Below are 55623 nucleotides of genomic sequence, written 5' to 3'. Positions count from 1 at the left end.
CCAGATCGACGGGCCCCGGCCGTCCTCGTTGGCCGCGCCCTCGATCTGGTACGACGCCGTCGCCGCTCCCCAGACGAAGCCGTCGGGGAACCTCAGGCCCGTGGCCAGGGGTTCACCGCTCTCTTCCACCTCGACGGTTGCCGTCATGCCGTCACCGCTCCCTGCGTGAATACCGCCGCCTGCCGGGCCGCGCCGACCGGTGTGATCAGCGGCGGAACTGTGGCGGACGGCCCTGTGCCGTCCGAACTTAACCGGTACAGCGTAAGGCCATTCACTGTTACGGGAGGCATCCGGAAGTTGCGGAACCTTGTCCGGATGGTGGGACGTCAGCCGGCGCGCAGAGCCGTGATCAGCCGAGGGTCCCCGACGATGGTCAGTTTGTCCGGTTCCATCCGGCCCATCAGCGTCAGAAGCAGGTCACTCGCGGTCCCCGAAGCCTCCGCCCGCGGGTGGTGGTCGTCGGTGTCGAGGATCGTCCCGGTGTCGAGCAGGGCGATGCCGGCGCCACGCAGCCGGACGAACCACTCGTAACTTGCGTCCGTGGCGGTCAGGTGGACGACGCCGTGCAGGTCGGTCGGTCCCTTGCGGTAACCGGCCGGCAGCCAGGTGTCGAGCACCTCGTTCACGCCGTCGGCGGCGAGTTTGGTCTCGATCGCGGTGGCGCGCCCGGCGGCGCGCTCCGCGTCCCAGCGGTGCACCGAGACCTCGTGCGCCATCCGGCGCTGCCAGAAACCGGCCTTCTTCGCCTGCGCCGGCCACGTCCACGACGGCAGGTCGGGATCGAGGGCGTCCAGGGTCTCGATCGCGCCGGTCGTCTCGCGGCGCAGCTGATCCAGCGCGTCCGGCCACGCCGGCCGGGGATCGGGGATCGTGCGGCCGGCCGGCCGGTCCACCACGCCCCGCGGCGCCAGCTCGCGCACCCAGTGCAGCACCGAGGTGAGGTGCTCGGTGAGATCGGCGACCGTCCAGCCCGGGCACGCGGGCACGGCGGCGTCCGGACCCGTCTCGGCGACGGCGTCCTGCAGCGCCGGACCGTCGGCCCGCAGTGCGGCCAGCCAGAAGTCCTTCGTCGCGTTGAGCCTGTTCATCAGCTTCTCCCGCTGGAGGCGGACCACCCGTACGGTCCCCGTGACCCGTCGGCCTAGGGTTGACGTCGTGCCTGACGTTAGTGCTGACCCACCAGCCGCCGCACCCGCTGTGCATGCCAGTTCGCTGGCGGCGTACACGACGCTACGCCTGGGTGGCCCGGCGGGAGTCCTGACAGTGGCGACTGAAACGGACGAAGCGGTCGAAATCCTACGCCAAGTCGCGCGTGAAGGGGAACCCGTCCTGGTATTGGCGGGCGGCAGCAACGTCGTGATCGGCGACGAGGGCTTCCCCGGCACGGTGCTGCTGCTGCGCACCCGCGGGGTCGAGGTGATCGACCGGGACCGGCGCGGCGCGCTCGTCCGCGTGGCCGCCGGCGAGCCGTGGGACGAGTTCGTCGCCGACACGCTCGCCCGCGGCCTGTCCGGCCTCGAGGCGCTCTCCGGCATCCCGGGCTCCGCCGGCGCGACGCCGATCCAGAACGTCGGCGCGTACGGGCAGGAGGTCGCCCGCACGATCGAGGCGGTGCACGTCTACGACCGTGCGGACGACCAGATCAAAGTCATGTCGCTGCCCGAATGTCGGTTCGCGTACCGGTCCAGCGTCTTCAAGCACAACGATCGCTGGGTGGTGCTGCACGTCGACTTCCGGCTTGCCGAGTCCACGGAGTCCGCGCCGGTCCGTTACGTCGAGCTCGCCCGGCAGCTCGGTGTCGAGGTGGGCGACCGGGCCGCGGCCGACCGCGTCCGCGAGACCGTGCTGAAGCTGCGGGCGAGCAAGGGCATGGTGCTCGACCCGGAGGACCCCGACACCCGGTCGGTGGGCTCGTTCTTCACCAACCCGGTGCTGTCGGCGCAGGAGTGGGCCGCGGTCCAGGACCGGCTCGCCGACCTGGGCGAGCCGCCGAGCTGGCCGGCCCCGAACGGCACGGTCAAGGTGCCGGCCGCCTGGCTCATCGAGAAGGCGGGCTTCGCCAAGGGGTACGGCGGCCGCGACGGCGTCGCGATCTCGTCGAAGCACACGCTGGCCCTGACCAACCGCGGCGGCGGGACGACGGCCGCGCTGCTGGACCTGGCCCGGGAGATCCGCGACGGCGTCCGCGACCGGTTCGGTGTGGTCCTGCACCCCGAACCCGTCCTCGTCGGGTGCGCGCTCTGAGGCGTCAGCGCCAGCCGAAGACCTGCGTCCAGTAGAGGGTGCCGTTGGCGGCCCGCTGCACCCCGGCGCCGAAGGAGCGGGCGTCGCAGTTGAGGATGTTCTTGCGGTGCTCGGGGCTGGCCATCCACGCCCGCATCACCTCGGCGGGGCCCGAGAAGCCCCAGGCGATGTTCTCGCCGGCCACGAAGCGGTAGCCGGCCGCCCGCGAGCGCGTCTCGAAGGTGGAGCCCCGCCAGCCGATGTGGCCGAAGTCGCCGGTCGCGGCCATGTAGTGGCTCTGGCGTACCGAGGCGACCATCAGGTCCGGTTCGACGGCGAGCGGATCGCATCCGGCCAGCGCCCGCTCCTCGTTGGTCCGCGCGATGACGTCGTCCATGAGCACCTGCTCGGTGGTCGGCCGCGCTGCCGTCGCCGCGGGACCGGTGGTGCCGGCATACGCGGGGGTCACGGTCACGGCGAGCAGGGCGGCCGGTGCGGCCGCGGCAAGGGCGATACGGCGTACGGAGTCGAACACGGTGCTTGCCTCCCGGTCCACGGCCGGGCTCCTGTTCGCCCGGCATTGGTTATCGGACCTGGCTTTTCGGGTGTACGTCCGATCTTTTCCGGTTTCCGCCGTCCCGGCCGGGTGAGCGTGTCAATCTGTGGGGATGGCCAGGGGAAGCCGGATCTCGGTCCCGGCGCCCGTTCCCGGGTCGTAGGTGAGCGCCACCGAGCCGCCGTGCCGGGTGGCGATCGCCTCGGCCAGCAGCATCCACAGGGCCGTGCTGCGGCGCCGGTGCGGCGGCTCGGGGTCGGCCAGCATGCCCGCCATCAGGTGCTCGTCGGTGAGCTGCTCGGCTTGCCGGGCGACCACCGTCACCGTCCAGCCGGACGTGTCCGCGGCGCTGCTGACCGTCGCGGACCGGTCGGCGGCGCCGCTGGCCACCGTACCGATGACCGCGTAGAAGAGGTCGCGGAGCAGGGCCGTGTCGGCGACCAGGGGTGGCCCCTCGCCGGCCCGGACGGTCGCCGCGGTGTACGGCTCCCGGCTCGCCAGCAGGTCCGCCGCCTCCTGGATCACGCCGCCGAGCTGCACCGGGGCCGGCCGTAGCGCCAGGTCGCCGGTCTGCAGCCGGCTCACCACCATGAGGTCCGCGACGAGGGCGAGCATGCGATCGGTGTTGCGGCGGACGGCGGCCAGCGCCACCGAGCGCTCGGCGGGGGCGAGGTCGTCGGTGTCGAGGCTCTCGGTGAACGACGCGATCGTGGTCAGTGGCGTGCGCAGCTCGTGGGAGATGACCGCGAGGAACCGAGCCTGCAGCGCGAAGGCGTTCGTGGGGGATCGCACGCTGAACTATAACTTTTCGTATATGAACCGACACGTCACGCTATCGTGAGTTTCTGACATTTCATCGTCGCCGCTCGCACCTGCGGGGGGCGTGAGCAGGACGCTGACCCGCAGCCCGAGCGCGTGCCGCGCCGGCCGGTCAGCCGCGTCTGGCGACGCGCGGGGGGAGGCGGAGGGCATGGTGACCCATTCATGAGCAGACTGCTCGTGGTCGAGGACGACCCGGACATCGCCCTGGCGCTGCGGCTGCTGTTCAGCCGGGCCGGGTACGAGGTGGCGCACGCCGGCGACGGCCGTACCGGTCTCAAGGAGGCGTACGCGGAACACCCCGACCTGGTCGTGCTCGACGTCGGCCTGCCGGAGATGGACGGCTGGCAGGTGCTCGAACGGCTGCGGGACGTCTCGGACGTACCCGTGCTCGTCCTCACCGCGCACGGCCAGGAGGCCGAGAAGGTACGCGGCCTGCGCGGCGGCGCCGACGACTACCTGACCAAGCCGTTCGCCAACAACGAGCTGCTGGCCCGGGTGGAGGCGCTGCTGCGCCGCTCGTCGAGCGGGCAGAACAGCTGGGCCAGCCAGATCTACGACGACGGGCTGGTGCACCTGGACCCGACGAAGCGCCGCGTCTACGTCAAGGGCGAGGAGAAGCGCCTCACCCCGACGGAGTTCCGGCTGCTCAACGCCCTCGTCCGGCACGCCGGCGCGGTGCTGAGCCCCAACCAGCTGCTGACCCAGGCCTGGGACGACCCCACCGGCATCGGGCAGGAGCGCGTCAAGTTCGCCGTGCTGCGGCTGCGCCGCAAGCTCGGCTGGTCGGATCCCGACGAGTCCCCGATCGAATCCGTACGCGGTTTCGGCTACCGCTACCGGCGCCCGGGCGGCGACACCTGAGCCGCAACCTGTAGCGCTCCCGGTGTCCTCAGGTGAGGCCCCGGGAGGTCGATGAGGGTCTTGGGAAACGAGCAGGAGGTAGGGCGTTGGAAGACCTTGGCGAGATCGTCGGCGAATTCCTCATGGAGAGCCACGAGAACCTGGATCAGATCGACCGGGACCTCGTGGCGCTGGAGCAGGATCCGTCGTCCCGCGACCTGATCTCCCGCATCTTCCGGGCGATCCACACGATCAAGGGCACGAGCGGGTTCCTGGCCTTCACCCGGCTGGAGACGCTCGCGCACGCCGGTGAGTCGCTGCTGTCCCGGCTGCGGGACGGCGTCCAGCCGGTCACGCCGACGACGATCACCACGCTGCTGGCGACGATCGACGGCGTGCGGTCGCTGCTGGAGGCCATCGAGCAGAACGGCTCCGAGGGCGACGTCGACGTCGACAGCATCATCGCCGCGGTGCACGCGCAGATGAACGCCCCGGGCGACGCGGGCTCCGCCGCCGCGCCGGCCGCCGCGACGGAGCCGGCCGCCACCCCCGAGCCGCTCGAGGAGCGACCGGCGCGCCCGGCCCCCGAGCCGGTCGAGGAGCAGCGCCGCCCGCTCGGCGAGATCCTCGTCGAGACCGGCGCGGCGCAGGCCGCCGACATCGGCTTCGCGCTGCAGTCGCAGCTCGAGGGCGACGAGCGCAAGCTCGGCACGATCCTGCTCGACGAGGGCAAGACCCAGCCGGCCGCGGTCAACGAAGCGCTGCAGGCGCAGACCCCGAAGCGCAGCGTCGCCGACAGCGCCATCCGCGTCGACGTGGACCTGCTCGACACCCTGATGAACATGGTGGGCGAGCTCGTGCTCGCCCGCAACCAGCTCGTCCGCGGCGTGATGGAGACCGGCGACTCCGGTCTCGTGCGCAGCGCCCAGCGGCTCGGGATGATCACCTCGGAGCTGCAAGAGGGCATCATGAAGACCCGCATGCAGCCGATCGAGCACATCTGGTCGAAGCTGCCCCGGGTCATCCGGGACCTCTCCCAGTCGCTCGGCAAGCGCGTCGAGCTGGTCATGGAGGGCAAGGAGACCGAGCTCGACCGCAGCCTGCTCGAGGCGGTCAAGGACCCGCTGACCCACCTGGTCCGCAACGCCGTCGACCACGGCATCGAGGACACCGACCGGCGGATCGCCGCGGGCAAGAGCCCCGAGGGCACGCTGACGCTGCGGGCGTACCACGAGGGTGGGCACGTCGCGGTCGAGGTGGCCGACGACGGCGCCGGCATGGACGTCGAGCGGATCGCGCAGAAGGCGGTCGAGAAGGGCCTGCTCCGTCCCGAGCAGGTGCCGAACATGGACAAGCGCGAGATCATGGCGATGGTCTTCCAGCCCGGCTTCTCCACCGCGGCGAAGGTGACCAACGTGTCCGGCCGCGGCGTCGGCATGGACGTCGTGAAGACCAACATCGAGCGGATCGGCGGCGCGGTCAGCGTCGACTCGACGCTGGGCCAGGGTACGGTCTGGCGCCTCACGATCCCGCTGACGCTGGCCATCATCCAGGCGCTCACCGTGGACTGCGGCGACCAGCGGTACGTGGTGCCGCAGGTGGCCGTGCTCGAGCTCGTCTTCATCGACGGCCAGTCCACGAAGATCGAGTACGCCTCGGGTGCGCCGGTCTACCGGCTGCGCGGCAAGCTGCTCCCGCTGGTCCGCCTCGACCGCACCCTGGGCCTCGACCCGGGCGGTGACCAGGGCGTCTACATCATGGTGCTGCAGGCCGACGGGCGCCGCTTCGGTCTCGTCGTCGACCGCGTCCTCAACACCGAGGAGGTCGTCGTCAAGGCCCTCAACAGCCGCTTCAAGGACATCGGCCTGTACGCCGGCGCCACGATCCTCGGCGACGGCAAGGTCGGCCTGATCCTCGACGTCTCGTCGCTGGCGCGCCGCTCGCACCTGGCGGTCGACTCCGAGCGCGAGAGCCTCGTCGGCGCGTCCCGGTCCACCGGCACGACCGGCACCGGCGAACGACTGCTCATCACCGCGGTGGGCGAGCGCCGGGTGGCGATCCCGCTGGACACGGTCACCCGCCTCGAGGAGTTCCCACGGGACCGCATCGAGCACGCCGGCTCCCGCGAGGTCGTGCAGTACCGCGGCCAGATCCTGCCGCTGGTACGGCTGTCGCACCTGCTGGGGGCGTACAGCGAGACGGAGGAGGGCGACACCGTCTCGGTGGTCGTCTACAGCGAGGGAGGCCGCAGCGTGGCGCTGGTCGTGGACCGCATCGTCGACATCGCCGAGAACTCGACCACCGCCCGCCGCGACGCGGAGGAGGACGGCCTGGTCGGTACGGCGGTCATCCAGCAGCGCGTCACCGAGCTGCTCGACGTGCGCCGGGCGATCCTCGCCGCGGACCCGAACTTCTACAACGACATGGCCGGCGACGAGATGCTGGTGGAGGCCTGACATGGCGAGCCGGCAGTTCGCCACCTTCGAGGTGGCAGACCAGTTGTTCGGGGTCGAGGTCGACACGGTGCAGGAGGTGCTCTCGTACAACGAGTACACCCCGGTGCCGCTCGCGCCGCCGGCCGTCGGCGGGCTGTTCAACCTGCGCGGCCAGGTGATCGCGGCGGTGGACCTGCGGGTCCAGCTCGGCCTCGCCCGGCAGGCCCTGCAGGGCCCGGTGATGAACGTGATCCTGCGCGGCGACGGCGAGCCGGTCAGCCTGCTCGTCGACCGCATCGGCGAGGTCGTGGACCTCGACGACGACGCGTTCGAGCCGCCGCCGGACACGCTCAGCGGGCCCACCCGCGAGCTGGTCACCGGGACGTTCAAGATGGACGGCCGGCTGATGCTGGCCCTCGACGTCAACCAGGCCGTCGACACGTACCGAGCCACCACCTGATGTACAGCCTGGTCAGCGCCCCCGTCCTCGGCTTCGACCTGACCCGCCTGGGCGGCGGGTCGGCGACCGCCGAGGTGCTGCTGCGCGCCCTGCGCCTCAGCCTGGGGGACCTGCCGATCCTCGCCGAGCGGCTGCCGGACGAGGGCGTACGCGGCCCGCTGTGGGTCGAGGTGGAGAGCGCCGCCCGCAAGATGCCGTCGCTCAAGGGCATGAAGGCCGACGACCCGGCGAGCTCGCTCGCCCTCGTCGAGCGGGCGCCGATCGGCTCGGTGGACGCGCTGCTCACCTGTCTGCGCTACGACGTGATGGCCTGGACCTGGCAGGGCACGGGACGCGACGCCAAGCAGAGCGAGACGGCCGCCTCGGCGACCGCCCTGCTCTGCGACGCGGCCGTCGCCAGCTACCTGCGCGAGGTGCTCGACGACACGACCCGGCGCATGCTCGGCGCCGGCTGGGTGGCCGCGGTCCGCAAGCTGCCGGTCGGCAAGCCGATCGACCTGGGCCCGCACCACTACGCGGTCTCCGCCCTGCTGGACCGGCTGCGCTCCATCCGGCCCAACGACCTGGAGCGGCTGGTGCGCTCCGCCGAGGACGCCCGCAAGAACGCCGGCGGCTGGTCTCCGGCGGTGCACTCGGCCTCGTGGGCGGCGTACCTGTCGGATCGCGTACGCACGGCCGCGGCCGCACAGATGTTGCTGGTGCAGGCCATCGACACCGCCGCGATCCCGCTCGCCGACCGGGCGGGTGGTGTCTGGAACATGCTCAGCGGCGCGGTCCAGGCGCTCGTGGTCCGGGACCTGTTGGACACCGCCACGGCGCACCGGCTGCTCGCGCCGGTCATCGCGGCTCTCGGCCCGGCGTGGCTCGGGTGAGGAACGGAGGGCAGCGATGATCAGAGTTCTCGTCGTCGACGACTCCGTGGTGGTCCGCCGGCTCATCGTCGATTCGTTGTCGGGCGCGCCGGGCATCGAGGTGGTGGGTACCGCCGCGAACGGCCTGCTGGCCCAGGCGAAGATCGACCAGCTCAAGCCGGACGCCATCACGATGGACATCGAGATGCCGCAGATGAACGGCATCGAGGCGGTCCGTGAGCTGCGCAAGCGGCACAAGCGCATACCGGTCATCATGTTCAGCACGCTCTCCGCCGCGGGGGCGAGCGCGACGCTCGAGGCGTTGGCCGCCGGCGCCACGGACTACGTGACGAAGCCGAGCAACGTCGGCTCCATCGCGGAGTCCATCGCGGCCGTACGCGAGCAGCTCGTACCGAAGATCCATGCGCTTGCCGGACGCCGGTCCGGGCCGCCGGCCCACCCGGGTACCCGCCCGGCGCCGGGCCGCCCGGGTCTTGCGCCGCCGGCGTACCGGCCCGGGCCGGGCGCGCGCCCGGCTGCCGTGCCGGGCCGGACCGGCGCACAGCCGCCGGCGGCGCCCGCCAGGCCGGTGCGGCGCGGGCCGCAGGGCCGGGTGGACATCATCGCGATCGGGTCGTCGACGGGTGGCCCGGACGCGCTGACCAAGGTGCTGCAGGCGCTGCCGACGGAGCTGCCGGTGCCGATCGTGGTGACGCAGCACATGCCGCCGGTCTTCACCAAGATGTTCGCCGAGCGGCTCGACCGCAGCACGCCGCTGCGGGTGCTCGAGGCCGGCGACGGGCTGGAGCTCGCGCCGGGCACGGTCTACATCGCCCCGGGCGACAAGCACCTCGTGCTGCAGCGCCGGGGTACCGCGACGCTGACCCAGCTCAGCGGCGCGCCGCCGGAGAACTCGTGCCGTCCGGCGGTCGACGTGATGTTCCGCTCGGTGGCGTCGCTCTTCGGGGCGGCGGCGTACGCGGCGGTACTGACCGGCATGGGATACGACGGACGGGGTGGTGCGAAGGTGCTGCGGGACGCAGGAGCCGAGATCCTGGCTCAGGACGAGGCGAGCTCGGTGGTCTGGGGGATGCCCGGCGCCGTGGTCGGCGCAGGGCTGGCGGACGAGGTGCTGCCGCTGGACCGGATCGCCGCCGCCCTGATCCAGCGGGCCCAGGTCGGCCGTGCGCCGCGGGCCACGGCGGTGACCCGATGACGCTCTCGCAGGCGGACTTCGCGTTCGTGTCGGCCCTGGTCCGCCGCGAGGCGGCGATCGTGCTGGCGCCCGGCAAGGAGTATCTGGTCGAGGCGCGGCTGATCCCGGTCGCGCGGCAGGTCGGCGCGGCGAGCGTCACCGACTTCCTGGCCAACCTGCAGCGCAAGCCGAACCCGGCCGACCAGCGCCGGATCATCGACGCGCTGACCACCAACGAGACGTCGTGGTTCCGTGACCGGGAACCGTTCACGGCGCTCACCGACGTGGTGCTGCCGGAGCTGGTGAAGAGCCGTGGCTCCGCGCGCAAGGTGCGGCTCTGGTCCGCGGCCAGCTCCAGCGGGCAGGAGGCGTACAGCCTGGCGATCACCCTGCAGGAGACGCTGCCGGCCGGGTGGGGGTACGAGATCATGGGCAGCGACATCTCCACCGAAATGATCAAGCGGGCCGAGGCGGCCGAGTACAGCCAGGTGGAGGTGAACCGGGGTCTCCCGGCCACCCAGCTGGTGCAGTACTTCGAGCGCGTCGGCGCGCACTGGCGGGTCGCACCCCACCTGCGGCGCAACGTCTCGTTCAAGCACATGAACCTGACCGCGCCGCTGCCCGCCATGCCGCCCTTCGACGTGATCTTCCTGCGCAATGTCCTCATCTACTTCGACGTCGCGACGAAGAAGTCGGTGCTGCGCAACGTCGCGCGCCTGCTGCGCCCGGACGGCTGGCTCTTCCTCGGCGCTGCCGAGACGACCATCGGGATCGACGACAACTACGAACGGGTGGCGGCCGGCCGGACCTCTGCCTACCGAGTACGCAGCGCGGTGCCGGCCGGCGCCGCGCGGAAGGGGTGAGCCGCGGTGCGGGCGATGGTGATCGACGACTCCCGGGCGATGCGCATGATTCTCAAGCGGATCGTCGCGAAGCTGAACTTCGAGGCGATCGAGGCGGGTGACGGCCAGGAGGCCCTCGACCTGCTCGCCACGATGACCGAGGTGCCGGAACTGGCCCTCATCGACTGGAACATGCCGAACATGAACGGCCTCGAGTTCGTGACCAAGGTCCGCGCCGAGCCGCGGCTGCGCGAGATGACGCTGGTCATGGTGACGACCGAGAGCGAACAGAGCCAGATCGTCCGGGCGCTCGCCGCGGGCGCCCACGAATACGTGATCAAGCCCTTCACCGAGGGCGCGATGATCGAAAAGTTGGCCCTGCTGGGCCTGGTACCGACCGGAGCGAACTCATGAGCGTCGAAACCGTGGTGAGCGAGGACGACCTCGCCGAGATGGTGGAACAGGTCTGGGTGTCGTACCTGGATCCCGAGGGGGTCAGCCCGCTGGTCCTGACCGGCGACGACAAGCAGACGACCGAGGTGCACTCGACCGTGTCGATCACGGGCACGTGGCACGGCCACCTCGTCTACGCCTGTTCCCTGACCGCCGCGAAGAAGTCCGCGGCGGCCTTCCTGGCGATGGAGATGGACGAGGTGGGCCAGGAGGACATCTCCGACGTGCTGGGCGAGCTGGCCAACATCGTCGGCGGCAACGTCAAGGCGATGCTCCCGGCCGGCTGCTTCCTGTCCCTGCCGACCGTGGTGCTGGCCCCTGACACCGCCTCGTACTACCCGGCCGCCGAGCGGATCAGCGGTCTGTACGGCAGCTGGGACGGCGAGCCGGTCTCCATCTCGATGTGGCAGAGCGTCAAGCAGCAGCAGGAGGGGGCGGCATGAAGATCCTCATTGCGGACGACAGCCGGGTCATGCGGCAGATCGTGACCCGGACGCTGCGCCAGGCCGGCTTCGAGGGGCACGACCTCGTGGAGGCCGCGGACGGCGCGGAGGCGGTCGAGAAGGCGACCGCCGAGAAGCCCGACCTGATCATCTCCGACTGGAACATGCCCGAGATGACCGGCATCGACGTGCTGCGCAAGCTGCGCGCCGAGGGCAACAACGTGAAGTTCGGCTTCGTGACCTCGGAGTGCACGGAGGAGATGAAGAGCGCCGCGGAGAGCGCCGGCTCGGCGTTCTTCATCGTCAAGCCATTCACAGCAGAGCAATTCGACGAGGTCTTCTCTCCTATTTTGGGATGATATAGCTATGTCAGACACCTCGGTGATTCCCGCCCCGCACGCCGTCCGCAACCTCTTCGAGGACCTTCTCGGCCGGGACGTCAACGTCGCCCCGGGCGAACCCATGACCGCCGAGAACCTGCCGACCGGCGTCATCGCCATCTACACGGACCCGTCCCAGCGGCTCTACGCGGTCCTCGGCATGACGCTGAGCCTCGCCGCGAACGCCGGGGCCGCCCTCGGCCTGCTCCCGGTCGGCGCCGCCGAGGACAGCATCGAGGAGAAGACGCTCTTCCCGAACCTCGCCGAGAACGTCTTCGAACTCTGCAACGTGTTCACCAGCCTCCTCAACCGCGAGGGGGCTCCGCACGTGAAGCTCTACCAGGTGATCTACCCGGGCATGGACCTGCCCAACGACGCCCGGGCCCACCTGCTGGCGCTCGGCAAGCGGCTCGACCTGACGATCGAGGTCGCCCGCTACGGCAAGGGCCGGTTCTCGCTGTCGATCGCCTAGACACGTACGAAAAGGGGCCGGTCCCGGACCGGCCCCTTTCGTGTGCGGGGTGGATCAGCCGGCGTCCACGCGGTCGTCCGGGGCGGTGCGCTGGGGCAGCACCGTCGTGGGCAGGTGCGCCAGGCCCTCCTCGCGACGCAGCCGGCCGGCCGCCCGGCTGAGGCCGCGGCGGGCCGGGATGAAGCGTTGCGGCGCCGCCGTCCAGCCGTAGCGGAGCAGTTCCGCGGGGGCGGGGCGGACCTTGCCGGAGAGCTCGTAGCCGTTGGCGACCAGACGGCTCCCCAGGGCCGCCTCGCAGAGCGCGATCTCCTCGCCGGTGAGCCGGTTCTGCCAGCTCTGCACGCGTTCCGTGGTCACGGCCGAGTGCGTACGCGCATGCCAGGTCTTGAACGACGGCACCGCGATCCGTGCGACCGCCGAGGGTTCCGCCATGGCCGGGTCGTAGTCCTCGCCGAGGTACGCGCACAGCTCGGTGAGCTTGCCCTGCGGATCGGCGACCAGGTCCTCGTAGCGCAGCTCGTGCCATTGCGACGGGCCGAGGCGGCGGGCCGCGCGGCGGGCGTCGTCGACGGCGCGGGCCCAGGAGGCGACGGTGGCGTAGATGTCCTTGCGGTGCCAGGACATCTCCTTGAGGGAGGCCACGCAGTCCCGGCCGTCGCGGACGATGTTGACGAACTGCGCGTCCGGGAAGAGCCGCAGGAGCAGGTCGACGTTGTGCAGGTACGCCGGCCGCTTGTCGCCCCAGCGCGGCTTGCCGAAGCGGGCCGCGTACTGCTGGAAGATCGTGCCGAGCACGGATCCGAGCGTGCCCGGCGCCGCGGCGATGCGCTCGACGGTCTCCTCGGGATCGAGGCCGAGGTCGCAGAAGCGGGTCTCGCGCCGGTCCACGATGCGCCGGGCGAGCGCGCGCCGGTTCTCCTCGCGGCTCAGGTCGCCGAAGTCGCGGCGTTCCCGGTACGCGGCCAGCACGAAGCGCGTCTCCGGCGGGATCGCGATACGCGGGTGGGCGTGCAGCATCAACTGCAGCATCGTCGTTCCCGAGCGCGGGCAGCCGACGACGATGATCGGACGGTCACTGGGCACCGTTCACCTCCGGTGGGCAGTAGCTCACCAGCGGTAACATATCCGCAAAACGGGCAATTTGAACGAACCATCACGGCGTGTCGGAGCTCTCCGACGGCTGACCGGTGTCCGGCGTGGGCCGCACCGGGGTGCCCGGCTCCTCCGTCCTGCCGTACCCGGCGGTGACGAAGCGCAGGCCGGCGAGGAGCATCGCGGCGATCGGCACGGCGATGAGGAACCGGATCAGCACCTCGGTCACGTCGATCTCGTCGAGCACGTAGCGATACAGCGCCGGCGCGCTCATCAGCAGCGCGAACAGCAGGACGGAGGGCCGGATCACGGGTCAGCCCCGGCGGGCCGGCCGGCGGGGCAGGGCGGCCATGGGCACCACGTCCGAGGCGATCCGCGCGCAGAGCATCGCCGCCCACGAGTGCGGGGTGGCGGGCTTGCCGTCCAGCGACACGATCGGCAGGTCCAGGCCCAGCACGGTGGCCGGGTCCGAGGTCATGTCGACGTTGTGCACCACCAGGGCCTCGACGTCGCCGAGCGCGCGCAGGTGCCGGGCGGTGTCCGCGGTCTTGCGGGTGGCGTCCACGACCGCCCACACCGCGGTCGCGCCGAGCGCGTCGCACATCTCCGAGACGTAGATCGGGTCGGTCGCCCCGACCGGCGCGTTCACCAGGACGATCCAGGCGTGGTCGGCGCTCTGCAGCTTCTCCGCGCGCTGCGCGGCCGCCTCGGGATCGCCGAGGATCCGCGACGAGTGCAGGCCGGTGCCCGCGGCGGTCGGCCCACCCAGCAGCAGGTGGGCCTGGTCGATGCCGGCAAGCTCGCACAGCTTGCGGCCGCTCGGCAGCGCGTGCTCCAGATCGCCGGCGAGCAGCAGGATCTCGCCCGGCGCGTCCGGGACGCCGGGCGCCGACGGCCGCGACGCCAGGACGCCGAGCACCCCGGCGTACGTGTCGCCGCCGACGATCTGCGCGGCCATCGCCTCCGGCATGCCGACCTTCATGAGGTTCTGCTGCACGGTGTCGTAGTGGTGCGGCCGGACGGTGGCGTGCATGACGTGACCCGGGCCGGCCCCGCCCGGCCCCGGCATCGGCCCGAGGCCCAGACCGCCGAGCGACTCGGCCAGGCTGGTCGGGGCCGGCGCGGGCGCCGGGGACGTCGGCGCGAGGTGGTACGCCGAGGCCGCCGAGCGCGGCGGCGCGGGGTTCTGCGCGGCGCGGTTGGCCGCCGCGCTGGGCGGGAAGGCCGGGGCGTCGTTCACCCCGAGGCCGCCCATCAGCTCCGCCAGCGACGGTACGGGCGGCAGCGGCCGTACCGCCCCGCCGTTGACCGGTGAGCCGGTGGCCTGCGCCGGGCGGAACGGCCGTACGGTCGGGCTCTCGGGGCGCTCCGGTTCCGTCGCCGGCGGCCGGGGCGACGGGCGGTTGTACGCCTCGGCCCGGTCCAGGTTCGCCATGAGCTCGGCGAACGCGGAACCCGGCTCGCGGCCCCCGCCCGGCATGCCGGCGAGTCCCCGGCCACCCACGGCCGCGTCCGCGTCGCCCATGCCGGCGTCGCGTCCGGTCACCCGGTCCACCGCCGGGGGCGGGCCGTCCGGGACGATCCGGTCCTTGGACTCGGCCCGGGCCAGCAGCTGCTCCAGCGTCTGCGGGCCGTCGTCGGCCGCCGCGGGCCGCCGGGGCGGTGTGTCGTCGCGCTCGTCGGGGTCGGGGACCTCGACCGACAGCTCGTAGTGTTGCTTGGCGAAGAACCCGCCGAAGCCCCCGGTCCGGACCTTGTCCGCCGAGATGATCCGCACCGAGGAGCCGTATTCGTCGCGCACCTGCGCCAGCAACGGCTCGATGGCCGGACCCTCAAGCAGCACCCGCGTAGGCACCGTTCACCATCCCCATGGTTTCTATCTGTGCGGTGGAACCTGAGATCTCCGAGTAGGAGAGCACCTGCACGCGGCGCGAGCCGGCCCGCAGGAGACGCATGAGTGGCAGCCGCAGCTGCGGGGAGCAGGCCAGCACCGGGGTGATCCCGGCCTGCTCGGCGGCCTCGACCAGGCGCGCGGCCTCGCTGACGATGGCCTCGGCGCGCAGGCCGTCGATGGCCATGAACGCGCCGGTCTCGCTGGGCCGCAGCGACTCGAGCAGGGTCTGCTCGAGCATCGGCTCGAGGGTGATGACGGTGAGCCGCCCGTCGCTCGCGTACTGCGCCGCGATCGCCGGTCCGAGCGCCGCCCGGGCCGCCTCCACCAGGCCGTCGTGGTCCACGGAGACCTTCGCGCGCAGCGACAGCGCCTCGAAGATGCGGACGAGGTCGCGGATGGGCACGCCCTCGTCGAGCAGCGCCTGCAGGACCCGCTGGATCTGGCCGAGGCTGAGCAGCGTGGGCGTGAGCTCCTCCACCACCACGGGGTGGGTGCGCTTGACCATCTCGGTGAGCGCCCGCACGTCCTCGCGGCCGAGCAGCCGGCTGGCGTTCTGCCGGACGATCTCGGCGAGGTGAGTGATGATCACCGAGGCCCGGTCCACCACCGTCGCACCGGAGAGTTCGGCCTGGTAGTGCAGCTCCGCCGGGACCCACTTGCCGGCCAGGCCGAAGACCGGCTCGACGCCGGCCCGGCCCGGCAGCGCCTGCAGGCCGTCGCCGATCGCCAGCACCGTGCCCGGCGGCGCCTGGCCGGTGCCCGCGTCGACGCCGGAGATGCGGATCGCGTACGACGACAGCGGCAGATCGAGGTCGTCGCGTGTGCGTACGGGCGGCATGACGATGCCCAGCTCGAGGGCCATCTTGCGGCGCAGCGCGCGGACCCGGTCCAGCAGGTCGCCGCCGTTGGTGTCGACCAGGTCGACGAGGTCCGGCGAGAGCGCCAGCTCCAGCGGGTCCACGCGCATCTCGCCGAGCAACTGCTCGGGGGAGTCGGGCGCGGGACGTTCCAGCTCGGGCACCGCCGCGGCCGCGGCCTCCGGGGCCGGGTCCTTGATCCGCTGGGCGATGAACAGCGTGGTCGCACCGATGATCAGGAAGGGCACCTTCGGCAGCCCCGGGATCACGCAGAGGCCGAGTGCGGCGCCACCGGCGATGCGCAGCGCGAGCTTGTTCTGGCCCAGCTGGGCCGTGACGCTGCTGCCCATGTCGCCGGAGGTCGCCGAGCGGGTGGTGATCAGGCCGGTGGCGACGGAGAGCAGCAGGGCCGGGATCTGCGAGACCAGGCCGTCGCCGACGGTCAGCAGGCTGTACTGGTTCATCGCCTCGGCGGGGGACAGGCCGTGCTGGAGCATGCCGACCGCGAAGCCGCCGACGAGGTTGATGACGGTGATGATGATGGCGGCGATGGCGTCGCCCTTGACGAACTTGGAACCACCGTCCATCGCGCCGTAGAAGTCGGCCTCCGCGGCCACCTCGGCGCGCCTTCGCCGGGCCTCGTCCTCGTCGATGAGGCCCGCGTTGAGGTCGGCGTCGATCGCCATCTGCTTGCCGGGCATCGCGTCGAGGGTGAAGCGGGCGCCGACCTCGGCGACGCGCTCGGCGCCCTTGGTGACGACGACCATCTGGACGATGATCAGGATCAGGAAGATGACCAGGCCGATCACCAGCGAGCCGCCGACGACGAAGTCGCCGAACGCGTGGATGACCTTGCCGGCGTCGCCGTCGCGCAGCACGAGCCGGGTGGCGCTGATGTTGAGCGCGAGTCGGAAGAGCGTCATGACCAGCAGCAGGGCCGGGAAGACGGAGAAGTCGAGCGGCTTCTGCACGAACATCGCGACCATGAGGATCAGCAGGGCGCCGGTGATGTTGGTGGCGATCAACAGGTCGAGCAGGAAGGTCGGCAGGGGCACGACCATCATGACGATGATGCCGATGACCCCGATGGGTACGGCGAACTTGCTGAGGTTGCGGTTCTTCACGGCCCCCCTTCCACCTGCTGATAGTCCCGCAGCGGCGACCGTGATGTGAGGAAATCTCCCAGATTATGACTAAGCTGCCGCGGGCGCAGGGTTCGGGTTGCGGTGCACACCTGCGGCGGACCCACGAGCCTTCAGGCTCATCACGAACGCCAACACCTTCGCGACCGCCCCGAAGAACTCGGCAGGGATCTCCTGTCCCACCTCCACGCCCTTCTCCAGCGCCCGGGCCAGCGGCACGTCCTGCACCATCGGGATGCGGTGCTCGGTGGCCAGCTCCCGGATCTTCTGCGCGATCGCGCCCTGGCCCTTGGCGATGACCCGGGGCGCGCCCTTGTCCGGCTCGTAGCGCAGCGCCACCGCCACGTGGGTGGGGTTGACGAGCACGACGTCCGCGGTGGGGACGTCGGCCATCTGCCGGTTGCGGGCCATCGCCATCTGCCGGGCGCGGATCTGACCCTTGACGTGCGGGTCGCCCTCGGTGTTCTTGTTCTCCTGCTTGACCTCCTCCTTGGTCATCCGCAGCTGCTTGTTGGTGCGCCGGCGCACCACGAAGTAGTCGGCGCCGGCCATGACGATGCCGGCGACCGCGGCGGCCCGGATCAGGGCCAGGGTGGCGTCCTGCACCACGCCGAGCAGCGAGCCGATCTGCAGCCGCCCGGCGGTCATCAGCAGCGGGATGATGTCCTTCATCGTCATGTACAGGACGCCGGCCAGCACGCCGGTCTTGACCAGCGCCTTCGTGCCCTCCCACAGTGCCTGCGGCCCGAACATCTTCTTGATGCCGGGCAGGGGGTTGAGCCGGCTGAACTTCGGGATGAACAGCTTCGTGGCGACCCGGATGCCGCCCTGGGCCCCGGCCGCCGCGATGCCGATCGCCATCATCGTCAGCGCCAGCGGCAGCACCGCCCAGGCGGCGCTCATCATCCCGTCCTTGAGGATGCCGAGCGCGATCTGCGGGTCGGGGTCGGCGATCACGTCGGGGATCTTCGCCATCAGCTCCCGGGAGTGGCCCATCGCCGAGGACAGCGTGCGCGGCAGCATGATGCTCGCGCCCAGCATGCCGAACCAGGCGCCCACGTCCTGGCTGCGCCCGATCTGGCCTTCCTGCTTGGCCTTCTTGAGTTTCTGCGGTGTCGGCTGTTCGGTCTTCTCCCCGGCCACGGATCACCCCCCGCTCAGCCGGACGACGGCCGTGACGGCCTGGTCGATCAGCCCGTCCAGGGCCTGCGGCAGGATGGCGATCGCCGTGCCGGACAGGGTCAGCACCAGGAAGATCTTCGCCGGGAAGCCGAGCTGGAACGCGTTCAGCGCGGGCGCCACCCGGTTGAGCAGGCCGAAGGCCACGTCGGTCAGGAACAGCACGGCGATCAGCGGGCCGGCGATCTGCAGCGCCGCCACGAACATCTCGCCGATGCCGTCGGTCAGCACCATGCTGAAGGTCTTCATCGAGAACGAGGCGTCCAGCGGCAGCGTCTTGTACGACTGCATGAACCCGCGCAGGACCAGCTGGTGGCCGTCGCTGGCGAACAGCAGGGTCACCGCGACGAGGTTGTAGAAACGGCCGAAGACCGAGCTCTGGGCCATCGACAGCGGGTCGTACGCGGCGGCCAGCGTGAAGCCGCCGAAGACGTCGAGCAGGTCACCGGCGGCCTGCACGGCGGCGAAGAGTACGAACGTGATGAACCCGAGCGCGGCGCCCACGAAGACCTGCAGCACGGTCGCCGCGATGATCGCCGAGGTCTCCAGCGACGGCACCGAGGCGGTCAGGTACGGCGCCATCGGCAGCGCGATGCCGATCGAGAGCAGCACCTTCACCTGCGCCGGGATGAGCCGCGAGTTGAACGGCGGGCAGAGCATCAGCCACGCGCCGGCCCGGGCCGCCCCCAGGAAGACCGCGATGAGCTGCGCGATGGGCAGGTCGGCGTTCACGGGTACGACCCCACCAGCGCGGTGATGATCAGCCCCCATCCGTTGACCAGCACGAACAGCAGGAGCTTGAAGGGCATCGACACGGTCACCGGCGGCAGCATCATCATGCCCAGGCTCATCAGGGACGCGGACACGACCATGTCGATGATGAGGAACGGGATGAAGATGACGAACCCGATGATGAAGGCGGCGCGCAGCTCGGAGAGGACGAACGCGGGGATCAGCGTGGTCAGCTCGACGTCGTCCGCGTTCGCCGGCTTCTCCTGATCGGAGACCTTGATCAGCAGCGCGAGCTCGTCCTCACGGGTGTTCTTCAGCATGAAGTCGCGCAGCGGCTGCACGCCGTCCTTGAAGGCCTGCGACTGCGTCTTGTCCCCGGCCAGGTACGGCTGCACGCCCTGGTCGTTCACCTGGGACAGCACCGGGCTCATGATGAACAGGCTGATGAACAGCGCCAGCCCGGCGAGCACCTGGTTGGGCGGCATGCTGGTCAGGCCCAGCGCGTTGCGGGTGATCCCGAGGACCATGAACACCTTGGTGAAGCTCGTGCACAGCAGCAGGACGGCCGGCGCCACCGACAGCAGGGTCAGGCCCAGCACGATCACCAGCGACGTGGCCGGTTTGCTGCCGTCGGGGTTCGTACCGTTGATGTTGAAGTTGATGCTGCCGCCGCTCGGGGTGACCGTGGGCGCGACCGGCGGGGTCGGCCCGGGGGCGCGCGGCAGCTCGTAGTGCGCCACCGCGGCCGGCATCGGCTGCGGCGCGGCCTGCGCCGCAGCGGCGGGTAGCAACCCGCCGAGCGTCAGGAGTGCGATAACGACCATCCGCCGCCACATGTCAGCGCCTCGTCGTCCGGTCACGCAGGAAGTCCAGCGTCGAGCTCCACGTACGCGGCGACAGGATGGAACCGTCCAGCTTGCCGCCGTGATGCGGGAGCACCGTGGGATGCGCCGGCGGGAGCAGGTCGTCGGCCTGGACCGCCACCGCGCCCCGCGTGGCCGGCGTCGGATGCACCTCGTGCGTGAACGCGCCCAGCTCGGTCTCGCCGAGCAGGCTGACCTGCGAGTCGGTGACCCCGAGGATCAGCGCGCGATCCGCCACCTGCACCACCGCCACCGAGGAGCCGCGGCTCAGCGGCTGCCGGTTCAGCACCGACAGGTTGCCCGAACCGCGCCGGCCCAGCCCGCCGCGGCGGGCCACCCGGGCCAGTCCCCACATCAGGCCGAAGACGACCAGCAGGGAGAAGCCGATGCGCAGGACGAGCTCGAACAAGGCCTACTCCCCGCTGCCCGGGGAGACGATCTCGGTGATCCGGATGCCGAAGTTCTCGTCGATGACCACGACCTCGCCGCGGGCGATCAGCCGACCGTTGACCAGCAGGTCCGCGGGGCTGCCGGCGGCGCGGTCGAGTTCGACGATGGCGCCCGGGCTCAGCGACAGCAGCTCGCGCACGCTCATCCGGGTACGGCCCAGCTCCGCGGAGACCTCCATCTCGACGTCGTGCAGCATGTCCAGGCCACCGCGTACGGGCGCCGCGGCCGACCCGGCCCGCCGGGCGACCCCGCCCGAAGCCCCGTCGGACGGCCACGGGCTCAGCGACAGCGCCAGCACCGCGCGGATCTCGCCGCCGTCCAGCAGCGGTACGGCCACCGAGTCGTCCTTGGCGGCGATCGCGCTCAGGGCGACCGACGGCTCCATGACCTGGCCCGGGTCGAGCACCACGGGGCCGAACGCGCGGGCCGCGGCCTCCAGCGCCGGGCGTACGGCGGCCGTCAGGTCGAGCTCGCCGAGCGGGCTCTCCTTGAGCGCGTCGGCCAGGTCCTGACCCACGACCACCACGACCTCGCCGCTGGCCGCGCCGCTGAACCGCGCGGTGATCGCCTGGCCCGAGGTCAGCAGGTCGGCGCTGGCGGCGACCGGGGCGCCCACCGCGAGCTCCCGGCTCGTGGGCAGCACCGCCAGGGCCTGCTCGGCGGCGGCACGGACCAGCGCGAGCTGCGGCTCGGTGATGGTTGGCGCGGTCATCGACGTTCTTCCTCCTTGGGCGACGGCACGACGAGACAGGCGAGCCGGGCACCCTGGTTACCGGGGACTGCATGTGCGAAAACGGTCTCGTTGACGGTCACCTCGAGCGGCACACTGGTCGGGTGCCCCAGCGGCACGACGTCACCGGGGCGTAGATCCACGATGTCATCGGTACGCATCCGAATGGGCTGGAATCGGACAGCTACGTCGATCGGCGCCGCGGAAAGTCCGGCCGTCAGCTTGCGCAGGGACGTTTCGCGTACCATCCGCTCGGCCGGCGTGAGCTCGATCGTCTCCTGCTTCTCCAACACCGGCAGGATCGTGTTGAACGGCAGGCAGATGCTGGCCACACACTCCTCGGTGCCGACCTTCATCTCGAACGAGGCGACGACCACCGCGTCGCCGGGCTGGTGCGCGCGCAGGAACTGGGCGTTGTACTCGATCTCGCGCAGCTTCGGCTGGATGTCGACCAGGCTCTCGAAGCCGTAGCGCAGCTCGCCGAGCATCCGCTCGAGCAGCCCGCGCAGCAGCGGCATCTCCACCTCGGTCAGCGGCCGCTCCGGCTGGGGGCCGCCCGGGCCGCCGAGCATGTGGTCGATCGCGGTCATCACCGCCGAGGTGGCCATCTCCATCAGCACCGTTCCGGGCAGCGGGTCGATGGCCACCACCGCGATCACCGTGGGATTGGCCAGGGACGCGACGTACTCGTCGTAGTTCAGCTGCTCGATGGAGACCAGGGAGACGCTGCTGACCGTCCGCAGCCGGGTGGTGAGCAGGGTGCCGCAGCTGCGGGCATACGTCTCGAACGCGATCTGCAGGGTCCGGACGTGGTCACGGGACAGCTTGATCGGCCGGCGGAAGTCGTACGCGGTGGGCCCGGCACTGGCGCCGCGCCGGGACATCTTGCCGGGGGAGCGGGTCGGAGACGTGGTCACGTCGTCCTCATCGGCTCGGTTGCGCAACCGCTGAGGCGTACGGCGTGCTTTGTGGGCTCATGTGAGAAACGGGCGGATCCGCCCGCCGCGGACCCGCCCATCGCATACCTCTGCTACAGCCGCCTTACTGCGTGACGAACGAGGTGAAGTAGATGCCCATCACGAGGTGCTTGCCGTCGACGTTGTACGCCTTCTCGATCTTCTCGAGCAGCTCGTCCTTCGCCTTCTCGCGGCCCTTCTCGGTCTCGAGCTCGCCGACCTCCAGACCGGTGTACTGGTCGATCGCCAGGTCGAGCGCCTCGGCCGTGTCGATCTCCTCCTCGCCGGCCTCCTCGGTCATCTGCAGCGCGAAGCCGAGCTTGAGGTAGTGCCCGTCCGCAAGGTTCACGGTCAGCGGGTTCTCGAGCGTCACGACCGCGCCCTTGACCGGTGCGGCCTCGGCCGCGTCGCCCTTGAAGAACATGAAGTACGCGCCCGCGCCGCCCCCGCCGAGCAGCACGACGGCGAGCGCAATGATCATCAGCATCTTCTTGGACTTCTTCGGCGCCTCCGCCGCGCCGCCCTTCTCTTCCTTGGCCATCGGAACTCCTCCTTCGTGCTCAGTCGTGGGTGGTGGTCGTGGACTCGGATGTCGTTTCGGTCGCCGCGGCCGCGGACTGAGCCTGGGCGGTGGTCTGACCGGTGTGCAGCTTGGCGTCGGCGCCGGCCGCGGACGGCAGCAGCGCCGCCTGCTCGCCGTTGAGCGTGGTGAGGACGACGACGTCCACGCGGCGGTTCATCGTGATGGACCGCGGGTCCTTCGGGTCGATCAGCGGCCTGGTGTCGGAGAAGCCGACCGCGCTCATCCGGTTCTTGGCCACGCCGTGGTCGCCCAGGTAGCGCACCGTGGTCGAGGCCCGCGCGGCGGAGAGCTCCCACCCGCTCGGGTAGTACGTCACGGTGGCCTTCAGCTGGTTGGTGTTGCCGTCGACCTCGATGTTGTTCGGCAGCTTCACCAGCGTCGGCGCGATCGCGTCCAGGATCTTCCGGCCGCCGACCTGCAGGTCGGCCCGGTTGCCGGCGAACACCACCTCGTTGGTCACGATGGTGACCACCAGGCCGCGCTTGTCGATCGTGAATTTGACCTGCTTGAGCAGCTTCGCCTTGACGAGCGCGTCGGAGATCCTGTTCTCGATCTCCTTGAGCCTCGCCGCCTCGGCGGCGGCCGCCTTGGCGTTCGCCGAGGCCGCCTTGCGGCTCTCCGCCTGCACGGCCCGGGCGACCGCCTCCTGCTGTGCCTTGGTCATGCCGGCGGTGCCCGAGCCGCCGTCGCCCGGCTTCACGCCCGGGTCGATGGAGATGAGGTTCGTGGTCTGACCGGCCCCGTCGAGAACCGCCGGCCTGCCCTGGAGCGCCGCGCTGGACGATCCGAAGCTGTGCGAGAGCCCGGCCGCCAGCTCGGCGAACTTGTTCTTGTCGACGTTGCTCATGCTGTACAGCACGACGAAGAGCACGAAGAGCAGGGTGAGCATGTCGGCGTACGACACGAGCCAGCGCTCGTGGTTGACGTGCTCCTCGTGCTCCTCGTGACCGCCCTTCCGGCGCGGCTTACCGCCAGAACTCATGTCAGGCAGCCTTCTTGGTCGTGGCGGCGGCCTCGGCGGCCCTCGCGGCGTCCGGGGGCAGCAGGCTGCGCAGCTTCTGCGCGACCAGGCGCGGGTTCGAGCCCGCCTGGATCGCCAGCACGCCGTCGATGACCAGCTCCATCTCCTCGACCTCGATGCCGGAGAGACGGGCCAGGCGCGCCGAGAGCGGCAGCCAGATCAGGTTGGCGGAGAGCACGCCCCAGAGCGTCGCGACGAACGCCGCGGCGATCGAGTGGCCCAGCGTCTCGGGCTTGTTCAGGTTCTCGAGCACGTGCACGAGGCCCATGACGGTGCCGATGATGCCGATGGTCGGCGCGTACCCGCCCATGCTCTCGAAGATCTTCATGCCGGCCTTGTCGGCCTTCTTCTTCGCGGCGACCTCGGCGTGCAGGATGTCGTGCAGCTCCTCCGGGTCCGTACCGTCGATGGCCAGCTGCAGGCCGCGCTTCAGGAACGGGTGCTCGACGGTCTTGACCGCGTCCTCGAGGGCCAGCAGACCCTCACGCCGGGCGCGCTCGGCAAGCTTGACGACGTCGTCGACGAGCTTGTTCGGCGGCGTCACCTTCGCGAGGAACGCCTTCTGGAGCAGCTTGCCGATGTTCAGGGCGTCCTTGAGCACGCCGCCGGCCATGCCGGCGGCCAGTGCGCCGCCGAACACCAGCAGCATCGACGGGATCAGGATGATGGAGGCCGGGCTGCCGCCCTCCAGGATCTGCACCGTGAAGACGATGATCAGGGCGACGACAACACCAATGATGGTGGCGAGGTCCATCAGCGGTCCTTCCGGTGCAGCGGCAGCACGGTCGCAGAGGTCTGCGAGGCCTGCTCGTCCTCGGGCTCGGTCGCGAGGGCGGGCTCACCCTCGATGCGGCTCGCCTGGGCGATCAGCGAGGCGCGGTAGTGGCGCACCGAGTCGATGAACTCGGGCACGGATTCGGCGATGACGTACTTGGTGCCGTCCACCAGCGTGATGACCGTGTCGGGCGTGCAGTCGGCACGCTCGACCAGGTCCGGGTTGAGGGCGAAAACGGCTCCGTTGAGGCGGGTTACGAGGATCACGACATCCGTCCTTGGGGCGTCATAGCGGCTGGTGGGGGCCGTCCGTGGCCCGTCACTTGACCTTTCGGCGGAGCGCCGGTTGCGGATGAGCGCGCTCCGGTCGCATTCCGGGTGCGGGCGCGCCCGGAAATGCAGAAGCCGGGGCGGGTCGACGACCCGTCCCGGCTTCGCGCCGGCTGAGCGGCTACTAGCGCTTGAGGTTGACGAGTTCCTGGAGGATCTCGTCGCTGGTGGTGATGATCCGGCTGTTCGCCTGGAAGCCGCGCTGGGCGATGACCAGGTTGGTGAACTCCTGCGCCAGGTCGACGTTCGACATCTCCAGCGCGCCGTTGGTGATCAGGCCGAGGCCGGCCGAGCCTGCGGAGCCGACCTGGGCGAGACCCGAGTTCACCGTGCTGCGGAACATCGAGTCGCCGATCTTCTCGAGGCCGTTCACGTTGTTGAAGTTCGCCAGGGCCAGCTGACCGAGCGTCTGCTTCATGCCGTTGGAGAACACACCGACGATCTGGCCGGTGTTCGACACCGTGTACGAGCTCAGGATGCCCGCCGCCGAGCCGTCCGACGCGCTGACCCGGGCCTCGGTGTTGCCGCTGTAGTGGGTCAGGTCGGTGATGTCGACGTCGTAACCGTCGATCGTGATGTTGGTGACGTCCGGCTTGCCGTTGGTGAAGTTGACCGGCACCGTCGTGCCGCTCGGCACCGACGCGGTCCACTCGGTCGCGTTGGTCTTGGTCAGCGTCACGTTCAGCGTGCTGGAGGCACCGTTCGCGTCGATCACCGGGATCGGGATGACCTTCGCGCTGCTCGGGTCGATCGGGGCCTCGTACGACAGGTTGCCGGTCAGGGTGAACTTCGTGGTCGCCTCGGGCGCCAGGCTGATGCCGATCGGCAGCTTGATGTCGCCGGGGGCGCCGGCGGTGTTCACCACGCCGGCGGTGTCGGCGGACCAGCCCTGCACGATCTGGCCGTTGGGGGTGGTCAGCGAGCCGTTCGCGTCGAAGGTGAACGAGCCGGCGCGGGTGTAGACCGACTCGCCGCCACTCTTGACCACGAAGAAGCCGTCACCCTGGATCATCATGTCGCCCGACTTGCCGGTGGTCTGCGCGGCGCCCTGGCTGAAGTTCGCGTTGACGCTCGCGGTCCGCACACCGAGGCCGACCTGCGCCGGGTTGGTGCCGCCCGCGCCGTTCTGCGGGGCGCCGGCCGCGTTGACCATCTGCGACAGCGTGTCCTGGAAGACGGTCTGGCTGGACTTGTAGCCGGTCGTGTTGACGTTGGCGATGTTGTTTCCGGTCACGTCCATCATCTGCTGGTGCGCGCGCAGGCCGCTGATGCCGGAGAAGAGGGAACGCAGCATAGGTCAGTTGTCCTTCGTGGTCGCGGGAGCGGAGGTGGTGGGCTGGGTTGCGGTCTGTCCGCTGCCGGCGGCGGCGCCGGTGGCGCCGGTCGCGGCCGATGTCTGCTGGACTTCCGTGACCTTGGACAGCTGCACATCCGTGTTCCCGACCACGAGGGTCGGTTCGCTGTCCCCGTTGAGCTTCGTCTTGGTGACGACGCCCGTCTGGGAGACGCCGTTGGCGTCCTGGTACGTGACCGTGCGGCCGACCAGCGCGCTCGCGCCGATCAACTGCTGGGCCTGCATCATCTGGGCGATCTGGCCGAGCTTCTCGACCTGGGTGAACTGGGCCGTCTGCGCCAGGAACTGGGTGGAGTCGGCCGGGTTCGACGGGTCCTGGTACTTCAGCTGGGCCACCAGGAGCTTCAGGAAGGTGTCCTGGTCGGCGACCGACTTGCTGCCCGCGTCGACCGTCGTCTTGGTGGAGTACGTCGACGTGGACCGCGCGGTCTTGTCGTCGTACTGGTTGCTGACGAATCCGTTGATCGGGGAAGTCATCCGCCGGGTCCTCCTGAGTTGGGTGGTTGGCCCTCGCACTCAGGTTCGGCGGGCGCGCCGATTCGCTTAGCCCCTATTTTCGGCGGATCCGGAGCCAAAGCCCGGCCCGTCGTGACCGACAGGCCGGCTCAGGCCTGGACGTCGAGGCGGCTGTTGCCGGTGGGGCGGGAAGGGGCCGGTGCGGCGGTTTCGGCCGGTGCGGGAGCCGCGCCCGGAGAACCGTTTCCGGTACGCCCGTCGCGCCCGTTCCCGCCTCCGTTGTTCATGAACGCGAACTGCTGCCGCGCCTGGTCCTGCTGCGCCGAGCCCTGCCGCAGGTCCAGCGACGTGTTGGCGAAACCGGACTGCTGCAACTCGCGGCGCAGGTCGTCCATCGCGTCCCGCAACGACTCGTGGCCGGCGTCCGTCGAACTCGCCAGCTGAACGTTGATCTCGCCGTTGCGGATCTCCGCGATGATCTGCACCGGCCCGAGGTCAGCCGGGTGCAGGTTGACGGTGAGCCGGTGCACGCCGTCGGCGTCGAGGCGCAGCGGGGTGATCCGCGCGGCCAGCTGCATCGCCACCGGACCGGGCAGCGGCGGAGCGGCCGGCGGCGGGGCGGTGGTGGGCGCGGCGACCGGTGCCGCGGGCGCGGCCGGTCCGACCGGTCCGACCGTGGGCAGACCCGCCGGTGCCTCCGGTCCCGGCGTGGCCGGCGTGGCCTGGTTCGCCGTGAAGGGAGTCGGAGCGCCCTGGCCTCCGCGGCCGTCGCCCTGCGACGGCTGCTGCTCCTGACCGGCGGTGCCGGACTGGTCGGTGGTAGCGGCGGTGCCGGAGGCGGCCGGTGTGTCCGCCGGTGACTGGGGGTCAGCCGCGGGCGTGGCGGTCGCGGACGGGTCGGCGGCACGGGTAGCCGTCGCGGACGGGTCGGCGGCACGGGTAGCCGTCGCGGACAGGTCGGCGGCAGGGGTGGCGGTCGTGGCCGCTGTGGCCTCAGCCGGGGTCGGCGTGGCCGGTGCCGGGCCGGCCGCCGGTGGGTCGGACGGCGGCGCGAGCGGTGCCGAGTCCGTGGTCGGCGCGTCCGGCGGGGACGGGGGGACCGCGTCGGAAAGTGCCGCAGCCGGTGCCGGCGCCGGTGCCGTTGGTGCGGGTGCGGGTGCTGATGCCGGCGCATCCATCGAGGTCGCTGCGGCTGCGGCTGCGGTGGTCGGTTGGCCGGTGTCCGGTTGCGCGGCAGCCGGGGCGACGCCCTGCGGCCCGGCGGCCCCGGAGGCCACGGATGAGCTCGTCGCCATTGCGGCTGCGGTGACCGGTGTCGCCGTTGTGGTGGCGGTAGTCGGAGCCGCCGGTGCGGGTGCGGCTTCAGGTGCGGTTGTGGCAGCCGGCGTGGTCCCGGCCGCCGGTGCCGCGCGCATGGCGACCGTCTGGGCAGCGGCGTCGGCCTGGGTGGCGGTCGTCTGCGCGGCGCTGCTGGGCGCGAGCGAGATCCGGGAGGGCGGTGCGTCCGCGACCCGGGCGGCGGCCTGCGTCTCGGCTTGCGTCCAGGCGGCGGCCTGCGCCATCCCCGGGGTGGTGACCTGGGCTGGAGCGGCTTCAGCTGGGACGGTCGAGGTGTCACCGCCCGGGATCGGCAGCGCCGCCGTCGTGGCGGCCGCGGGCGTCATCGGAGCGTCGGACCGCTCAGCCCGCTCCTCCTCCGGAGCGGGAGAGGTGGGCTCGGCCGGGTCGGGGCGCTGCGCGGTCGTCCGCCGCGCCGCGGCCCTCGCCTGCGACATGCGCTGCTGCTCGGCGTCGCGGTCCTGGGCCGCACGCAGCTGGAAGCGGTTCTCCGCGGCCGTCTCGGCGGCGGTGGGGCCGCTGCGGTCGGCAGTGCGGGCATGGGTCGATCCGGCGGCGCGGGCGTGGGTGAGTTCGGCGGCGCGGGCGTGGGCCCGCTCGGCGGCCCGTTGCTGTGCCGCGCGGCTCTCGAAGCGCGCGTCGGCGGACCGGTTCCGGGCGGCGTCCGCGCGCGTCCGTGCCTCACCGTCGCGCTCCCGCTCGGTGGCGGGGGACCGGTCCAGCTCGGCGGAGAGCGCGGAGCCGAAAGCCTCCGCGCCGTCGCCGGTGCGGGCGGCCGTACGGCGCCCGGCGTCGACCGCCGGCCTGCGGTCCGGACCCGTGACGGAGCTGGTCATGGCGCGCTTCCCTCCGTGAGCTCAGCCGAGAGCGGCGAGCGCCTTCTGGACCTTCGGCACGTACGCCTGGGTCTCCGCGAACGGCGGGATGCCGCCGTACTTGTGCACGTTGCCGCCGCCGGCGTTGTACGCGGCCAGCGCCAGCGGCAGGGACTTGAACTCCTTGAGGTGGCCGGAGAGCAGCTTCGCCGCGCCGTTGATCGCCTGCTGCGGGTCGAAGGAGTCGTGCACGCCCAGGCCGCGCGCGGTGGCCGGCATGAGCTGCATGAGGCCCTGCGCGCCGGCTCGGCTGACCGCCTTCGGGTCGTACCCGGACTCGACCTTCGCCACGGCGGCGAGCAGCTTGGGCGAGACGCCGTACTTGGCGCCGGCCTGCACGAACATGTCCGCGTACGGGACGCCGGCCAGCGAGGCGGAGTTCTGCAGGCTGGCGGGGCGTACGGCGGCAGCGGCGGCCGTGCCGGAGGTCTCGGGGGTGCCGAGCACGCGACGGATGTGCGTCGGCGTCTCGTACACCGATTGGATCTTGACGTGGTCGCCGGGCTTGGGCGCCGCGATCATCTTGTTGCCGCCCAGGTAGATGGCGACGTGGTCGACCGGGGAGTCGAAGGCGAGGATGTCGCCGGGCTCGGCCTGGGCGAGGCTGTCCACCTTCGTGCCGGCCCGCGCCTGCTCGCGCGAGGTGCGCGGCAGGTCGATCCCGAGGTCCTTGTACGCCCGCTGCACCAGCGCCGAGCAGTCCAGCCCCTTGCCGGGATCGGTGCTGCCGAACACGTACGGCGTCCCGAGGTACTTCTTGGCGGCGTCGACCACGGCCTGCCCGGTGACGCCGGAGCCGGCCCCGATGGTGGACGGGCGGCCGCCGGCGTCCGCGAGAGCGGTGGCGAACGACGCGCCCGACTGTGCGGCGGTGCTGGTGGTGGCCGGTGCGATCCCCAGCTGCGACTGCAGCTCGGAGATGCGGGACAGAACACCGTCAACACCCATCATGCGCGGCTCCCCTGGTCGTCGTGGCCTTCGTTCTCGAGTTCGGCCGGTTCCGGTGAGCGCTTAGCGGCAAAGCCCAACTGCGCGCGCGTCGCCGCGATCGCGGTGCGGGCGTCGGCGAGGTCGATGGCCGGCCGCTGGGCGGCGACGGCCAGCGCGGCCTCCCGGGCGGCGTCCTCGCGCGCGGCGGCCGCGGCGGCCCGGTCGGCGATCGTGCCGCTGCCGTGCCGCAGCGAGCTGGCCCGTTCCTCGTTCATGGCGTCCACGCCCCGGGCGGCGTTGCGCGCCTTCGAGGTCACCGCCATCTCGTCGATGGTGTTCTGGTCCACGGTGAGGTCGTGGCGGCGTACGGTCTCCGCGTGCCGCTCGGCGAGCATCTCCACCGCCCGGCGCCGTTTCGCGGCGTCGGCCAGCTCGGCGACCTTCTCCCTGGTCCGCTCCTCGGCGTCGGTCACCATCCGGTGCGCGCCGGACAGCGTGGCCGCGAGCGACTGGCGGGCCACCATCGAGGCGACCATGGCCCGGGCGGCGCCCTCGGTCGGGGCGTCCGCCCCGGCCAGGTCCAGCTGCCGGCGCTTGACCAGCGCCTGGGCCTCGCGGATCTCCTGGCGGGACTGGATGACCGCGCCGCGGGCGGCGTCCTCCTGGGCCTTACGTGCGCGCAGCACGGGGCCGAGCCGGAACAAGCGATTCACGAGACCTCCCAGGAAGAACCGTCACAGTCCCGGTCGGCCCGTTCGCGGGCCCGCTGAGCGGCTGCACCCGACCTGCACCCGGTACGGCTCAGAGGTAGCTGACGCCGGTCAGCTCCTCGGCGGCGGCCCACAGGCGCTTGCCGACGGCCGGGTCGGCGGCCTCGGTGCTGGGCCGGACCTCGGTGACCCGGCCGCGCATCTCCAGGAAGCCGGAGGGCCCGAAGAACTGGCCGCCGCGCAGCCCGGGCGCGGTGGCGGCGTGCAACTGAGGTGCGGCGCCCCGCTCCACCGGCTGCGTGAACAGCAGTCCGGCCCGGGCGATGAGGCGCCCCGGCAGGCCGCTGTCCTCCCAGGCGCGCGGCGTCAGGTTCGTCCGCGAGATGCCGGGATGCGCGAGCACGCTGACGACCGGCGAACCGGCGGCCCGCAGGCGGCGGTCCAGTTCGAGGCCGAACACCGTGGTGGCGAGCTTCGAGACCCCGTACACGCGTGCAGCATCGTACCTACGTTGCGACATCAGGTCGTCGAAGTCGAGGTGCGCCCGCTTGTGGGTGATCGAGCTGAGGTTGACGACCCGGGGCGCCGGCGCCGCGGCGATGGTGTCGAGCAGCAGGCCGGTCAGCGCGAAGTGCCCGAGCAGGTTGGTGCCCAGGTGCAGCTCGAAGCCGTCCGAGGTGGTCCGGCGCCGGCCGAGCAGCACCAGCCCGGCGTTGTTGATCAGCAGGTCGACGGCCGGGTGGTCGGCGGTCAGCTTGGCGGCGAAGGCGCGTACGGACGCGAGCGACGCCAGGTCCAGCTCGCGCACCTCCACCTCGCCGCCGATCGTCCGGGCCGCCTCCGCGCCGGCCGCGGTGTTGCGGACGGCGAGCACGACGCGGGCGCCGGCACGGGCGAGCGCGGTGGCGGTGACGAGCCCGAGGCCCGAGTTCGCGCCGGTGACGACGGCGACGCGGCCGCGCTGGTCAGGGATGTCAGTGGTCATGCGCCGACGCTAGGGGCGCGGCGGCGTGATCCCGTCGTACCGCTGAGCCTAGGTCTGCGGGACCTACCTTCACCCGTGCCGGAGACGGCACACTGGCGGCATGACCGGCACCCACCCGTACGCCCGTGAGCTCGGGGATTTCCTGCGCGCCCGGCGCAGCCGGCTGCGTCCGGAGGACGTGGGCCTGGAACCGGGCGGCCGGCGCCGCGTCACCGGGCTGCGGCGCGAGGAGCTGGCGCTCCTGGCCGGGCTGAGCACCGACTACTACCAGCGGATGGAGCAGGGCCGGGAGGTGCGCCCCTCCGACGACGTCCTGGACGCGCTCGCCGCCGCGTTCGACCTGGCCGACGAGGAACGCCGGCACCTGTTCACGCTCGCCCGTGCCGCCCGCCGGCCCGCGCCCGCCGGCATACGCCGGGATCCGGAACGGGTGCCCGACAGCACCCGGCGGCTGCTGCGGGTGATGGGCACCCCGGCCGTGGTCCTCGGGCGGCACCTCGACGTGCTGGCCTGGAACGACATGGCCGAGGCACTGCTCGGCGATCCGGGCGCCGTTCCGCCCGAGCGGCTCAACATGCTGCTGCTGATGTTCGACGACGCGTACACCGGCGGCCGGCAGTGCCCGGACTGGGAGCAGCAGGCCCTGGACTACATCGGCATGATGCGCGCCGCGGTCGCCACCGACCCCACCCACCCGCGCGCCACCGCGATCGTCGGCGAGCTGAGCATCCGCAGCGCCGAGTTCCGGCGGCTGTGGGAACGCCACGACGTCCGGGAGTCGGTCAGCGGCAGCAAGACCTTCCGCATCCCCGAGGTCGGCGACATCGTCCTGGACTGGGACACGTACCCGCTGCCCGGCAACCCCGGGCCGGTCGTGCTGGTCTTCACGGCCGAACCGGGTAGCGCGGACGCCGACCGCCTCCAGTTGCTGGCGTCGCTGCACGCGACCCGGGTCAGGAAGCCGCGATGAGCTGGCGCAGCTGCGCCCAGGCCTGCTCCGCGCCGACCTTCTCGTCGAGGCCCTGACGCAGGAACGCGGTGATCTGCGGCCAGATCGCCGCCGCCCGGTCCGCCTCGGGGTTGGTGCCCGGGACGTACGCGCCGATCTCGACGAGCTCGCGGACTTCGCGGTGGGCGGCCATCAGCCGGCGCAGCTCCGTCGCGTCGCTGCGCTGCTCCGGGGTGGTGATCTTGTTCGCCACCCGGGAGATCGAGTCCAGGGCCTGGATGCTGGGGAAGTGGCCGGCCGTGGCGAGCTTGCGGTCCAGCACGATGTGGCCGTCCAGGATGGACCGGGCCGCGTCGGCGATCGGCTCGTTGTGGTCGTCGCCCTCGACCAGCACGGTGTAGAGGCCGGTGATGCTGCCGCGCGCTCCCGGGCCGGCGCGTTCCAGCAGCGAGGCCAGCATCGCGAAGACCGACGGCGGGTAGCCGCGGGTGGCCGGCGGCTCGCCGACGGAGAGGCCGACCTCGCGCTGGGCCATCGCCGCGCGGGTCACGCTGTCCATCATCAGCAGGACGTCGCCGCCCTCGTCGCGGAAGTACTCGGCGATGCGGGTCGCCACCGCGCCGGCGCGGAGCCGGACCAGCGGCGGCGTGTCGGAGGTCGCGATCACCACCACCGAGCGGGCCAGTCCCTCCGGGCCGAGGTCGTGCTCGATGAACTCGCGCACCTCGCGGCCGCGCTCGCCGACCAGGGCGACCACGTTCAGCTCGGCGGTGGTGCCCCGTGTGATCATGCTCATCAGCGTGCTCTTGCCGACGCCCGAACCGGCGAAGATGCCGATGCGCTGGCCCCGCCCGCAGGGCACGAGCGTGTCCAGGACCCGTACCCCCAGCGGCATCGGCGCGTCCACGAGCTGGCGTTCCATCGCCGACGGGGGCGCGGCCTCGATGCTGACCATCTCGCCCTTGAGCGGCGGGCCGCCGTCCATCGGCCGGCCCAGCCCGTCCAGGATCCGGCCGCGCAGATCGGGGCCGACCGCCACCCGTAGCGGACCGCCCGTGGAGACCACCGGCGTGCCGGTGCTCAATCCGGCGATCGGGCCCAGCGGCAGGCAGGACAGCCGTTCGCCGTCGAGCGCCGCGACCTCGGCCAGGACCGCCTCGTCACCCTCACCCATCTGCAGCAGGTCGCCGACCCGCGCCTCGAGCCCGCTCACCGTGACCCGCAGGCCCACCGCACCGGTCACCTTGCCCCGGGTGAGCGGCTGGGCCGCCGTCAGCGCGGCGTTGATCCGGTTGCGGAAGACGTCGGTCACAGGCGGAGGGCTTCCTTTGCTCGGGCGACGGCCGCGGCGATGGACGCGTCCACCGTGGTGGTGCCGGTCTCCGCGACGGCGTCGCCGGGCCGCAGGGCGGGATCGGGGCGCAGGTGCACCGGCCGACCCTCGTAGTTGTAGTCGGCGTCGGTTGCCGTACCGACCAGATTGGCGAAATCGTCGGGATGCAGGCTCACCACGATGTCGCCCTGCTCGGGTGCGGCGTTCATCGCCCGGCGCAGCGCCGCGGCGGCCCGGCCCTCGGGGTCGTCCATCGCCCGGCCCACAATGGCCTCGGCGAGCTCGAACGCGTGCGCGAGCACGGCCTCCTGCAGTTCGTGCAGGGTCGGCATCAGCTGCGTCTCGAGGTTGGTCACCGCCCGGCCCAGGGCGTTGACCGCCTGCGCCAGCGCGGCGGCGCGCCGCTGGTCGTGCGCCTGCTCCACGGCCCGCGCGCGCTCGGCGGCCGCCTCGGCCTCCATCGCGGCGGCCCGCTGGCCCTGAGCCCATCCCTCGGCGTAGCCGGCCGTCCGGGCCTCGTGCTTCGCCCGCTCGACCGGAGCGCTGTCCATGGGTACGCCGCGGCGCAGGTCCACGCCGAAGCGGGCGGCCGCGGCGGACTCGGCCACCGAGCCGCGCAGCACCGGGCGCTCGTCAGGCGATGAGCTCATCGGCCTCACCGCCGCGCTGGATCTCGATCTGGCCGGAGTCCTCGAGCGAGCGGATCACCGAGACGATCTTCTGCTGCGCCTCCTCGACCATGCGCACCTTGACCGGGCCCATGAGGTCCATCTCCTCGAGCAGGTTCTCCCGGCCCCGCTCGGACAGGTTGCTGGTGACCTTGTCGCGGACCGCGTCGGCCACGCCCTTGAGCGCGGTGGCCAGGTCCGCGGGCTCGACCTGGCGCAGCACCAGCTGCACCGAACGGTCGTCGAGGGTCACGATGTCCTCGAACATGAACATCCGCCGCCGGATCTCCTCGGCGATCTCCGGGCTGCGCTTCTCCAGCGCCTCCAGGATGAGCCGCTCGGTGGTGCGGTCGGCGCGGTTGATGATGTCGACCAGCGGTCCCAGGCCGCCGACCGTGGACAGCTCGTCGGGCTGCAGCACGGTGGAGAGCTTGCGCTGCAGGGCCAGTTCGACCTGGCGGATCACGTCGGGGGAGGTGCGGTCCATGACGGCGATGCGGTGTGCCACATCGGACTGCACCTCCGGCGCCAGCCCGGACAGGATCGACGACGCCAGCGCCGACGGGATGTGTGCCAGCACCAGTGCGATCGTCTGCGGGTGCTCGTACTGCACGTACGAGAGCAGCTGCCGGGGGTCGGCGTGGCTGAGGAAGTTGAACGGCATGTCGGTCATCGACGCCTGGAGCCGGTCGAGGATCAGCTGGGCCCGTTCGGTGCCCAGCGACGCCTCGAGCAGCTCGCGGGCGTACGCCATGCCGCCCGCGCCGGCGTGCTTGGTCGTCGCCAGCGCGTAGAACTCGTCGATGACGTCGACGACGACCTCGGGTTCGAGCTTGCCGAGCCGGGCGATCTCGGCCGACAGCTCCTCGACCTCGCTCTCGCTCATGTTCGCGAGCACCCGGGTCGAGTACTCCTTGCCCATGCGCACCAGCAGGATGGCGGCCTTGCGCAGGCCGGTCATCGTATTCGTGCTCAGTGCCGGCGTGGTCAACGCGGTTCCTCCTTGAACCAGGGGACGGGGTCGGTCGGTGGGTCAGCGGCCGGCGCCCAGCCAGCCCCGCAGCAGGGCGGCCATCTCCTCCGGCTGGTCCTCGACCATCTGCTCGATCTCCCGCTGCCGCTCCTCCAGCGCCTCGTGGGTGATGTTCGCGGCCTCGATCGCCGGCGACGGGATCGCCGCGTTCAGCTCGGCCAGGCGCTGCGCCTCCAGGGCGGCCTGCATCTCCTCGAGGTGTCGCAGCTCGGCCGGGGTGAGCGCCTTGCGCTTCTTCTGCTTCCGGCTCCAGCGCCAGGCCAGGAAGATCAGGAAGAGCACGACCAGGGCCATGGCGGCGGTCTTGATCAGCGACGTCTGCTTCGCCGACTTCTCCGCGGCGGCCGAGGCGGCCAGGGCGTTCTGGGCGGCGGTGGCGGCCGAGGTGTCGAACGCCATCGCGCTGACCGCCACGGTGTCGCCCCGGGTCGGGTCGACACCGGCCGCGGCGCTGACCAGGGTCTGCACGTCGGCCTGGTTGACGGCGCCCGCGGTGGTCGCGTCGAGCAGGACGGCGACGTTGAGCCGCTTGATGCTGCCCGGCGCCCGGTTGCGGGTCTCCGTGACCTCGTTGACCGAGTTGTTGCGGGTGATGGTGCTGTTCTCGTACTGGCCGGTGCCGGCCGCACCCGACGGCCCCTGGATGTTGTCCGGGCCGAGCACGCCGCCGGTCCCGTTGCCGTTGCCGTTGTACGCCTCCCGCTGGATCTGCTCGGAGAGCGCGGCGACCGAAGGGTCGGAGGAGTACGTCTTGCTGGTCGTCTGGGTCTGGTCGAAGTCGAGCTCCGCGGTCGTGGTCACCACGGCGTGGCCGGGTCCGACGACGGCGTCGAGCATCTTCTGCAGCGACGAGTTCAGGCGGTTCTGGAAGGCGATGGTCTGCGAGTCGGAACCGCTGTCGCCGCCGGTGGCCACGGGCGCCCCGTTGCCGCTCGACAGCACCTTGCCGTCGGCGCCGACCACGGTGACGTTGGTGGGGTCCAGCCCCTCGACGGACGAGGCGACGAGGTTCACGATCGCCTGCACGGTCTGACCCGACAGCGGCTTGCTCGGCGAGGAGGACACCAGCACGGAGGCGGTGGTCTTCTCCTGGTCGTCGGCGAAGACGTCCTTCTGCGGGATGACCAGGTTCACCGTCGCCGCCTCGACGCCGTCGATGCTCTTGATGGTGTTGGCCAGCTCGCCCTGCAGCGCCCGCTGGTAGTTCGTGTGCTGCATGAAGTCGCTGGTGGTGATCCCCTGCTTGTCGAGCAGGGCGTAGCCGGTGTCGGCGTCCCCCGGGAGCCCCTCGCCGGACATCTGCAGGCGCACGTCGTACACCTGGTCCTGCGGCACCATGATCGTCGTGCCGCCGTTGGCCAGCTCGTACGGCGTGCCGGACTTCTGCAGCGACTCGACGATCGCGGAGGCGTCCTTGCTCGACAGATTGCTGAACAGGGCGGCGTACGAGGGCTTCGAGGCCCACGTGGCGAAGAAGTAGCCGCCGATCGCGAGGGCGAGCACGGCGGCGATCGTGACCGCCTTCTGTCCGGGGGTGAAGGACTTGAAGGTGTCGCCGACCTTGCGTACGGGCGCGGGGAGACGGTCCGTCATGCTAAGCCTGCATCCTCATGATTTCCTGGAAGGCCTCGACGGCCTTGTTCCGGATCGCCATGGTCAGTTGCAGCCCGAGGGAGGCCTCGGTGGCCGCCATCGTGTACTGCGCCGGGTCCTGCAGGGTGCCGTTGGCCACCTGGACGGCCAGGTCGCCGGCCTTGGTCTGGGACGCCTGGACGCTCTCCAGACCCTTGGACAGCATGCTCGCGAAGTCGGTGTTCGGGCCGGTGACCTGGCCGGCGCCGGACGCGCCGGCGACACCGCCGACCCCGGTCACGCCGCTGAGGCCGGAGACCGCGCCGATCGCGCCGATGGGAGAGGTCATGATCAGGCCTTCCCGAGGTTGATCGCGGCCTGGTAGGACTCGCGCGCCCGGTCGACCACGGAGAGGTTCGCCTGGTACGAGCGCTGCGCCATGATCAGCTGCGCCATCTGGCCGCCGAGGTCGATGTCGGGGCGGCGGACGTAGCCCTCGGTGTCGGCCAGCGGGTTGTCCGGCTCGTACGACAGCCGGCCCTCGGCGCTGCCGTACGCGATGCCGCCGACCTGGGCGCCGTTGCCGTCCTGCGCCTCCTGGGCGACGACGTAGCGGGCCTGGAAGGCGTTCTCGGACGTCCGGCTGACGTTGTCGATGTTGGCGATGTTGTCGGACACGGCGTCCAGCCACTTGCGGTAGACCGTCACGCCGGTGCCGGCCACGCCGATCGCGTTGAAGGTGCTCATCTAGCTCAGGCCCCCTTGATCGCGTCGCGGATCAGGCTGTACTTGCCGTCGAGAGCGCGGATCGCCAGCGAGTAGCGCATCGTGGTGTCGATGTGCGAGAGCGTCTCCTCGTCGAGGTTGACGTTGCTGCCGTTCAGGCGCGTCGGCTCCAGCGAGGTCTGCACGCTCGGCGTGACCGACGAGGGCGACCGGCCGTTGGTGACGGCGCTGCTCAGCGCCTCCTCGAACTTGACCTTACGGGCCTGGTAGCCGGGGGTCTCGATGTTCGCGATGTTGTTGGCGATGGCGTTCTGCCGGGCGGACAGGCCGGCCACTGCGACGCGGAGCGATGACGATGCGACGTCGTCGAACACGGCGGCGGTTCCTTCCAGTGGATCGAGGGTGCCGGTCCGTGGCGGTGGGGCGGAGCAATCCTTTGCTCGTACCTTTCGCTTCGGCCTGCCCGCCGATCCGCTGAGCGGCAAATGGTTGCCGCTGAGTTGCACGCAAAAGCCCGGGACCCCGGCGGGGTCCCGGGCCGGTGCGGCGCGGTGGTCGTCACATGGCGCAGTCGAGGTAGACCGGGCGCTTGACCGCCTCGCCGGTCTCGATCCGGCTGGTCATCGCCTGCTGGACCCGCGTGGCGGTGAGCCGGCGGGCGATCTCCTGCGCGGCCGCCAGCTGACGGGTGAGGATCTCGTCGGCGCGCGGGCGCAGCTCGAGCGGCAGCGCGCCCAGCTCGGTCGGCGGCTTCCACATGTCGGACGGCGGGGTCTCGGCGTAGCGGCGCGCGTCGGCCAGCATCGCCTCCGTGGCGGCCACGTCCATCTCGAGCTCGTCGAGCGCGGCGGTCCATGCGTCTCGCCATCCGTCGGTCACGCTGTCACCACCTCGCTCTTGGAGCATCATCGGCATCTCAGGCCACGGGGGCGGACGGTGCGACCGCGAGCGTGGCCGCCTCGCGCCAGGCGTCGCGCAGCGGCTCGACCAGCGCGCGGCAGGCTGCGACGCGGTCGGCGTCGCGGGCGATGTTGGCGCCGATGAGTTCGGTCAGCAGGAACCCGTACAGGTTCGCCAGACCGGCTGCGCCGGCCCAGGCGTCCACGTCGAGGGTGGTACGCAGCTCCAGGATGATCTCCTGGGCGTGGTTCAGCTTGTCGTTGGCCTGCTCCCGCTCGCCGTTGCGCAGCGCCTCCTCCCCTTGGAAGAGGTCCATGACAAGGCGGTCGTAGAGCATGACCAGCAGCTTGCCCGGGGAGGCGGTGCTGACGGAGTCCTGCAGGTAGCGGTTCAGCGGAGAGGTCATTTGTTCCCTTTGCTCAGGAATGGGCGTATTCCTTGGGCGGTCAGGTCAGGTCGGGTAGGGCGGGCGTCAGCCGAGGCTGGCGATCTGGCCGGAGAGCCAGGTGGACTGCGACTGAAGCTTGGAGAGGGCGGTCTCCAGGCCCGAGTACTGCTTCTGCAGGGCCTCGCGCCGAGCCAGCAGCCGGGTGTCCCAGTCGTCGATCTGCAGGTTCAAGCTGTCGATGACGTTCTTGCGGCCGGTGATGGAGGAGGTGACGTTGGCCGTCTGCGTGGTCGCCAGCGCCTCGAACTTGTCGGCGAAGGCGGTCCCGGCCTCCTTGATCGCGGTCGGATCCGCGTTGTACGCGGCGGTGAACTTGGCCGCGTCGAAGGTCAGCTGGCCGGACGAGTCGAGGGCGACGCCGAGCTTGGAGAGACTGCCGAAGTTGACGACGTTGGCCAGCTTGTCCGCGTCGATGTCCGCCTGCGTCGCCGTGGCGGGGTCCGGCGCCGCGGGCGCACCCGGCTTGCGGTAGGACAGGCCCTGGCTGATCGCGCTCAGCACCTGCTGGCTCATCTGCCGCACCGAGAAGTCGCCGGTCAGCGGCGAACCCTTCTTCGTGTCCGGGTCGTACGCGGTCTGCTTGCTGATCTCGCCCAGCATGCTGTTGGCCGCATCCACGAGCGCCTGGAACTTGGCGGCGATGCCGGACACGTCCGACGTGGAGGTGACGGTCACGTCGTCCTCGAGCTTGCCGACGGTGATGCTGACGCCCGCCATCAGACCGGTGAAAGTGTTGGTGCCACTGGTGAGCGTGTAGCCGCCCGGGGTCGCATCGCCACCGCCGACCTCGACGACCGCGTCGGCTGCGGTGGTCAGCTGGACGAGCCCGTTCGCGTCGGCGGCGGCGCTCTCGAGGCCGGTGACGGCGAAGGCGTTGTCGGCGCCGGTCTTCGCGCCGTTCAGCTGCAGCACACTCTGGTTGCTGCCCACCTGGACGAGCGTCGCCTTGACGCCGAGGCCGGCGTTGTTGATGGCGGCCTGGATGCCCTTGGCGGACTTGTCCTTGCTGACGTCGATGTCGACCGGTGTGCCGGTGACGACGCCGTTCACCTCCCGGCCGACGGTGATCGAGATCGTGTCCGGCACGTTCAACTGGACGCCGCGGGTCTTCGCCGGGTCGAGCGGATCCGGCTCGGTGGACGTGTCCACGCGCATGGTCGCGGACTGGGCGGTCGCGAGCGCCTTGACCGAGAACTTCACCGCGCCGGCCACCGCGTCGGTGCCGCCGGTGGCGGTCGCCGTCACGGAGGTCGAGCTCGAGGTGGGTTTGACCGCGCGCCACGTGCTGAGCTGGCTCAGGGTGTCGGCGGCGGTCTTCATCGCCGAGACCTTCGTGTTGACGGCCTGGTACGACGACACCACCGTCTCGGCGGCGGTGACCTTGGACTTCAGGCGGGTCTGCGGGGCCGCCTCCACCTGCATCAGCTGGCTGATCATGGAGGAGGTGCTGAGACCACTGACGAGGCCGTCGATCGAACTGGTCACGGGGGCGCCTACTTTCCTGCGGGTACAGATGCGAAGCGGGGGTAGCCGGCGCCGTCTGCCAGCTACCCCCGACTATTCGGTTGTCAGCGATATTCGGTTAGGACTTGCCGGTAGCGGTTCGGTTAGCGCAGCAGCGACAGAACGTTCTGCGAGGCCTGGTTGGCCTGCGACAGCATCGAGGTGCCGGCCTGGGTCAGGATCTGGTTGCGGGTGAAGGCGACCATCTCCTGCGCCATGTCGGTGTCACGGATACGCGACTCCGACGCGGACAGGTTCTCGACCGAGACGTTCAGGTTGTTGATCGTGTGCTCGAACCGGTTCTGGTACGCACCGAGCGTGGCGCGCTGGTCCGACACCGACTGGATGGCGGTGTCGAGGGCGTCGATCGCGGCGTCCGGGTCCGACGTCAGGTCCAGGATGTCGGTGCCGAGGGAGTTGGCGCTGATCTTGCCGATGGCGATGTTCATCGTCTCGCCGCTGTTGGCGCCGACCTGGAACTGGCCGGAGTTCGCCGCCGTGTTCGTGGTGCTCGCGGCCGCGGCGACACCGATGGTGGCCAGGCCGCCACCAGTGTCGGTGAGGGTGAAGGCCTTCGGGCCGTCGAGCTTGAAGGTGTAGCCGGAGCCGTCGTCGGCGACCGTCGCGCTCGCCTGGATCTCGTCACCCTTGTAGCCGCCGGCCTTCAGCGCGCTCTTCAGAGCGGTGTTGATCGAGTCGGCGACGTCCTTGGCGCTGGCGCCGGCGCCGGGACCGGTCGTGGTCACCGTGATCGGCGCCGCCAGGGTCTGGCCGTCGATGTCGGTGATCTCGAAGGTCAGGTTGCCCGTCGGCAGGGCGTTCGTGCTGGGGTCCTGCTTGGTGCCGACGACCTCCTGCGCCTTGCCGAAGGTGCCGTCGAGCAGCTTCGACTTGCCGAAGGACGTCGTGTTGCCGATCCGGTCCAGCTCGTCGTTCAGCTGGCCGAACTCCTTCTGCGCCGCGGCCTTCGCCTCGGAGTCGTTCGAACCGCCGTTGGCGGCCTGGACCGACAGGTCACGCATGCGCTGCAGGATCGAGGTGACCTCGTTGAGCGCGCCCTCAGCGGTCTGCGCGACGCTGATGCCGTCCTGGGCGTTGCGGACGGCGACCTTGAGGCCACCGACCTGCGCCCGCAGGCCCTCGGAGATCGAGAGGCCGGCCGCGTCGTCGGCCGCGCGGTTGATGCGGAAACCGCTGGACAGCTTCTCCAGCGACTTCGACATCTGGCTGTCGGTGACCGACAGGTTCCGGTAGGCGTTCTGGGCGGCGATGTTCTGGTTGATGCGGAGACCCATGGTGTTTCCTCCTTGAGTGCGGGTCCGTGGCGGCTCATCCGTAAGCCGTTGGCGTTGCGCCAGTCAGATCGGCGGTCGTCCGCCGGTCATGAGCAGTCTGCGAAATTTCTTCGGGCTTTTCGGGCGATTGCCAGATCTCCGGCCTGCTACCGGCTGGAAACCCCTCAGAGACCCACCTGCCGTGCCGACCTGTCCGGATGAACAGGGAACGCGCCGTCCGGGCCGTCCCGCATGAGGAAGACGGAGGACCGGGTGAGCCTGACCGACCTGTCCAGCGTCCTGTGGCGGGCACGGGAGCTGCTGGAGCTTCTGCTGTTCAAGCTCGAGGAGGAGCAGCTGCTCCTGGCCTCCAACCGCTCGCGCTGGCTCGCGCACGCCACCCGCGAGGTGGAGGTCGTGCTGGACCAGATCCGGCAGACCGAGGTGGCGCGGGCCGCGTACGCGCAGGCTGTCGCGCTGGAGCTCGGTCTGCCGGCGGAGGCGTCCCTCGGCCAGCTCGCCGACGCGGCGCCCGCGCCCTGGTCCGACCTGCTGCACCAGCACCGCAAGGCCTTCCTGACCCTGACGCAGGAGATCGGGACCATGGCGGAGGCCAACCGTGACCTGCTCACCGCCGGCCAGCGCGCGGCTCGCGAAACCATGCTCGCGTTCGCCGGAACAGTGGAAACCTATGGCCCGCAGGGCAAGACCGTCAGCGGCGGAGTGCGCCGCCCGAGCCTGGTGGACGAGGCGATCTGATGGCTAGCAGCTTCGGCAGTATCAACACCGCGCTGACCTCGCTGTACGCGCAGCGCCGCGGTCTCGACGTGGCCGGTCAGAACATCGCGAACGCCACCACGGAGGGCTACACCCGCCAGCGGGTCGACATGCAGGCGCAGGTCGGCTCCACCGTGGGGGTGCGCTGGGCGACGACCGACGGGCTCGGCACCGGCGTGGCCGTCACCGACGTGCAGCGCCTCCGCGACCAGTATCTGGAGAACCGCGGCCGTACGGAGCACGCGAACAGCGCGTACCTGTCGAACCAGGCGGCCGCGTACACCTCGCTCGAGGACGTCTTCGCCGAACCCAGCAGCACCGCGCTGCAGGCGCAGATGCACGACATGTGGGCCGCGTGGGGTGACGTCGGCGACGAGCCGACCAGCGTCGCCGCCCGGTCCGCGCTCCTGCAGCAGAGCAGCGTGGTGGCGGAGGGACTGAACAGCGCGTACGGCTCACTGGACTCGCAGTGGTCGGCGAACGCCAGCCAGCTCACCAAGTACGCCTCCGAGATCAACACCGCGGCCGGCACCATCGCGCAGCTCAACGACTCGATCGTCAAGGCGAAGGCGACCGGCGTCGTGGTGAACGAGCTCGAGGACCGCCGGGACCTGGCCGTCATGAAGCTGTCGGAGCTGATCGGCGCGACCGCCTCGGTCCGCAGCGACGGCTCGATGGACGTGTACGTCGGCAACGCCCTCCTCGTCAACCGGACCACGACGCGGCCGATGACGGCCACGGCCGGCGTCTCCACCCTGGACGCTCAACGCGACTACAACGCCGACCCCACCAACGGCACCAGGTCCGCCGGCCTCACGTGGTCCGACACCGGCGACACCGTCCAGGCCGGCGGCACGATGGGCTCGATGGTCGACACCATGACGACCATCCTGCCCGGCATGGCCGAGAAGCTGGACAAGGTGGCCAAGACGCTGGTGGACACGGTGAACGCCGCGACGACCTCGGCGTACAAGACCGATGGCACGGCCGGCACCGAGTTCTTCACCGGGGACTTCTCCACGGGCCGGTACGCCCGGAACATCACCGTGGCGATCACGAACCCGAAGGACGTCGCGATCTCCGCCAAGAACGAGACCAACCCCGACGGCACTCCGAAGCTCGACGTGAACGGCAACCCGATCGGCACGAACGACGGGTCGCTGGCCACTTCGCTCGCCGGCACCGCGACCAGGGTCGGCAGCCCGGACCTGGTCTACCAGGACATGATCGCCGACCTCGGGGTCAACGCGCAGACGTCGACCCGGCGCAGTGAGATCCAGGTCAACGTCACCGCGCAGGTGGACGCGGCCCGCGAGGCGGAGTCCGGGGTCAACCTCGACGAGGAGATGACGAACCTGCTGACGTACCAGCGCGGGTACGAGGCCGCCTCCCGGGTGCTCACCACGATCGACTCGATGCTCGACCAGCTCATCAACCGCACCGGTCTGGTCGGAAGGTAAGGACAGGACATGGCGAACAGGGTCACCGAGAGCAGCATCCACACGCGGGTGCTCGCCAACCTCCAGCGCAACATCCAGCGCGGCGAGAAGATCCAGGAGCAGCTCTCCAGCGGCAAGCAGATCAACCGCCCCTCGGACTCCCCGAACGGCACGCTGCAGTCGATGCAGCTGCGCGGCGAGACCCGGGCCAACAACCAGTACGTCCGCAGCGCCGACGACGGGTTGGGCTGGCTGAGCACCCTCGACGGCACACTGACCAGCGCCTCGACCCTGGTGCAGCGGGCCCGTTCGCTGACGTTGCAGGGCCTCAACGCCGGCTCGAACAGTGCCGAGTCGCGCAACGCGCTCGCCACCGAGATCGACCAGATCAAGAGCTCGATGATCGGGTACGCGAACACGACGTACCTCGACCGGCCGGTGTTCGGCGGCACCACCACGCAGGCCAAGGCGTTCGACGCCGACGGTCAGTTCATCGGCAACCAGGACGGCGTGATCCGCACGATCGGTCCGAATTCGCAGGTGCGGGTGGACGCCGACGGGGTGGGCGCCTTCGGCGACGGCAGCACCTCGGTGTTCAAGGTGCTCGAGGACATCTCGACCGCGTTGAGGTCCAACGACATGGACGGGTTGAACGCGGGGCTGGAAGGGTTGGAGACCGCAGGTAATAACCTGAAAAACACTCTTTCGGAGGTAGGTGCCCGATATAATCGGGTTACGCAGATGAAGCAGTCCGCGGAAGACCGGCTGCTGGACGTGACGGCTCAGCTCTCCGACGTCGAGGACGTGGACCTGCCGAAGACCATCATGGACATGCAGCTGCAGCAGACCTCGTACCAGGCGGCTCTGGCCGCCTCGGCAAAGGTGATCCAGCCCTCGCTCATCGACTTCCTGAGGTGACCATGAGTACTCGCACCGCGTCCCGACCGATTGGGGCCTCCATGACCGACACCGAGCTGGACATGCCGATCATCGAGATGGCTGTCCCCATGCCCGGCTTCCCGGCACACCGGCAGTTCGTGCTGGTCCGGTTGAACGACGAGGGCCTCCTGTACGCGTTCACGTCGATCGACGACCCGGAGCTCCGCTTCCTCGTCGCGCCCCCGGAGCCGTTCTTCCCGGACTACGCGCCCGAGATCGAGAACGACGTGTTCGCCGCCCTGAACACCAAGGACCCGGACCGGCTCCTGCTCATGGTGGTCATCACCGCCGGGGTCAACGAGACGACCGCCAACCTCCTCGCCCCGATCGTGGTCGACCGGGACACGCGCCGGGCCATGCAGGTCGTCCTGAACGGCAGCAACATGCCGGTCCGCGCCATCATGCGCAAGGACTACTGAGCGGTCCGGCGCAGCCGGTGTCCTGTCCACGGATGGAGTGAGGGGCTACCACGATGCTCGTGCTGACCAGGAAGGCCGGCGAGAGCGTGATGATCGGCGATGACGTCGTCGTCACCGTGCTCGAGGCGCGCGGCGACGTCATCCGCATCGGTATCAAGGCGCCGCGGGACGTCCAGGTGCACCGCGAAGAGGTGTACCAGGAGCTGCGGGAGGTCAACCGCGAAGCGGCCTCCCCGACGGATGCGGCGGTCCGCGCGCTGACCGAGATGCTCGACCGTCCACCCAGGAGCGACTGACCGTCGCCGGGCGCGACGCACGAAAGGGCCGGCTCCGGAGCGGAGCCGGCCCTTCGGCGTCTCAGCGGATCGTCAGGCCGCGCGCCCGCATGAACGCGATCGGGCTGATCGCGTTGGCGCTGGTCGCTGGTACGCCCACGTGCACCTCGAAGTGTAGGTGGGGCCCGGACGAGGCGCCGGACGTGCCCACGTAGCCGAGGATCGAGCCACGCGCGACGCGCTGTCCCACGCTCACCGACGGGCGGCGGACCATGTGGCAGTAGCGCGTCACGACGTTCCCGGCGTGCAGGACCTCCACGTACCAGCCGCAGCCACGCAGGGTGCTGTCGCCGTCCGTGTCGCAGGTCCCCCGCGAGACGTTGCAGACCACGCGGATGACCGTGCCGGCGCTCGCCGAGCGGATCGGGGTGTTGCGGGTCGCGCCGAGGTCCACGCCGTCGTGGGCGGGACGCTGCCGGGTGCGGAAGCCGCTCACCAGGCCGGCGGTCACGGGGAGCAGCCAGGAGCCGGTCACCGCCGGCATCGGCGTCGTGGTGGAGCACTTCGGGATCTCGGCGTCGCTGCGCCGGATGTACGCGTCGGAGACATAGCTGTCGTCCGCCAAGCGGTCCCAGTAGCCGGTGTTGGTCACCGTGCCGCTGATGAATTGCCCTGCGATCCGGCAGACGATGGACACGGTCGCTCCGTTGTCGAGGGTGCCGGTCCGGGAGCTGGTCGTCGACGGGCCGCTGCGCGCGTTGAGCGGGGTCCCGCCGGTCGCCACCGTGCCGGTAGCCGCCACCGCCGCGGCCGATGCGGCCGTCACGGGGACGGCGCCGCCCAGCGTGCCGGCGGCCGTGAGCAGGGCGAGGGCGGTGCGCTGATGTCGGCGCTTCATCAAGGGTTCCCTTCGGACGGTCCGGCGAGCGCCGGGCAGCGCAGAACAGTTGCGGCAAAACCCGCAAAACGGCGCCCAGGGCACGGAAACGCCGGAAAAATGAGAGGTCAACGGGTCCCGCGGCGGGTTGTCACTCGCGCCCGGGACCCGGCGTGGCACGTGCATTCGCCCGCCCCGCCATGCTGACCCCTGAGGGAGAGTTGGATGTCCCGATTGACGCAAATGGGCATCGCGAAGCGGCTGGCGCTCATCGTGGCGGCCGGTGTGATCGGGCTGTTCCTGCTGACGATCGTCTCGTGGGTGAGCCAGGACCGGTTGTCCGATCAAGCCGACCGGGTACGGGGACTCGAGGCCGGGCTGGCCGCGCTCAACCACCTCGACACCCGGCAGAGCGAGCTGAAGGTCGACGCGTACCGGGCGGCCCTGGGCCAGGACGTCAACCAGGACGTCGCCGACGACGTGGCGTCGGCGACCGAGGCCGCCGAGGGGGTCGAGGGCGCCGGTCTGCCCGCCGATCTCGCGGCCGAGTTCGCCGGGATCCGGCCGGACGTCGACAGCTTCGGCACCTTCATCACCGACTTCGCGCGCCAGGCCGGGACGCCCGGGGGTGCGGCCCGCGCGAACATCGACCAGATCGCCGAACGCAACCACGCGGTCGACGACAAGCTGGGCGCGCTCAACGAGAAGGTGACCGCCGCGACCGATCAGGAACGCGCCGACATGGACGCCACGAAGTCCAGCGCTCGCCTGATCACGGGCATCGTGGTGATCGTCGGGCTGGTGCTGCTCATCGGCATGGCCGTACCGCTCGCACGGTCGATCCTGCGGCCGGTGCAGCGGCTCGGCGAGGTGGTGGACGCGCTGGCCAAGGGCGACCTGACCCGGCGTACGGGCATCCGCAGCCGGGACGAGATCGGGCGGATGGCGGCCGGCATGGACTCCGCGATGGAGGAGATCCACCGGTCGATGACCACGATCGGGCACAACGCGGAGACCCTCGCGAGCGCCGCCACCGAGCTGTCGGCGGTGGCCGGGCAGATCTCGGACGCCGCGCACGACACCGACGCGCAGACCTCCTCGGCGTCGCACGAGGCGCAGGAGATCTCCCGCAACGTGCAGACCGTGGCCGCGGGCTCGGAGGAGATGGGCCTGAGCATCCGGGAGATCTCCCGCAACACCACCGAGGCGGCGCAGATCGCGGCGATCGCCGTGTCCGAGGCGGCGCAGGCCACCGAGACCATCCGGCAGCTGGGCGAGTCCTCGGCCGAGATCGGCAACGTGATCAAGCTGATCACCTCGATCGCCGAGCAGACCAACCTGCTGGCGCTCAACGCCACCATCGAGGCGGCCCGGGCGGGCGACGCCGGCAAGGGCTTCGCCGTGGTGGCCAGCGAGGTCAAGGATCTGGCCCAGGAGACCGCGCGGGCGACCGAGGACATCGGGGCGCGGGTGGCCGCGATCCAGGGCGACACGACCGGCGCGGTGGAGGTGATCGGCCGGATCAGCGAGGTCATCGCGAAGATCAACGACTTCCAGACGACGATCGCCAGCGCGGTCGAGGAGCAGACCGCGACCACCGAGGAGATGAGCCGCAGCATCGGTGAGGTCGCCTCCGGCAGCGGCCGGATCGCCGCGAACATCGCCGACGTCTCCACCGCCAGCGCCTCCGCCCTGCACGGCGTCACCCAGACCCGGCAGGCCAGCGACGACGTGGCGCGTACGGCCGAGGAGCTGCGCACGCTCATCGGCGGTTTCAGGCTGTAGCACGCACCCGGAATGCACCTGGCGCGGCCCCGGTCCACAACACCGGGGCCGCACTGTAATGCCAGGACGGGAGCAGCTCGTCCTTCGCGCAGAACGGTCGGGGAGTCATCGTGGGTGCAGAGCTCGAATCGGTCCTGGACGGCACCACGCTCGCCGCGCCCGCGGCCGCGTTGGATCTGCGTACCGACGCGCACGTGCACACCGGCTTCGCGGCCGGGCGGGACAGCGTGGGCGTCGTGGTCTCCGCCGCGGACCGGGCCGGTCTCACCTCCCTGACCTTCGCCGACCAGGTCGGCCCGGACACCACGTGGCTGTCCGCGTACGCGGATACGGTCCGCCGGGCCCGCCGCCGTACGGAGCTCACCCTGCGCGTCGCCGCCGAGGTCGAGGTCGTCCGCCCGGACGGCTGGCTGGCCTGGCCCGCCGACCTGGGTCAGCTCGAGGCGGTCTCCGTCGCGGTCTCCCGGCTGCCGCTTCCCGCGGGGCCGGTCACGCCGCGCGAGGCGCGGTCCCAGCTGGCCGCCGGCCGGCTCAGCCCGGACCAGGTGGCCGAGATCGCGGTGACCGCCACGATCAAGGGCATCGAACGGGCCTCCCGTTATGCCCCGGCCCAGCTCGCCCGCCCGCTGAGCCTGCTCGCGCAGGTGGGCATCGACGACGCGGCGGTCACGCCCGAGGTGCTCGGCACTCTCGCCGCGGCCTGCCGGTCGACCGGCACGGTGGTCGAGATCAGCGAGGCGTGGCGCAGCCCGTCGGCGCGCGTCGTGGCCATGCTGCGCGATGCCGGTGTGGCCATGGTGGCCGCCAGTGACGCGCGGTACGCCGCCGAGGTCGGCCAGTGGCAGTACCTGCGCCGGGTCTGAGCGGAAACCAAACGCTAGACGTATTCGTCTACGTACTCTCTGTCATAGCCGCACGTGAGCATGGGAGAGATGCGATGAGTATGGTTCAGCAGGCCGTCGAGATCAGCGCACCGCTGCACGCCGTCTACGAGCAGCTGGCGGCGTTCGAGAACTACCCACGCTTCATGACCGGCGTCGAGCAGGTCATCCCCGTCGGCGACGACCGGACGCACTGGGTGATGGACGTGGACGGCGACCGGCGCGAGTTCGACGCCCGGATCACCGAGCGTTCGGTGGACGAGCGGGTGGCCTGGGCGGCGGTCGGTGGACCGACGCTGTCGGAGACCATCACGCTGCGGCCGATGGGCGAGACCCGTACGCAGATCGTCGCGCAGCTCGAGGCGGATGTCGCATTCCTGCTCCCCAGCGACCGGCACGCCCAGGAGACGCTGAGCAAGCGGCTCAAGAACGACCTCAACGCCTTCAAGAGCCTCATCGAGACCGGCAAGCTCGGCGACGCCGTGCCGCTCGGCGGCGCCAGCAGCAAGACCTTGACGGCGGGCCTCGCCTCGCCCGCCTCGGTGGCGACCCGCGCGCGCAGCGGCCGTCCCAGCCCCGGCGCCGGCTGGGGCACGAGCGCCGGCGAGTTCAGCAACGCCCGGCCCGACAGTCTGGGCAGCGTACGGCCGAACGCCGGCACCGCGCCGCTCGGCACCCCCGTCGCCGGCACCAACGTCGACATCACCTCGGCGCCCGGCATCAACGACCCGCACGATCTCGACGACGTCCTGGCGCCGGGCCGGCGGATCACCGGCCGGCCCGTCGTCAGCGGGGGCGCCGCGGGCACCGGGGCCGGCCGGCAGAGCGCCGCCTCGGCCTCGATGGGTGGCAAGGCGATGGGCGCCCGCGACGGCCGCCGCGACGGGATCATCCACGAGGAGGAGCGCGGCAGCGCCCACGACTGGTAGGGCCGCGCGGTCTCTAGATCGAGGCTGCTTCCCAGGTCACGATCAGGCGCGCACCCCGGGGCTCGGCCCGCTCGTAGCGGACCGAGCCCCCGTTCGCCTCCACCAGGTGGCGCACGATGAACAGCCCGAGGCCCGCACCCCGCATGAACCGGTCGAAGAGCTTGGGCACGAGGTCCTCCGGAATGCCGGGCCCGCCGTCCTGCACCACCAGCACCACCGTGTCGTCGTGCCGGTCCGCGCTGACCCGCACCGGCGCCTCGCCGTACGCCAGGGCGTTCATCAGCAGGTTGCGCACCACGTGCCAGACGTGCTGGCGGTCGGCGAGCGCCGAGACGTCCTCCGCCACGGTCACACCGACGTCCTCGGCGCAGTCCAGCTCCGCCGTCACCGAGGTGACGACCTCCAGCACCGGCACCGGCGTACGGCGGGCCGTGACCGCGCCGGTGTCGAGCCGGAACAGCAGCTGCAGGTCGTTCATCATCTTGATGAGCCGGTGGGTGTTCCGGTCGATCTTCGAGACCAGCTCGAGCCGGATGTCGTCGGGCAGGTCGGCGTAGTCGGCGTGCAGCAGTTCGGCGAGGCTGGCGATCGAGCTGATCGGCTGGGCCACGTCGTGGGTGAGCATCGAGGTCAGGTCGTTCTTGAAGGTCAGCGCCGCCGCGAGCCGCGCGTTCGCCTCACGCAGCCGCTCGTTGCTGGTCTCGAGCTCGGTGGCCCGCTCGCTCAGCTCGTCCTCGGCCCGCTTGCGGTCGGTGATGTCGACGTACGTGGTGACGTAGCCGCGGGTCCGGCCGTCGGCGTCCGGGATCGCCGCCATCGTGGCCAGCACCGGCACGTCCGTCCCGTCGGCGCGCCGGACCAGCCAGTCCTGTGTGCCGGGCGGCGGCAGCGTCCCCGGTCCCGGCGGTCCCGGCGGGTCGTCGTGGCCGGTCAGCTCGCGCCAGCGCCGGTTCACGTCGATGACGCGGTAGTTGGCGTCGAGCACCATGACCGCCTCGTTCATCGACTGCAGCAGCGTGTCGGCGAAGTCGCGCCGCTCGTGCAGCTCCGCGACCAGCTCCCGCTGCTGGCGGTCGGCCCCCTCCAGGGACCGGACCAGGAAGCCGATCGAAGCCAGGACCGCGAGCGCGGCGAGGACGGCGCCGGTGCTGATCGCGGCGACGGGACGGCTGATCCCGGTACGCACGGCGAGCGCGCTCACCAGCGCGGCGACGACGGGTACGGCGATGACGGCGGGCAGCGTGCGGCGGATCTTCACGCCGGGGCCGGCCGCGGCCGTGCGCAGGGGACCCGACTCGGGCCGCGCCAGCACCATGCCCACGGCCAGGATCAGCAGCGCCCCGGCGTGGTACGGCGACATCACGCTGTCCGGCCCCCGCTCGCCGGGAAAGGTCGCCGCGAACATCCGGGGCACCAGCGCGACGAGGGCGATGACCGCGGCGCCGGCCAGCAGGGGATCGGCGACGCGGTACCGCACGGCATGACCGGGGCGGCGGCGTACGCGCAGGTCGAGGCAGAGCAGCGCGAGCCCGGTGAGCAGGGTGGCCACCCCGGCGGCCGGCTGCCGGGGCAACGCGGCCAGGCCCAGCGCGGCGGCGAGCCCGGCGAGGACGTACGCGCCGGCCCGCGTGGCCCGCCCGATCCGGCGCGGGGCGAGCAGGACAAGCGCCAGCCCGGCGGCGCTGAGCGCGGCTGCCGGGCTGGAGGTGAGGAACAGTAAGGCGCTGCTGCGGGCGGAGGATGTGACGAGGCTCAGGGCACCGGCGGCGGCCACCGCGGCACCGGCGCATCCGGCAGCGAGCCGGGACAGCCTGCCCACGTCCTGCGCCGCGATCTGCACCGGTGAAACCCCTCTAAATCTGGGCTTATCGGCCCAAGCGTGAGGGATCGATCATATCGCGGCGGATGGGGTCAAGGGGTCACGCCGAGGCAGAGCGCCCCGCCCACTCGAAGCCGTCCTCGACGGTCGCCTTCGCGGCCACGGCGGCGAGCCGGTCGGCGTACTTGTTCGCGTGGTGCCCGCAGAAGGCCAGGTTGCCACCCCTGGCGAGGGCGAGCTCCAGCTTCGCGGCCGCGCCGCAGCTGTCGCAGCGCTCGGTCAGCGACGGGGCGACGACGATCTGGGGCGACAGCACGGTGGTCATAACGCTCTCCTTGCTCGGTGGCGGTGCAAGCGGGCCTGACGACGGGTAGTTCGGCCCGTCCTCCGGTGGACTTAGCACCCGGGTCCCGATCCGCCGCGCTGCAACCCACGCGCAACCGGGACGGTCCCGTGACGGCTCTGCGTTCTTCTCACGATTTCCCCCAACGACCGTCGGCATGCCTGTTACCCGGGTGACTTCCGTCGCCGGCCGGCCGGACGAGGAGGAACCCCGAATGACCAGCAAAGACGGGCATCGCCGTGCCCTGCGCCTCGGGCTGACGGCCGGCGCGGCGATCGTGGCGGCCGTGACCGGCTTGTCCGGCCCCGCCCTCGCCGGTACGCCCGGCGCCCTGCCACTGGGCAGCGTACGGGCAGCCGCCACGGGCGCCATCACCGGCAGCTACATCGTCGTGCTCAAGTCCTCGTCGGCGGAGGCGACGAACGTGGCCGCGAGCTCGCGGGCCCTCGCCCGGCGCTACGGCGGAAGCGTGCTGGCCGACTACTCCGCCGCCGTCCGCGGCTTCCACGCCGACATGACCGCCCTGCAGGCCCGCCGCCTGGCCGCCCACCCGGCCGTCGACTACGTCGAGCAGGACGCGACCGTACGCCTCGCCGACACGCAGACCGGCCCGGTGTGGGGGCTGGACCGGATCGATCAGCCGTCGCTGCCGTTGTCGAAGACGTACACGTACCGCTCGGCGGCCGGCGTGACCGCGTACGTGCTGGACACCGGGGTGCGCATCGGGCACCGGGAGTTCGGCGGCCGGGCGAGCTACGGCCGGGACTTCATCGACGACGACGCCACCGCGCAGGACTGCAACGGCCACGGCACCCACGTGGCCGGCACGATCGGCGGACGCACGTACGGCGTGGCGAAGGACGTCAAGCTCGTCGCCGTACGAGTCCTCGACTGCAAGGGCTCCGGGTCGTATTCGGCGATCATCGCGGGCGTCGACTGGGTGACGCGCAACGCCGTCAAGCCGGCCGTGGCCAACATGAGCATCGGCGGCCCGGTGAGCTCCGCGCTCAACTCGGCCGTCGCCAAGTCGATCGCCGCCGGGGTCACGTACGCCGTCGCGGCCGGCAACGAGGGCAAGAACGCCTGTAACTACTCGCCGGCGTCGGCGCGCGAGGCGATCACGGTCGGCGCGACCGACAGCACGGACGCCCGGGCCTCGTTCTCGAACTACGGCTCGTGCCTCGACCTCTTCGCCCCCGGCGTACGGGTCACGTCGGCCGGCGCCTCGTCCGACACGGCGACCACGATCATGAGCGGCACCTCGATGGCGACGCCGCACGTGACCGGCGCGGCCGCTCTCGTCGCGGCGGCGCACCCCGCCTGGTCGCCCGCGGAGATCGCCTCGGCCCTCGCCGGGAAAGCCGTCCAGGGCAAGGTCCGGAGCCCGGGCAGCGGATCAGTCAACCGGCTGCTCCAGACGGGCTTCCTCACGGCCGAGACCGCTGTCCAGCCCGCCCCGGCGGGCGCGTGCGGCCCGTTCGTCATGGGCACGGACGTCCGGATCAACAAGCGGTCGACCGCCACCAGCTCCAAGACCGTCACCGGTTGCCCGGGTACGGCCTCCGCGGCGTCGACGGTCGGGGTGACGGTGAAGCACGCGTACCGCGGTTCGCTGGTCGTCACGCTGACCAGCCCGGCCGGGGTCACCTACACGCTCAAGGCCGCGAACAAGGCGGACAGAGCGGCCGGGATCGCCCACACGTACGCGATCGACCTGTCCGGTACGCGCCGCAACGGAAAGTGGTCGTTGCGGGTCAAAGACACCGTCGGCACGACCGCCGGGGTCCTCGACAAGTGGCGGTTGAGTCTCTAGAACCCCGAAAGCCGCCCTCGGGCACCGGGTGCGCCGTTAGCGTGAACGCACCTGCGCCGATAGGAGGCTGACATGTCGGAGGATCAGGGGGACCGCCCCACCGTCCTCGTCGTCGACGACGAGGAGGACCTGCGCGACATCATGCGGCGCATGCTCGAGCGGCGCGGATACGCGACGCTGGTCGCCGGCGACGCCGACCAGGCCATCGCGGTCTGCCGGGACCATCCCGGCCCCATCGCGGTGCTCGTGACCGACCTGGGCCTGCCCGGCGTCTCGGGCGGTGAGATGGCCGCCCGGTGCCGGGAGCTGCGCCCCGACATGGGCGTCGTCTACATCTCGGGTCTGCCCAAGGACATCGCCGTCACCAAGGGGCTCATCACCGAGGACGCCCTGCTCGTCAAGAAGCCGTTCACCTCAGACCTGCTGCTGGAGGCGCTGCGGCTCGTCCTCGCCGAGGCCGCGAACACCTAGCGCCAGCCGTACCTGAAAGAAGCGCCGCCGGACTACGGTCCGGCGGCGCTTTTTCGTGGCCGGCCGTCGCCGGGGATGCGGCCGGAAAGTCCTTCATTCGCGGCGCGCGCTGCCGCCCTCCATGCCTTCGGCCGGGAGGCACCTGGGCTGCACCCGAACGCTCGCCGCAGCGGCACCCCGCCCTGTCGAACCTGGATGTCAGACAGCGATTCATTGACATACAGGGGGAATCTGGTGAACGGCAAGCGGGGGATCATCGGCGTTGCCGTGACCGGCGTGGTGGCTGCGGGCGCGGGCTTCGCGCTGAGCGGCGCGGCCCAGGCGGCGACGACGACCGAGACGGTCAGCGTCTACAGCACGGACGACGCGTACACGTCGAGCACGCGCAAGACGACCAACTTCGGCCGGGCCGACAAGCTCGTCGTCGGCAAGGACGACGGTGAGACGCGACTGTCCTACGTGAAGTTCGCGCCGAAGGTGGCCTCGGGCGCCACGATCAACCGCGCCGAGCTGAAGCTCCCGCTGGGCAGCAAGCCGGTGGCGGCGACGCTGACCCTCTACTCCGTGGCGTCGTCCTGGTCCGAGAAGAGCATCACCGCCGCGAACGCGCCGAGGCTCGGCAAGTCCCTGCTCTCGGTCAAGCCGAAGGTCACCGACACCAGCGTCAGCTTCGACCTGTCCAAGGTGGTCACCAAGTCCGGCACGTACGCGTTCGCGCTGAAGTCGGCGAGCAAGACGGGCGTCACCCGGCTGCGCTCGCTGGAGTACGGCGACGTCACCGGCGGCGGCCCGGAGTTGCGGCTGACGGTCGTGAAGAAGGCGACCACCCCGTCGACCGCGCCGACCACCTCCGTGCCGACGACCGCTCCCACCACGACGGCGCCGACGACGGCTCCCACCACCGCTCCCACGACCACCGCGCCGACGACGGCGCCCACCACCGTCCCGCCGACCACGGTGCCGCCGACGACGGTGCCGCCGACCACCGCCCCGCCGGCCGAGTGCGTCACCGACGCGCTGCTCGTGCCCTCGTGCGGCGTGCTGTGGGGCGCGGCGGCCGGTGGTTTCACCGACACCCCGCGTGACCAGGCGCTCAAGGACTGGGAGGCGCTCACCGGCCGGACCGCGACGGTCTACCACACGTACCACAAGGGCAACGAGATGTTCCCGACCAAGGCCGAGATCGCGATGACCCGGGACCCGGCACGCCCGCGGGTGCTGCTGCTG

At 71.2% G+C, this 55623-nt stretch carries 61 protein-coding genes (1 of these 61 only partly in view); 23 read left to right on the top strand and 38 right to left on the bottom strand.

Going from position 1 to position 55623, the window contains the following annotated elements:
* Both AB0K03_RS31290 and AB0K03_RS31285 read right to left on the bottom strand, forming a co-directional pair.
* A protein-coding gene (locus tag AB0K03_RS31290; protein ID WP_364692234.1) for a GH1 family beta-glucosidase crosses the window boundary here: on the bottom strand, positions 1 to 147 show its 5' end (the start). 1281 nt of this gene lie to the left of the window's left edge; the window shows 147 of its 1428 coding nt (coding positions 1-147); the start codon lies at positions 145 to 147; its stop codon lies off the left edge, out of view.
* A gap of 179 nt (positions 148 to 326) precedes the next feature.
* Entirely contained in the window at positions 327 to 1088 is a 762-nt protein-coding gene (locus AB0K03_RS31285; protein ID WP_364692231.1) for a maleylpyruvate isomerase family mycothiol-dependent enzyme, read from the bottom strand.
* A gap of 67 nt (positions 1089 to 1155) precedes the next feature.
* Here AB0K03_RS31285 and AB0K03_RS31280 point away from each other — a divergent pair, with 67 nt between their 5' ends.
* On the top strand, positions 1156 to 2244 hold the full coding sequence (locus AB0K03_RS31280) for a UDP-N-acetylmuramate dehydrogenase (protein WP_364692228.1): 1089 nt from the start codon (positions 1156 to 1158) through the stop codon (positions 2242 to 2244).
* A 4-nt stretch (positions 2245 to 2248) separates the two neighbouring features.
* On the opposite strand, the gene AB0K03_RS31275 is transcribed toward AB0K03_RS31280, so the two are convergent.
* Both AB0K03_RS31275 and AB0K03_RS31270 read right to left on the bottom strand, forming a co-directional pair.
* Positions 2249 to 2779: a CAP domain-containing protein gene (locus tag AB0K03_RS31275; protein WP_364692225.1), complete on the bottom strand. Its 531-nt coding sequence runs from the start codon at positions 2777 to 2779 to the stop codon at positions 2249 to 2251.
* Positions 2780 to 2878: 99 nt separating this feature from the next.
* Complete coding sequence (locus AB0K03_RS31270) at positions 2879 to 3571, bottom strand: HAMP domain-containing sensor histidine kinase (RefSeq protein ID WP_364692222.1); 693 nt, start codon at positions 3569 to 3571, stop codon at positions 2879 to 2881.
* A gap of 192 nt (positions 3572 to 3763) precedes the next feature.
* Here AB0K03_RS31270 and AB0K03_RS31265 point away from each other — a divergent pair, with 192 nt between their 5' ends.
* The 10 genes from AB0K03_RS31265 (at position 3764) to AB0K03_RS31220 (ending at position 11972) form a co-directional block, all read left to right on the top strand.
* A complete protein-coding gene (locus tag AB0K03_RS31265; RefSeq protein WP_249610640.1) occupies positions 3764 to 4462 on the top strand; it encodes a response regulator transcription factor in 699 nt (232 codons plus the stop codon).
* A gap of 86 nt (positions 4463 to 4548) precedes the next feature.
* Positions 4549 to 6897, top strand: a complete 2349-nt coding sequence (locus AB0K03_RS31260; protein WP_364692219.1) for a chemotaxis protein CheW — start codon at positions 4549 to 4551, stop codon at positions 6895 to 6897.
* A 1-nt stretch (position 6898) separates the two neighbouring features.
* Positions 6899 to 7336: a chemotaxis protein CheW gene (locus AB0K03_RS31255; RefSeq protein ID WP_249610642.1), complete on the top strand. Its 438-nt coding sequence runs from the start codon at positions 6899 to 6901 to the stop codon at positions 7334 to 7336.
* Positions 7336 to 8208 (top strand): hypothetical protein, encoded by an 873-nt coding sequence (locus tag AB0K03_RS31250; RefSeq protein WP_364692216.1) that lies wholly within the window; start codon positions 7336 to 7338, stop codon positions 8206 to 8208. Before AB0K03_RS31255 ends, AB0K03_RS31250 begins: the two co-directional genes overlap by 1 nt.
* Before the next feature lie 16 nt (positions 8209 to 8224).
* A complete protein-coding gene (locus AB0K03_RS31245; RefSeq protein WP_364692213.1) occupies positions 8225 to 9403 on the top strand; it encodes a chemotaxis response regulator protein-glutamate methylesterase in 1179 nt (392 codons plus the stop codon).
* A complete protein-coding gene (locus AB0K03_RS31240) occupies positions 9400 to 10245 on the top strand; it encodes a protein-glutamate O-methyltransferase CheR (protein ID WP_364692210.1) in 846 nt (281 codons plus the stop codon). The genes AB0K03_RS31245 and AB0K03_RS31240 overlap by 4 nt, the downstream gene beginning before the upstream one ends.
* A 15-nt stretch (positions 10246 to 10260) precedes the next feature.
* Positions 10261 to 10638, top strand: coding sequence for a response regulator (locus AB0K03_RS31235; RefSeq protein ID WP_221478700.1), 378 nt, complete (start codon positions 10261 to 10263; stop codon positions 10636 to 10638).
* Positions 10635 to 11120: a chemotaxis protein CheX gene (locus tag AB0K03_RS31230; protein ID WP_364692207.1), complete on the top strand. Its 486-nt coding sequence runs from the start codon at positions 10635 to 10637 to the stop codon at positions 11118 to 11120. The genes AB0K03_RS31235 and AB0K03_RS31230 overlap by 4 nt, the downstream gene beginning before the upstream one ends.
* Positions 11117 to 11479: a response regulator gene (locus AB0K03_RS31225; RefSeq protein WP_364692204.1), complete on the top strand. Its 363-nt coding sequence runs from the start codon at positions 11117 to 11119 to the stop codon at positions 11477 to 11479. The genes AB0K03_RS31230 and AB0K03_RS31225 overlap by 4 nt, the downstream gene beginning before the upstream one ends.
* A 7-nt stretch (positions 11480 to 11486) precedes the next feature.
* Positions 11487 to 11972: a hypothetical protein gene (locus tag AB0K03_RS31220; RefSeq protein ID WP_364692202.1), complete on the top strand. Its 486-nt coding sequence runs from the start codon at positions 11487 to 11489 to the stop codon at positions 11970 to 11972.
* A gap of 54 nt (positions 11973 to 12026) precedes the next feature.
* On the opposite strand, the gene AB0K03_RS31215 is transcribed toward AB0K03_RS31220, so the two are convergent.
* The 20 genes from AB0K03_RS31215 to AB0K03_RS31120 form a co-directional block, all read right to left on the bottom strand.
* Positions 12027 to 13055: a sulfotransferase gene (locus tag AB0K03_RS31215; protein ID WP_364692199.1), complete on the bottom strand. Its 1029-nt coding sequence runs from the start codon at positions 13053 to 13055 to the stop codon at positions 12027 to 12029.
* Positions 13056 to 13125: 70 nt separating this feature from the next.
* On the bottom strand, positions 13126 to 13374 hold the full coding sequence (locus tag AB0K03_RS31210; protein WP_364692198.1) for a hypothetical protein: 249 nt from the start codon (positions 13372 to 13374) through the stop codon (positions 13126 to 13128).
* A gap of 3 nt (positions 13375 to 13377) precedes the next feature.
* Positions 13378 to 14907 carry a hypothetical protein gene (locus tag AB0K03_RS31205; RefSeq protein WP_364692196.1) on the bottom strand — a complete coding sequence of 510 codons (1530 nt, stop codon included), beginning with the start codon at positions 14905 to 14907 and terminating at the stop codon, positions 13378 to 13380.
* Positions 14897 to 16939, bottom strand: a complete 2043-nt coding sequence (gene flhA, locus AB0K03_RS31200) for a flagellar biosynthesis protein FlhA (protein WP_364692193.1) — start codon at positions 16937 to 16939, stop codon at positions 14897 to 14899. The genes AB0K03_RS31205 and flhA overlap by 11 nt, the downstream gene beginning before the upstream one ends.
* A 69-nt stretch (positions 16940 to 17008) precedes the next feature.
* On the bottom strand, positions 17009 to 18100 hold the full coding sequence (locus AB0K03_RS31195) for an EscU/YscU/HrcU family type III secretion system export apparatus switch protein (RefSeq protein ID WP_364692191.1): 1092 nt from the start codon (positions 18098 to 18100) through the stop codon (positions 17009 to 17011).
* A 3-nt stretch (positions 18101 to 18103) separates the two neighbouring features.
* Entirely contained in the window at positions 18104 to 18868 is a 765-nt protein-coding gene (gene fliR / locus AB0K03_RS31190; RefSeq protein ID WP_364692188.1) for a flagellar biosynthetic protein FliR, read from the bottom strand.
* A complete protein-coding gene (gene fliP, locus AB0K03_RS31185; protein WP_364692185.1) occupies positions 18865 to 19692 on the bottom strand; it encodes a flagellar type III secretion system pore protein FliP in 828 nt (275 codons plus the stop codon). The genes fliR and fliP overlap by 4 nt, the downstream gene beginning before the upstream one ends.
* A gap of 13 nt (positions 19693 to 19705) precedes the next feature.
* On the bottom strand, positions 19706 to 20140 hold the full coding sequence (gene fliO / locus AB0K03_RS31180) for a flagellar biosynthetic protein FliO (protein ID WP_364692182.1): 435 nt from the start codon (positions 20138 to 20140) through the stop codon (positions 19706 to 19708).
* Positions 20141 to 20143: 3 nt separating this feature from the next.
* Positions 20144 to 20893 carry a flagellar motor switch protein FliN gene (gene fliN / locus AB0K03_RS31175; RefSeq protein WP_364692180.1) on the bottom strand — a complete coding sequence of 250 codons (750 nt, stop codon included), beginning with the start codon at positions 20891 to 20893 and terminating at the stop codon, positions 20144 to 20146.
* Positions 20890 to 21828, bottom strand: coding sequence for a flagellar motor switch protein FliM (locus AB0K03_RS31170; RefSeq protein ID WP_364692177.1), 939 nt, complete (start codon positions 21826 to 21828; stop codon positions 20890 to 20892). The genes fliN and AB0K03_RS31170 overlap by 4 nt, the downstream gene beginning before the upstream one ends.
* Before the next feature lie 124 nt (positions 21829 to 21952).
* A complete protein-coding gene (locus AB0K03_RS31165) occupies positions 21953 to 22408 on the bottom strand; it encodes a flagellar basal body-associated FliL family protein (RefSeq protein ID WP_364692174.1) in 456 nt (151 codons plus the stop codon).
* A 19-nt stretch (positions 22409 to 22427) separates the two neighbouring features.
* Positions 22428 to 23432 (bottom strand): flagellar motor protein MotB, encoded by a 1005-nt coding sequence (locus AB0K03_RS31160; RefSeq protein ID WP_364692171.1) that lies wholly within the window; start codon positions 23430 to 23432, stop codon positions 22428 to 22430.
* A 1-nt stretch (position 23433) separates the two neighbouring features.
* Positions 23434 to 24225: a flagellar motor protein gene (locus AB0K03_RS31155; protein ID WP_364692168.1), complete on the bottom strand. Its 792-nt coding sequence runs from the start codon at positions 24223 to 24225 to the stop codon at positions 23434 to 23436.
* Positions 24225 to 24512, bottom strand: a complete 288-nt coding sequence (locus AB0K03_RS31150; protein ID WP_364692165.1) for a flagellar FlbD family protein — start codon at positions 24510 to 24512, stop codon at positions 24225 to 24227. Before AB0K03_RS31150 ends, AB0K03_RS31155 begins: the two co-directional genes overlap by 1 nt.
* Before the next feature lie 187 nt (positions 24513 to 24699).
* Entirely contained in the window at positions 24700 to 25869 is a 1170-nt protein-coding gene (locus AB0K03_RS31145) for a flagellar hook protein FlgE (protein ID WP_364692162.1), read from the bottom strand.
* A 3-nt stretch (positions 25870 to 25872) separates the two neighbouring features.
* A complete protein-coding gene (locus AB0K03_RS31140; RefSeq protein ID WP_364692159.1) occupies positions 25873 to 26406 on the bottom strand; it encodes a flagellar hook capping FlgD N-terminal domain-containing protein in 534 nt (177 codons plus the stop codon).
* Between the two features lie 128 nt (positions 26407 to 26534).
* Positions 26535 to 28559, bottom strand: a complete 2025-nt coding sequence (locus tag AB0K03_RS31135; RefSeq protein ID WP_364692156.1) for a flagellar hook-length control protein FliK — start codon at positions 28557 to 28559, stop codon at positions 26535 to 26537.
* A gap of 21 nt (positions 28560 to 28580) precedes the next feature.
* A complete protein-coding gene (locus tag AB0K03_RS31130) occupies positions 28581 to 29549 on the bottom strand; it encodes a transglycosylase SLT domain-containing protein (protein ID WP_364692153.1) in 969 nt (322 codons plus the stop codon).
* The gene (locus AB0K03_RS31125; protein ID WP_364692150.1) at positions 29546 to 30241 is read right to left on the bottom strand and encodes a hypothetical protein; all 696 of its coding nucleotides are present in this window, start codon (positions 30239 to 30241) and stop codon (positions 29546 to 29548) included. The genes AB0K03_RS31130 and AB0K03_RS31125 overlap by 4 nt, the downstream gene beginning before the upstream one ends.
* Positions 30242 to 30329: 88 nt before the next feature.
* Positions 30330 to 31223 carry an oxidoreductase gene (locus AB0K03_RS31120; protein WP_364692147.1) on the bottom strand — a complete coding sequence of 298 codons (894 nt, stop codon included), beginning with the start codon at positions 31221 to 31223 and terminating at the stop codon, positions 30330 to 30332.
* A 100-nt stretch (positions 31224 to 31323) separates the two neighbouring features.
* Between AB0K03_RS31120 and AB0K03_RS31115 the strand changes: the two genes are divergently transcribed.
* Positions 31324 to 32193, top strand: coding sequence for a helix-turn-helix transcriptional regulator (locus AB0K03_RS31115; RefSeq protein WP_364692144.1), 870 nt, complete (start codon positions 31324 to 31326; stop codon positions 32191 to 32193).
* Here AB0K03_RS31115 and AB0K03_RS31110 read toward each other — a convergent pair.
* The 11 genes from AB0K03_RS31110 to AB0K03_RS31060 form a co-directional block, all read right to left on the bottom strand.
* Positions 32177 to 33484 carry a FliI/YscN family ATPase gene (locus AB0K03_RS31110; protein WP_364692141.1) on the bottom strand — a complete coding sequence of 436 codons (1308 nt, stop codon included), beginning with the start codon at positions 33482 to 33484 and terminating at the stop codon, positions 32177 to 32179. The two genes, AB0K03_RS31115 and AB0K03_RS31110, sit on opposite strands and share 17 nt — an antisense overlap.
* Entirely contained in the window at positions 33481 to 34155 is a 675-nt protein-coding gene (locus AB0K03_RS31105) for a FliH/SctL family protein (protein WP_364692138.1), read from the bottom strand. Before AB0K03_RS31105 ends, AB0K03_RS31110 begins: the two co-directional genes overlap by 4 nt.
* Complete coding sequence (gene fliG / locus AB0K03_RS31100; protein WP_364692135.1) at positions 34139 to 35164, bottom strand: flagellar motor switch protein FliG; 1026 nt, start codon at positions 35162 to 35164, stop codon at positions 34139 to 34141. Before fliG ends, AB0K03_RS31105 begins: the two co-directional genes overlap by 17 nt.
* 42 nt (positions 35165 to 35206) lie before the next feature.
* A complete protein-coding gene (gene fliF, locus AB0K03_RS31095) occupies positions 35207 to 36799 on the bottom strand; it encodes a flagellar basal-body MS-ring/collar protein FliF (RefSeq protein WP_364692132.1) in 1593 nt (530 codons plus the stop codon).
* Position 36800: 1 nt separating this feature from the next.
* A complete protein-coding gene (gene fliE / locus AB0K03_RS31090) occupies positions 36801 to 37127 on the bottom strand; it encodes a flagellar hook-basal body complex protein FliE (RefSeq protein ID WP_364692129.1) in 327 nt (108 codons plus the stop codon).
* 2 nt (positions 37128 to 37129) lie between these two features.
* Positions 37130 to 37525, bottom strand: a complete 396-nt coding sequence (locus tag AB0K03_RS31085; RefSeq protein ID WP_364692127.1) for a flagellar basal body rod C-terminal domain-containing protein — start codon at positions 37523 to 37525, stop codon at positions 37130 to 37132.
* A 5-nt stretch (positions 37526 to 37530) separates the two neighbouring features.
* On the bottom strand, positions 37531 to 37878 hold the full coding sequence (locus AB0K03_RS31080) for a flagellar basal body protein (RefSeq protein WP_364692124.1): 348 nt from the start codon (positions 37876 to 37878) through the stop codon (positions 37531 to 37533).
* Between the two features lie 184 nt (positions 37879 to 38062).
* Complete coding sequence (locus tag AB0K03_RS31075) at positions 38063 to 38383, bottom strand: hypothetical protein (RefSeq protein ID WP_364692121.1); 321 nt, start codon at positions 38381 to 38383, stop codon at positions 38063 to 38065.
* A gap of 37 nt (positions 38384 to 38420) precedes the next feature.
* Positions 38421 to 38810, bottom strand: coding sequence for a flagellar export chaperone FliS (gene fliS, locus AB0K03_RS31070; protein ID WP_364692118.1), 390 nt, complete (start codon positions 38808 to 38810; stop codon positions 38421 to 38423).
* Between the two features lie 66 nt (positions 38811 to 38876).
* On the bottom strand, positions 38877 to 40337 hold the full coding sequence (gene fliD / locus AB0K03_RS31065; protein WP_364692115.1) for a flagellar filament capping protein FliD: 1461 nt from the start codon (positions 40335 to 40337) through the stop codon (positions 38877 to 38879).
* A 122-nt stretch (positions 40338 to 40459) separates the two neighbouring features.
* Positions 40460 to 41650, bottom strand: coding sequence for a flagellin (locus AB0K03_RS31060; RefSeq protein ID WP_364692112.1), 1191 nt, complete (start codon positions 41648 to 41650; stop codon positions 40460 to 40462).
* A 252-nt stretch (positions 41651 to 41902) separates the two neighbouring features.
* Between AB0K03_RS31060 and flgN the strand changes: the two genes are divergently transcribed.
* From flgN to csrA, 5 genes are read left to right on the top strand one after another with little or no spacing between them, the layout of a single operon-like run.
* Positions 41903 to 42388: a flagellar export chaperone FlgN gene (flgN, locus tag AB0K03_RS31055; RefSeq protein WP_249610680.1), complete on the top strand. Its 486-nt coding sequence runs from the start codon at positions 41903 to 41905 to the stop codon at positions 42386 to 42388.
* On the top strand, positions 42388 to 43866 hold the full coding sequence (flgK, locus tag AB0K03_RS31050) for a flagellar hook-associated protein FlgK (protein ID WP_364692110.1): 1479 nt from the start codon (positions 42388 to 42390) through the stop codon (positions 43864 to 43866). The genes flgN and flgK overlap by 1 nt, the downstream gene beginning before the upstream one ends.
* Before the next feature lie 9 nt (positions 43867 to 43875).
* Entirely contained in the window at positions 43876 to 44763 is an 888-nt protein-coding gene (gene flgL, locus AB0K03_RS31045; RefSeq protein WP_364692107.1) for a flagellar hook-associated protein FlgL, read from the top strand.
* 41 nt (positions 44764 to 44804) lie between these two features.
* Complete coding sequence (locus AB0K03_RS31040; RefSeq protein WP_364692105.1) at positions 44805 to 45203, top strand: flagellar assembly protein FliW; 399 nt, start codon at positions 44805 to 44807, stop codon at positions 45201 to 45203.
* A 53-nt stretch (positions 45204 to 45256) separates the two neighbouring features.
* Positions 45257 to 45499: a carbon storage regulator CsrA gene (gene csrA / locus AB0K03_RS31035; RefSeq protein WP_364692102.1), complete on the top strand. Its 243-nt coding sequence runs from the start codon at positions 45257 to 45259 to the stop codon at positions 45497 to 45499.
* A gap of 61 nt (positions 45500 to 45560) precedes the next feature.
* Here csrA and AB0K03_RS31030 read toward each other — a convergent pair whose 3' ends face one another.
* Positions 45561 to 46376 carry a peptidoglycan DD-metalloendopeptidase family protein gene (locus AB0K03_RS31030; protein WP_364692100.1) on the bottom strand — a complete coding sequence of 272 codons (816 nt, stop codon included), beginning with the start codon at positions 46374 to 46376 and terminating at the stop codon, positions 45561 to 45563.
* Between the two features lie 204 nt (positions 46377 to 46580).
* On the opposite strand from AB0K03_RS31030, the gene AB0K03_RS31025 reads away from it, so the two are divergent.
* The 3 genes from AB0K03_RS31025 (at position 46581) to AB0K03_RS31015 (ending at position 49950) form a co-directional block, all read left to right on the top strand.
* The gene (locus tag AB0K03_RS31025) at positions 46581 to 48140 is read left to right on the top strand and encodes a methyl-accepting chemotaxis protein (protein ID WP_364692097.1); all 1560 of its coding nucleotides are present in this window, start codon (positions 46581 to 46583) and stop codon (positions 48138 to 48140) included.
* A 110-nt stretch (positions 48141 to 48250) separates the two neighbouring features.
* On the top strand, positions 48251 to 49003 hold the full coding sequence (locus AB0K03_RS31020) for a hydrolase (RefSeq protein WP_364692094.1): 753 nt from the start codon (positions 48251 to 48253) through the stop codon (positions 49001 to 49003).
* A 74-nt stretch (positions 49004 to 49077) separates the two neighbouring features.
* The gene (locus tag AB0K03_RS31015) at positions 49078 to 49950 is read left to right on the top strand and encodes an SRPBCC family protein (protein ID WP_364692091.1); all 873 of its coding nucleotides are present in this window, start codon (positions 49078 to 49080) and stop codon (positions 49948 to 49950) included.
* Positions 49951 to 49963: 13 nt separating this feature from the next.
* On the opposite strand, the gene AB0K03_RS31010 is transcribed toward AB0K03_RS31015, so the two are convergent.
* Complete coding sequence (locus AB0K03_RS31010; RefSeq protein WP_364692088.1) at positions 49964 to 51790, bottom strand: PAS domain-containing sensor histidine kinase; 1827 nt, start codon at positions 51788 to 51790, stop codon at positions 49964 to 49966.
* Positions 51791 to 51869: 79 nt separating this feature from the next.
* On the bottom strand, positions 51870 to 52094 hold the full coding sequence (locus AB0K03_RS31005; protein ID WP_364692086.1) for a DUF7455 domain-containing protein: 225 nt from the start codon (positions 52092 to 52094) through the stop codon (positions 51870 to 51872).
* A gap of 232 nt (positions 52095 to 52326) precedes the next feature.
* On the opposite strand from AB0K03_RS31005, the gene AB0K03_RS31000 reads away from it, so the two are divergent.
* The 3 genes from AB0K03_RS31000 to AB0K03_RS30990 form a co-directional block, all read left to right on the top strand.
* Positions 52327 to 53925, top strand: a complete 1599-nt coding sequence (locus AB0K03_RS31000) for a S8 family serine peptidase (protein WP_364692083.1) — start codon at positions 52327 to 52329, stop codon at positions 53923 to 53925.
* 72 nt (positions 53926 to 53997) lie between these two features.
* Positions 53998 to 54396 carry a response regulator gene (locus AB0K03_RS30995; RefSeq protein ID WP_364692080.1) on the top strand — a complete coding sequence of 133 codons (399 nt, stop codon included), beginning with the start codon at positions 53998 to 54000 and terminating at the stop codon, positions 54394 to 54396.
* Positions 54397 to 54630: 234 nt separating this feature from the next.
* The coding region (locus tag AB0K03_RS30990) for a DUF7594 domain-containing protein (RefSeq protein ID WP_364692077.1) at positions 54631 to 55623 on the top strand (993 nt) is incomplete at its 3' end.

It is taken from the genome of Actinoplanes sp. NPDC049316 (genome assembly GCF_040677315.1).
In the GTDB taxonomy this organism is placed as follows: domain Bacteria; phylum Actinomycetota; class Actinomycetes; order Mycobacteriales; family Micromonosporaceae; genus Actinoplanes.
Note: the sequence above shows the minus strand (reverse complement) of the source record. Positions and strands in the feature narration are given on the sequence as shown.

Bases quoted from the DNA above. Each gene is read 5' to 3' on its own strand.
- AB0K03_RS31000 (WP_364692083.1), top strand. From the start codon at position 52,327: ATGACCAGCAAAGACGGGCATCGCCGTGCCCTGCGCCTCGGGCTGACG.
- AB0K03_RS31225 (WP_364692204.1), top strand. From the start codon at position 11,117: ATGAAGATCCTCATTGCGGACGACAGCCGGGTCATGCGGCAGATCGTG.
- AB0K03_RS31245 (WP_364692213.1), top strand. From the start codon at position 8,225: ATGATCAGAGTTCTCGTCGTCGACGACTCCGTGGTGGTCCGCCGGCTC.
- AB0K03_RS31160 (WP_364692171.1), bottom strand. From the start codon at position 23,432: ATGAGTTCTGGCGGTAAGCCGCGCCGGAAGGGCGGTCACGAGGAGCAC.
- AB0K03_RS31130 (WP_364692153.1), bottom strand. From the start codon at position 29,549: ATGATGGGTGTTGACGGTGTTCTGTCCCGCATCTCCGAGCTGCAGTCG.
- AB0K03_RS31155 (WP_364692168.1), bottom strand. From the start codon at position 24,225: ATGGACCTCGCCACCATCATTGGTGTTGTCGTCGCCCTGATCATCGTC.
- AB0K03_RS31140 (WP_364692159.1), bottom strand. From the start codon at position 26,406: ATGACTTCCCCGATCAACGGATTCGTCAGCAACCAGTACGACGACAAG.
- AB0K03_RS31030 (WP_364692100.1), bottom strand. From the start codon at position 46,376: ATGAAGCGCCGACATCAGCGCACCGCCCTCGCCCTGCTCACGGCCGCC.
- fliS (WP_364692118.1), bottom strand. From the start codon at position 38,810: ATGACCTCTCCGCTGAACCGCTACCTGCAGGACTCCGTCAGCACCGCC.
- AB0K03_RS31040 (WP_364692105.1), top strand. From the start codon at position 44,805: ATGACCGACACCGAGCTGGACATGCCGATCATCGAGATGGCTGTCCCC.
- AB0K03_RS31060 (WP_364692112.1), bottom strand. From the start codon at position 41,650: ATGGGTCTCCGCATCAACCAGAACATCGCCGCCCAGAACGCCTACCGG.
- AB0K03_RS31235 (WP_221478700.1), top strand. From the start codon at position 10,261: ATGGTGATCGACGACTCCCGGGCGATGCGCATGATTCTCAAGCGGATC.
- AB0K03_RS30995 (WP_364692080.1), top strand. From the start codon at position 53,998: ATGTCGGAGGATCAGGGGGACCGCCCCACCGTCCTCGTCGTCGACGAC.
- flgK (WP_364692110.1), top strand. From the start codon at position 42,388: ATGGCTAGCAGCTTCGGCAGTATCAACACCGCGCTGACCTCGCTGTAC.
- fliF (WP_364692132.1), bottom strand. From the start codon at position 36,799: ATGACGGACCGTCTCCCCGCGCCCGTACGCAAGGTCGGCGACACCTTC.
- AB0K03_RS31145 (WP_364692162.1), bottom strand. From the start codon at position 25,869: ATGCTGCGTTCCCTCTTCTCCGGCATCAGCGGCCTGCGCGCGCACCAG.
- AB0K03_RS31105 (WP_364692138.1), bottom strand. From the start codon at position 34,155: ATGAGCTCATCGCCTGACGAGCGCCCGGTGCTGCGCGGCTCGGTGGCC.
- AB0K03_RS31015 (WP_364692091.1), top strand. From the start codon at position 49,078: ATGAGTATGGTTCAGCAGGCCGTCGAGATCAGCGCACCGCTGCACGCC.
- fliE (WP_364692129.1), bottom strand. From the start codon at position 37,127: ATGACCTCTCCCATCGGCGCGATCGGCGCGGTCTCCGGCCTCAGCGGC.
- fliN (WP_364692180.1), bottom strand. From the start codon at position 20,893: ATGACCGCGCCAACCATCACCGAGCCGCAGCTCGCGCTGGTCCGTGCC.
- AB0K03_RS31085 (WP_364692127.1), bottom strand. From the start codon at position 37,525: ATGAGCACCTTCAACGCGATCGGCGTGGCCGGCACCGGCGTGACGGTC.
- AB0K03_RS31230 (WP_364692207.1), top strand. From the start codon at position 10,635: ATGAGCGTCGAAACCGTGGTGAGCGAGGACGACCTCGCCGAGATGGTG.
- AB0K03_RS31285 (WP_364692231.1), bottom strand. From the start codon at position 1,088: ATGAACAGGCTCAACGCGACGAAGGACTTCTGGCTGGCCGCACTGCGG.
- AB0K03_RS31025 (WP_364692097.1), top strand. From the start codon at position 46,581: ATGTCCCGATTGACGCAAATGGGCATCGCGAAGCGGCTGGCGCTCATC.
- AB0K03_RS31240 (WP_364692210.1), top strand. From the start codon at position 9,400: ATGACGCTCTCGCAGGCGGACTTCGCGTTCGTGTCGGCCCTGGTCCGC.
- AB0K03_RS31255 (WP_249610642.1), top strand. From the start codon at position 6,899: ATGGCGAGCCGGCAGTTCGCCACCTTCGAGGTGGCAGACCAGTTGTTC.
- AB0K03_RS31135 (WP_364692156.1), bottom strand. From the start codon at position 28,559: ATGACCAGCTCCGTCACGGGTCCGGACCGCAGGCCGGCGGTCGACGCC.
- AB0K03_RS31120 (WP_364692147.1), bottom strand. From the start codon at position 31,223: ATGACCACTGACATCCCTGACCAGCGCGGCCGCGTCGCCGTCGTCACC.
- flgL (WP_364692107.1), top strand. From the start codon at position 43,876: ATGGCGAACAGGGTCACCGAGAGCAGCATCCACACGCGGGTGCTCGCC.
- AB0K03_RS31115 (WP_364692144.1), top strand. From the start codon at position 31,324: ATGACCGGCACCCACCCGTACGCCCGTGAGCTCGGGGATTTCCTGCGC.
- AB0K03_RS31250 (WP_364692216.1), top strand. From the start codon at position 7,336: ATGTACAGCCTGGTCAGCGCCCCCGTCCTCGGCTTCGACCTGACCCGC.
- AB0K03_RS31265 (WP_249610640.1), top strand. From the start codon at position 3,764: ATGAGCAGACTGCTCGTGGTCGAGGACGACCCGGACATCGCCCTGGCG.
- AB0K03_RS31005 (WP_364692086.1), bottom strand. From the start codon at position 52,094: ATGACCACCGTGCTGTCGCCCCAGATCGTCGTCGCCCCGTCGCTGACC.
- AB0K03_RS31220 (WP_364692202.1), top strand. From the start codon at position 11,487: ATGTCAGACACCTCGGTGATTCCCGCCCCGCACGCCGTCCGCAACCTC.
- fliP (WP_364692185.1), bottom strand. From the start codon at position 19,692: ATGGTCGTTATCGCACTCCTGACGCTCGGCGGGTTGCTACCCGCCGCT.
- csrA (WP_364692102.1), top strand. From the start codon at position 45,257: ATGCTCGTGCTGACCAGGAAGGCCGGCGAGAGCGTGATGATCGGCGAT.
- AB0K03_RS31165 (WP_364692174.1), bottom strand. From the start codon at position 22,408: ATGGCCAAGGAAGAGAAGGGCGGCGCGGCGGAGGCGCCGAAGAAGTCC.